The 55,661-nt window shown below is 72.6% G+C and carries 55 protein-coding genes (1 of these 55 running past the window's edge); 38 read left to right on the top strand and 17 right to left on the bottom strand.

Annotation, left to right across the window (positions count from 1 at the left end):
* Positions 1-249: 249 nt before the first annotated feature.
* The 3 genes from AB0K07_RS27200 (at position 250) to AB0K07_RS27210 (ending at position 3,063) form a co-directional block, all read left to right on the top strand.
* Complete coding sequence (locus AB0K07_RS27200; protein WP_363759185.1) at positions 250-1,317, top strand: hypothetical protein; 1,068 nt, start codon at positions 250-252, stop codon at positions 1,315-1,317.
* 40 nt (positions 1,318-1,357) lie between these two features.
* On the top strand, positions 1,358-2,329 hold the full coding sequence (locus AB0K07_RS27205; protein WP_363759188.1) for a pirin family protein: 972 nt from the start codon (positions 1,358-1,360) through the stop codon (positions 2,327-2,329).
* A gap of 68 nt (positions 2,330-2,397) precedes the next feature.
* The gene (locus AB0K07_RS27210) at positions 2,398-3,063 is read left to right on the top strand and encodes a hypothetical protein (protein WP_363759191.1); all 666 of its coding nucleotides are present in this window, start codon (positions 2,398-2,400) and stop codon (positions 3,061-3,063) included.
* 261 nt (positions 3,064-3,324) lie between these two features.
* On the opposite strand, the gene AB0K07_RS27215 is transcribed toward AB0K07_RS27210, so the two are convergent.
* On the bottom strand, positions 3,325-3,990 hold the full coding sequence (locus AB0K07_RS27215; RefSeq protein WP_363759193.1) for a DUF1345 domain-containing protein: 666 nt from the start codon (positions 3,988-3,990) through the stop codon (positions 3,325-3,327).
* Between the two features lie 42 nt (positions 3,991-4,032).
* A complete protein-coding gene (locus tag AB0K07_RS27220; RefSeq protein WP_363759196.1) occupies positions 4,033-4,302 on the bottom strand; it encodes a DUF2795 domain-containing protein in 270 nt (89 codons plus the stop codon).
* Between the two features lie 157 nt (positions 4,303-4,459).
* Here AB0K07_RS27220 and AB0K07_RS27225 point away from each other — a divergent pair, with 157 nt between their 5' ends.
* From AB0K07_RS27225 to AB0K07_RS27245, 5 genes are all read left to right on the top strand, one after another.
* Entirely contained in the window at positions 4,460-4,870 is a 411-nt protein-coding gene (locus tag AB0K07_RS27225) for a DUF2267 domain-containing protein (protein ID WP_363759199.1), read from the top strand.
* A gap of 218 nt (positions 4,871-5,088) precedes the next feature.
* Positions 5,089-6,111 carry a TerC/Alx family metal homeostasis membrane protein gene (locus AB0K07_RS27230; protein ID WP_363759202.1) on the top strand — a complete coding sequence of 341 codons (1,023 nt, stop codon included), beginning with the start codon at positions 5,089-5,091 and terminating at the stop codon, positions 6,109-6,111.
* Positions 6,112-6,185: 74 nt separating this feature from the next.
* On the top strand, positions 6,186-6,785 hold the full coding sequence (locus AB0K07_RS27235) for a sulfite oxidase-like oxidoreductase (RefSeq protein ID WP_363759205.1): 600 nt from the start codon (positions 6,186-6,188) through the stop codon (positions 6,783-6,785).
* On the top strand, positions 6,778-7,557 hold the full coding sequence (locus AB0K07_RS27240; protein WP_363759208.1) for a ferredoxin reductase: 780 nt from the start codon (positions 6,778-6,780) through the stop codon (positions 7,555-7,557). Before AB0K07_RS27235 ends, AB0K07_RS27240 begins: the two co-directional genes overlap by 8 nt.
* Before the next feature lie 34 nt (positions 7,558-7,591).
* Positions 7,592-7,885 carry a DUF6510 family protein gene (locus AB0K07_RS27245; protein WP_363759211.1) on the top strand — a complete coding sequence of 98 codons (294 nt, stop codon included), beginning with the start codon at positions 7,592-7,594 and terminating at the stop codon, positions 7,883-7,885.
* Between the two features lie 46 nt (positions 7,886-7,931).
* On the opposite strand, the gene AB0K07_RS27250 is transcribed toward AB0K07_RS27245, so the two are convergent.
* The gene (locus AB0K07_RS27250) at positions 7,932-8,507 is read right to left on the bottom strand and encodes a CGNR zinc finger domain-containing protein (protein WP_363759214.1); all 576 of its coding nucleotides are present in this window, start codon (positions 8,505-8,507) and stop codon (positions 7,932-7,934) included.
* A 123-nt stretch (positions 8,508-8,630) separates the two neighbouring features.
* Between AB0K07_RS27250 and AB0K07_RS27255 the strand changes: the two genes are divergently transcribed.
* Both AB0K07_RS27255 and AB0K07_RS27260 read left to right on the top strand, forming a co-directional pair.
* Entirely contained in the window at positions 8,631-9,683 is a 1,053-nt protein-coding gene (locus AB0K07_RS27255) for a LacI family DNA-binding transcriptional regulator (protein WP_363759217.1), read from the top strand.
* A 112-nt stretch (positions 9,684-9,795) separates the two neighbouring features.
* Positions 9,796-10,323 carry a GNAT family protein gene (locus tag AB0K07_RS27260; protein WP_363759220.1) on the top strand — a complete coding sequence of 176 codons (528 nt, stop codon included), beginning with the start codon at positions 9,796-9,798 and terminating at the stop codon, positions 10,321-10,323.
* 145 nt (positions 10,324-10,468) lie between these two features.
* Here the strand turns inward: AB0K07_RS27260 and AB0K07_RS27265 are convergent, their stop codons facing one another.
* Positions 10,469-11,920, bottom strand: coding sequence for a M20/M25/M40 family metallo-hydrolase (locus tag AB0K07_RS27265; protein WP_363759223.1), 1,452 nt, complete (start codon positions 11,918-11,920; stop codon positions 10,469-10,471).
* A gap of 118 nt (positions 11,921-12,038) precedes the next feature.
* On the opposite strand from AB0K07_RS27265, the gene AB0K07_RS27270 reads away from it, so the two are divergent.
* Both AB0K07_RS27270 and AB0K07_RS27275 read left to right on the top strand, forming a co-directional pair.
* Positions 12,039-14,195 carry a glycogen debranching N-terminal domain-containing protein gene (locus AB0K07_RS27270; protein WP_363759226.1) on the top strand — a complete coding sequence of 719 codons (2,157 nt, stop codon included), beginning with the start codon at positions 12,039-12,041 and terminating at the stop codon, positions 14,193-14,195.
* A gap of 91 nt (positions 14,196-14,286) precedes the next feature.
* Positions 14,287-15,588 carry an NAD(P)/FAD-dependent oxidoreductase gene (locus tag AB0K07_RS27275; RefSeq protein WP_363759229.1) on the top strand — a complete coding sequence of 434 codons (1,302 nt, stop codon included), beginning with the start codon at positions 14,287-14,289 and terminating at the stop codon, positions 15,586-15,588.
* Positions 15,589-15,608: 20 nt separating this feature from the next.
* Here the strand turns inward: AB0K07_RS27275 and AB0K07_RS27280 are convergent, their stop codons facing one another.
* The 3 genes from AB0K07_RS27280 to AB0K07_RS27290 all read right to left on the bottom strand — a co-directional run bounded on the left by AB0K07_RS27280 (position 15,609) and on the right by AB0K07_RS27290 (position 18,729).
* Positions 15,609-16,706, bottom strand: coding sequence for an AI-2E family transporter (locus AB0K07_RS27280; protein ID WP_363759232.1), 1,098 nt, complete (start codon positions 16,704-16,706; stop codon positions 15,609-15,611).
* A gap of 75 nt (positions 16,707-16,781) precedes the next feature.
* The gene (locus tag AB0K07_RS27285; protein ID WP_363759520.1) at positions 16,782-17,516 is read right to left on the bottom strand and encodes a fused MFS/spermidine synthase; all 735 of its coding nucleotides are present in this window, start codon (positions 17,514-17,516) and stop codon (positions 16,782-16,784) included.
* 235 nt (positions 17,517-17,751) lie between these two features.
* Positions 17,752-18,729, bottom strand: coding sequence for a DUF2267 domain-containing protein (locus tag AB0K07_RS27290; protein WP_363759235.1), 978 nt, complete (start codon positions 18,727-18,729; stop codon positions 17,752-17,754).
* 200 nt (positions 18,730-18,929) lie between these two features.
* Between AB0K07_RS27290 and AB0K07_RS27295 the strand changes: the two genes are divergently transcribed.
* Positions 18,930-19,244 (top strand): hypothetical protein, encoded by a 315-nt coding sequence (locus tag AB0K07_RS27295; protein WP_363759238.1) that lies wholly within the window; start codon positions 18,930-18,932, stop codon positions 19,242-19,244.
* Between the two features lie 78 nt (positions 19,245-19,322).
* On the opposite strand, the gene AB0K07_RS27300 is transcribed toward AB0K07_RS27295, so the two are convergent.
* Entirely contained in the window at positions 19,323-19,658 is a 336-nt protein-coding gene (locus AB0K07_RS27300; RefSeq protein ID WP_363759241.1) for an STAS domain-containing protein, read from the bottom strand.
* Positions 19,659-19,852: 194 nt separating this feature from the next.
* On the opposite strand from AB0K07_RS27300, the gene AB0K07_RS27305 reads away from it, so the two are divergent.
* The 5 genes from AB0K07_RS27305 to AB0K07_RS27325 all read left to right on the top strand — a co-directional run bounded on the left by AB0K07_RS27305 (position 19,853) and on the right by AB0K07_RS27325 (position 24,362).
* On the top strand, positions 19,853-21,613 hold the full coding sequence (locus tag AB0K07_RS27305; protein ID WP_363759244.1) for a SpoIIE family protein phosphatase: 1,761 nt from the start codon (positions 19,853-19,855) through the stop codon (positions 21,611-21,613).
* 2 nt (positions 21,614-21,615) lie between these two features.
* Positions 21,616-22,668, top strand: coding sequence for a cobalamin-dependent protein (locus tag AB0K07_RS27310; RefSeq protein WP_363759247.1), 1,053 nt, complete (start codon positions 21,616-21,618; stop codon positions 22,666-22,668).
* A 116-nt stretch (positions 22,669-22,784) separates the two neighbouring features.
* Positions 22,785-23,132 carry an STAS domain-containing protein gene (locus AB0K07_RS27315; protein WP_363759250.1) on the top strand — a complete coding sequence of 116 codons (348 nt, stop codon included), beginning with the start codon at positions 22,785-22,787 and terminating at the stop codon, positions 23,130-23,132.
* A 70-nt stretch (positions 23,133-23,202) separates the two neighbouring features.
* Positions 23,203-23,649, top strand: coding sequence for a response regulator (locus AB0K07_RS27320; RefSeq protein WP_363759253.1), 447 nt, complete (start codon positions 23,203-23,205; stop codon positions 23,647-23,649).
* A gap of 170 nt (positions 23,650-23,819) precedes the next feature.
* On the top strand, positions 23,820-24,362 hold the full coding sequence (locus AB0K07_RS27325) for an ATPase (protein WP_363759256.1): 543 nt from the start codon (positions 23,820-23,822) through the stop codon (positions 24,360-24,362).
* Between the two features lie 37 nt (positions 24,363-24,399).
* Here AB0K07_RS27325 and AB0K07_RS27330 read toward each other — a convergent pair whose 3' ends face one another.
* From AB0K07_RS27330 to AB0K07_RS27340, 3 genes are all read right to left on the bottom strand, one after another.
* Positions 24,400-25,248 (bottom strand): hypothetical protein, encoded by an 849-nt coding sequence (locus AB0K07_RS27330; protein WP_363759259.1) that lies wholly within the window; start codon positions 25,246-25,248, stop codon positions 24,400-24,402.
* Positions 25,249-25,547: 299 nt separating this feature from the next.
* Positions 25,548-25,973 carry an OsmC family protein gene (locus tag AB0K07_RS27335; RefSeq protein WP_363759262.1) on the bottom strand — a complete coding sequence of 142 codons (426 nt, stop codon included), beginning with the start codon at positions 25,971-25,973 and terminating at the stop codon, positions 25,548-25,550.
* A 70-nt stretch (positions 25,974-26,043) separates the two neighbouring features.
* Positions 26,044-26,994, bottom strand: coding sequence for a serine/threonine-protein kinase (locus AB0K07_RS27340; protein ID WP_363759264.1), 951 nt, complete (start codon positions 26,992-26,994; stop codon positions 26,044-26,046).
* A 199-nt stretch (positions 26,995-27,193) separates the two neighbouring features.
* On the opposite strand from AB0K07_RS27340, the gene AB0K07_RS27345 reads away from it, so the two are divergent.
* The 9 genes from AB0K07_RS27345 to AB0K07_RS27385 all read left to right on the top strand — a co-directional run bounded on the left by AB0K07_RS27345 (position 27,194) and on the right by AB0K07_RS27385 (position 38,553).
* Complete coding sequence (locus tag AB0K07_RS27345) at positions 27,194-27,424, top strand: hypothetical protein (protein ID WP_363759267.1); 231 nt, start codon at positions 27,194-27,196, stop codon at positions 27,422-27,424.
* A gap of 112 nt (positions 27,425-27,536) precedes the next feature.
* Positions 27,537-28,283 (top strand): response regulator transcription factor, encoded by a 747-nt coding sequence (locus AB0K07_RS27350; protein ID WP_363759270.1) that lies wholly within the window; start codon positions 27,537-27,539, stop codon positions 28,281-28,283.
* A gap of 49 nt (positions 28,284-28,332) precedes the next feature.
* On the top strand, positions 28,333-29,784 hold the full coding sequence (locus AB0K07_RS27355) for a HAMP domain-containing sensor histidine kinase (RefSeq protein WP_363759523.1): 1,452 nt from the start codon (positions 28,333-28,335) through the stop codon (positions 29,782-29,784).
* 44 nt (positions 29,785-29,828) lie between these two features.
* A complete protein-coding gene (locus AB0K07_RS27360; protein ID WP_363759273.1) occupies positions 29,829-32,048 on the top strand; it encodes a glycosyltransferase family 39 protein in 2,220 nt (739 codons plus the stop codon).
* Between the two features lie 5 nt (positions 32,049-32,053).
* Positions 32,054-33,298 carry a glycosyltransferase gene (locus tag AB0K07_RS27365; protein WP_363759526.1) on the top strand — a complete coding sequence of 415 codons (1,245 nt, stop codon included), beginning with the start codon at positions 32,054-32,056 and terminating at the stop codon, positions 33,296-33,298.
* Between the two features lie 165 nt (positions 33,299-33,463).
* Entirely contained in the window at positions 33,464-33,613 is a 150-nt protein-coding gene (locus tag AB0K07_RS27370) for a hypothetical protein (RefSeq protein ID WP_167517342.1), read from the top strand.
* A 17-nt stretch (positions 33,614-33,630) separates the two neighbouring features.
* Positions 33,631-35,061, top strand: coding sequence for a class I SAM-dependent methyltransferase (locus AB0K07_RS27375; RefSeq protein ID WP_363759276.1), 1,431 nt, complete (start codon positions 33,631-33,633; stop codon positions 35,059-35,061).
* Positions 35,062-35,104: 43 nt separating this feature from the next.
* Positions 35,105-37,105 (top strand): sulfatase-like hydrolase/transferase, encoded by a 2,001-nt coding sequence (locus AB0K07_RS27380; protein WP_363759279.1) that lies wholly within the window; start codon positions 35,105-35,107, stop codon positions 37,103-37,105.
* A 164-nt stretch (positions 37,106-37,269) separates the two neighbouring features.
* A complete protein-coding gene (locus AB0K07_RS27385) occupies positions 37,270-38,553 on the top strand; it encodes a citrate synthase (protein ID WP_363759282.1) in 1,284 nt (427 codons plus the stop codon).
* 186 nt (positions 38,554-38,739) lie between these two features.
* Here AB0K07_RS27385 and AB0K07_RS27390 read toward each other — a convergent pair whose 3' ends face one another.
* From AB0K07_RS27390 to AB0K07_RS27405, 4 genes are all read right to left on the bottom strand, one after another.
* Complete coding sequence (locus AB0K07_RS27390) at positions 38,740-39,096, bottom strand: nuclear transport factor 2 family protein (protein WP_363759285.1); 357 nt, start codon at positions 39,094-39,096, stop codon at positions 38,740-38,742.
* Positions 39,093-39,560, bottom strand: coding sequence for an SRPBCC domain-containing protein (locus AB0K07_RS27395; protein ID WP_363759288.1), 468 nt, complete (start codon positions 39,558-39,560; stop codon positions 39,093-39,095). The genes AB0K07_RS27390 and AB0K07_RS27395 overlap by 4 nt, the downstream gene beginning before the upstream one ends.
* Complete coding sequence (locus AB0K07_RS27400; protein WP_363759291.1) at positions 39,557-39,904, bottom strand: metalloregulator ArsR/SmtB family transcription factor; 348 nt, start codon at positions 39,902-39,904, stop codon at positions 39,557-39,559. Before AB0K07_RS27400 ends, AB0K07_RS27395 begins: the two co-directional genes overlap by 4 nt.
* Positions 39,905-40,064: 160 nt before the next feature.
* Positions 40,065-41,492: a glycosyltransferase family 4 protein gene (locus tag AB0K07_RS27405; RefSeq protein ID WP_363759294.1), complete on the bottom strand. Its 1,428-nt coding sequence runs from the start codon at positions 41,490-41,492 to the stop codon at positions 40,065-40,067.
* A 331-nt stretch (positions 41,493-41,823) separates the two neighbouring features.
* On the opposite strand from AB0K07_RS27405, the gene glgX reads away from it, so the two are divergent.
* From glgX to AB0K07_RS27445, 8 genes are all read left to right on the top strand, one after another.
* Complete coding sequence (gene glgX, locus AB0K07_RS27410; RefSeq protein ID WP_363759529.1) at positions 41,824-43,941, top strand: glycogen debranching protein GlgX; 2,118 nt, start codon at positions 41,824-41,826, stop codon at positions 43,939-43,941.
* Position 43,942: 1 nt separating this feature from the next.
* Positions 43,943-46,267, top strand: a complete 2,325-nt coding sequence (gene treY, locus AB0K07_RS27415) for a malto-oligosyltrehalose synthase (RefSeq protein ID WP_363759297.1) — start codon at positions 43,943-43,945, stop codon at positions 46,265-46,267.
* Positions 46,264-47,988 (top strand): malto-oligosyltrehalose trehalohydrolase, encoded by a 1,725-nt coding sequence (treZ, locus tag AB0K07_RS27420; protein ID WP_363759300.1) that lies wholly within the window; start codon positions 46,264-46,266, stop codon positions 47,986-47,988. The genes treY and treZ overlap by 4 nt, the downstream gene beginning before the upstream one ends.
* 152 nt (positions 47,989-48,140) lie before the next feature.
* Positions 48,141-49,031, top strand: coding sequence for a hypothetical protein (locus AB0K07_RS27425; RefSeq protein WP_363759303.1), 891 nt, complete (start codon positions 48,141-48,143; stop codon positions 49,029-49,031).
* Positions 49,032-49,281: 250 nt separating this feature from the next.
* Complete coding sequence (locus tag AB0K07_RS27430; RefSeq protein WP_363759306.1) at positions 49,282-50,472, top strand: helix-turn-helix domain-containing protein; 1,191 nt, start codon at positions 49,282-49,284, stop codon at positions 50,470-50,472.
* 129 nt (positions 50,473-50,601) lie between these two features.
* The gene (locus AB0K07_RS27435; RefSeq protein ID WP_363759309.1) at positions 50,602-50,772 is read left to right on the top strand and encodes a hypothetical protein; all 171 of its coding nucleotides are present in this window, start codon (positions 50,602-50,604) and stop codon (positions 50,770-50,772) included.
* On the top strand, positions 50,759-51,913 hold the full coding sequence (locus AB0K07_RS27440; RefSeq protein WP_363759312.1) for a helix-turn-helix transcriptional regulator: 1,155 nt from the start codon (positions 50,759-50,761) through the stop codon (positions 51,911-51,913). Before AB0K07_RS27435 ends, AB0K07_RS27440 begins: the two co-directional genes overlap by 14 nt.
* 374 nt (positions 51,914-52,287) lie before the next feature.
* On the top strand, positions 52,288-52,770 hold the full coding sequence (locus tag AB0K07_RS27445; protein WP_363759315.1) for a DUF2231 domain-containing protein: 483 nt from the start codon (positions 52,288-52,290) through the stop codon (positions 52,768-52,770).
* Positions 52,771-52,872: 102 nt separating this feature from the next.
* Here AB0K07_RS27445 and AB0K07_RS27450 read toward each other — a convergent pair whose 3' ends face one another.
* Positions 52,873-53,298: a hypothetical protein gene (locus AB0K07_RS27450; RefSeq protein WP_363759318.1), complete on the bottom strand. Its 426-nt coding sequence runs from the start codon at positions 53,296-53,298 to the stop codon at positions 52,873-52,875.
* A gap of 97 nt (positions 53,299-53,395) precedes the next feature.
* On the bottom strand, positions 53,396-54,025 hold the full coding sequence (locus AB0K07_RS27455) for a hypothetical protein (protein ID WP_363759321.1): 630 nt from the start codon (positions 54,023-54,025) through the stop codon (positions 53,396-53,398).
* A gap of 223 nt (positions 54,026-54,248) precedes the next feature.
* Between AB0K07_RS27455 and AB0K07_RS27460 the strand changes: the two genes are divergently transcribed.
* The 3 genes from AB0K07_RS27460 to AB0K07_RS27470 form a co-directional block, all read left to right on the top strand.
* On the top strand, positions 54,249-54,632 hold the full coding sequence (locus AB0K07_RS27460; RefSeq protein ID WP_363759324.1) for a VOC family protein: 384 nt from the start codon (positions 54,249-54,251) through the stop codon (positions 54,630-54,632).
* A gap of 158 nt (positions 54,633-54,790) precedes the next feature.
* Positions 54,791-55,522 (top strand): hypothetical protein, encoded by a 732-nt coding sequence (locus AB0K07_RS27465; protein WP_363759327.1) that lies wholly within the window; start codon positions 54,791-54,793, stop codon positions 55,520-55,522.
* A 63-nt stretch (positions 55,523-55,585) separates the two neighbouring features.
* Positions 55,586-55,661: the beginning of a VOC family protein gene (locus tag AB0K07_RS27470; protein WP_363759330.1), read on the top strand. Its footprint extends 320 nt past the window's final position; the window shows 76 of its 396 coding nt (coding positions 1-76); its start codon is at positions 55,586-55,588; its stop codon lies beyond the right edge, outside the window.

Genomic DNA, 55,661 nt, shown 5'->3' on the forward strand with positions numbered 1-55,661 from the left:
GCCTACGCCCAGTGGGAGCAGCAGGCCACCGACCTGGTCAGCAAGCACTGGAACAGCTGACCCGCAACACCACGCACGACCGCAGGACACCGACCACTGGCCGGCACCCCAACCCGGGGTGCCGGCCAGCGGCATGTCCACACACGAACCTTGGGCGGCGACGCAGGGGAGCGGTGCGATCACCGCTGAGTGATCCGAACGATGGGCGGGTACGTACTCATCGGCGGGGACCGGCGGAGGGACGAGGACATGGCCGCAGTGGGGCAGGGCACGGACCACCACCCGGAGCCCGAGTCGGAACCGGAGCCGACGGGTGACACCACCCCACGTCGGAGCTGGCCCATCGGGACACGGATGCTGCTGGCCGCCGCGGCCGTCGTGCTGATCCTCGGCGCCGCCGCGGTTGCCGTGATCATTGCCGATCCGCACCGCCTCGGCATGTCCTACTCCAGCGCACCCGACGACGGCCGCGCCGGCAACGCCCACCCCGACAATGCCCGCCGCGACGCCACCCGGCCCGACGGCGCCCGCTCGGACGGCACCCGTCCCGACGACGGCACCTTCCCGGACCATGTCCGCCCCGGCAACGTCAACCCCGATGCCGGCCGACCCGATGGTGCCGTCCCTCCGGCGGGCGCCGCCGACTCCGACCCCGACGCGGCTGGCGGCGGTGGACCGGGTGGCGCGGGCGCGACAGCTGCCGGGCAGACGATGACGGCGCCGCTGGCGGGTCGGGAGCGGGCAACCTTCGTGCTCGCGGACGGGGTGTCCTCGTTCGAGTTGCGGGTGGCCGAGTTGGGTGACGACCTCTACCAAATCAGCAGCCCGGCCGGCTCGGGCGTGACCGGTCGACCGGAGGTGCTGGGCGAGACCGTCCGGCTCGGCGTGGTGGCCACCGGTGCGTCCGGGGAGCGGGCCGTGCGGGTGCTGCTCAACGAGCGGGTGAGTTGGCGTCTCCAGTTGGCCGGCGGAGTGAGCAGCCAGGTGCTGGACCTGACCCGTGCCCGGCTGCTGGGGCTGGAGCTGGCCGGCGGGTCCGCCCGTACCGAGGTTCTCCTGCCGCCGGTCAGTGGCACCGTGACCGTCCGGTTGACCGGTGGGGCCAGTCAGCTCGACGTCCGGGTTCCCGGCGCGCCACCGGTACGGGTCCGCGCGGGAGCCGGCGCCGCCTCGGTGGTGCTGCGCGACGAGCGCTGGGCCGGGGTGGCGGCCGGCGCGCTGCTGGGCACGCCCGGGTGGGACCGGTCGGTGGACCGGCTCTACCTCGACCTGGTGGCGGGAGTCAGCAGTGTGACGGTGAGCGCCAGCACCCGGTGAACCCCGCGGCCGAGAGTGGGCGCGAGCGTACAGTTTGGCGGTGGAGCGTACTGAACCGATGCTGGCGGAGACCCGACCGCCCGGTGTGGCCGACGTCGATCCCGGCAGCGTGCTGCTGCCCGGCCACGACGTGCCGCTGGGCCGTTACACCACCGTTCGCCGGCTGTTGCCGCAGCGCCCCCGCCGGATGGTCGGCGCGTGGTGCTTCGTGGACCATTTCGGCCCGGACGACGTGGCGCAGCGGCCCGGCATGGAGGTGCCGCCGCACCCGCACACCGGCCTGCAGACGGTGACCTGGCTGCTGGAGGGCGAGATCCTGCACCGGGACAGCCTCGGCAACGTCCAGCCGATCCGGCCCGGCCAGCTGAACGTGATGACCTCCGGGCACGGCATCGCCCACTCCGAGCGGTCGCCGGCCGTCCACCCGCCGGTGATGCACGGTGTGCAGCTCTGGGTGGCGCTACCGGACCCGGCGCGGGCCGGAGCGGCGGACTTCGCGCACCACGCCGACCTGCCCCGCTGGCGCGACGGCGACCTGGACCTCACCCTGCTGGTCGGCGAGTTCGCCGGCGAGCGGTCCCCGGCGGTGGTGCACACCCCGCTGGTCGGCGTGCAGCTCGAGTTGAACGGTACGGCGCCGACCACGCTGGCACTGCGGCCCGACTTCGAGTACGCCGTGCTGGCGATGTCCGGTTCGGCCGAGGCGGCCGGTGTCGGGTTCGAACCGGGCGCGCTGCTTTACCTGGGCTCGAACCGCCGCGAGCTGACCGTGCGCGGCGGTGCCGGTGCCCGGTTGCTGCTGCTGGGCGGGACGCCGTTCGACGAGCCGCTGGTGATGTGGTGGAACTTCGTCGGCCGCTCCCACGAGGAGGTCGCCGCCGCCCGGGAGGACTGGATGGCCGGGCGACGCTTCGGCGTGGTCGCCGATGATCCGGCGCCGCCGCTGCCGGCGCCCGCCCTGCCCACCACCCGGCTGAAGGCCCGCGACCGCACCGGTGGCCTGCACGGGTGATGGCCGCACCCCGCGCGGCGTGCACCACGGTCGGCGTGTGACCGACGTCGGCGTGGGTAGTCGCCCGCATGGCGACCACTTTGATCACTCCGGTGGAGGACCGGAAGCGCCTGGCCCGCCGGCTCGCCGGCAGCGGACGGGGCTTCGCCGAGCAGTACGGCTTCCGGGTCACCAACAACCCGGCGAGTCTGTTCCAGGTGCTCTACCTCGCGGTGCTGCTCGCCCGACGGGGTGACTTCCGTCGGGCGGTGGACGGCGCGGGGGCGTTGCGCGACGAGGGGTGGGACAGCGCCGCCCGGCTGGCCCGCTCGCTGCACCAGGACCGGGTGCGGGTGTTGCGCGACAGTGGCCAGCGCGGCGACGTCGATGCGTTGGCCGACGTGCTGGGCGACCTGGCTCGTACGGTCGTCGAGCGGTACCGGGGTGACCTGCGCCGGCTGCGCGCGCTGGCGCACCACGACCCGGCCCGGGAGCGGAAGCTCCTCGCCGAACTGCCCGGGGTGGACGACCAGGTCGTCGACCTGTTCCTGCGTGAGGCGCAGGCGCTCTGGCGGGAGGTGGCCCCGGTGGCCGACCGGCGGGCGTTGGCCGCGGCCCGCCGGCTGGGGCTGGGCCGGTCCGCCGACGACCTCGCCGGGTTGGCCGGCAGCGGGGAGTCGGAGCGGCTGGCCTGGCTGGTGGGGGCGCTGGCCCGGGTCGACCTGGAGCACCGGTACGCGGAGCTGACCGGTTGACCATGACGTGCCCTGGCCCACAGTTCGGCAAAATCTGACCGTACGGAGGATGTTCTGTCGTATGGTTGTACCCGGCAGTGCTGGCCGCTCGGTTCGGGCGGGCATCCACCGCCTGGTGGTCGCTCCCGGTTCGGGGGCGATTTCACCGCCTGGGCAGGTTTGCGTGGCGCCCCCGGTCGCGGTTCGTGGCCCCGGGGCGCCCGCCTGTCCCGGCGCACCAGCCCGCCGCCCCGTGACCACTCCGGGGCTCAGGTCGGGCGCTCAGCGGGCCAGACCGGCCACCAGGTTCACCGTGACGGCGATGATGAACGCGCCGAACAGGTACGACATCATCGAGTGCCGCAGCACCGTGCGGCGCATCTCGTTGCTGGTCAGGTTCGTGTCGGAGACCTGGAACGTCGTTCCGATGGTGAACGCCAGGTAGGCGAAGTCGGAGTAGCGGGGCGGTCCGGGCTGATTGAAGTTCACGCCGCCGTTGGGGCCTGTGTAGTAGATCCGGGCGTACCGCGCGCTGAACACGGTGTGCACCACCAACCAGGAGAGCAGCACGCTGAGTACGCCCACCCCGCCGGCCAGTTCACGGCGCAGCCCCGGCGGCTCGGAGTGGGCGCTGGCCAGCACCAGCCCCACCGCCAGCAGGCTGGCCAGGCAGGCGATCAGCAGCACCACGTCACGGATGGCCCGGTTGGGGTCCTCGTACGAGGCGACCCGCGAGGTCTGGGTGGCGTCCAGCGGCCAGAGCTTGTGCCAGACCAGCCCCAGCCAGCTCAGCGCGGCCGCGTCCCAGGCGACCAGCGGGGCGAGCATCGGCGACCACAGCATGGCGGCGACGCCGGCGATGGCACCCACCACCCCCACCAGGACGAGCTGCACGGCGGCCGGGGTGTGCCCGTCCGGGGACCGGGACAGCGGACCCCTGCCGGTCATCCGCGCCGGCCGCGCGTCGGGACTCGGGCCGCCACCGTCGGGTCAGATGCCGCGCAGGTGCTGCGACACCCGGTTGTGCCTGTCCCGGGCCTGCGCGGCCCGCTGCGCGGGACCGACCTCGGGGGCTGCCTCGATGCCGGCCGACCGGGCCACTTCGGTGCCGTTGGCGTAGTCCAGCGGCGGCAGGGCGCGCAACGCCTTCAGCACGTCCGGCGGGGCACCCTCCCGCTCGGCCTCGCGGACCACGTCGTCCTTCTCGGCCGGGTAGTCCAGGCTCGACAGGTACTGCAGGACGTCGGCGTAGCTCGCCATGGCAGGGGCTCCCTCGGGACATCGATGTGGTCACGACGGGCGGCGGTTACCCGCCCGACGCCCGCTCACGCCCCGGCCGGCGGTCGAATCGGGCGCCGTTTCCACCCCGTTGTCGTGGGTACCCGCAGGCGCCGACGCCAGCCCGAGGGGGTACGCGATGAACTACGACACCTTCATCGACCAGGTTTCCCAGCGCACCCGAGCGCCGTCCGAGCGAGCGGTCGAGTTGACCCGGGCCGTGCTGGAGACGTTCGCCGAGCGGCTGACCGGGGGCGAGGTGCTGGATCTGGCCGCCCAGCTGCCCAAACCGCTGCAGGTGGTGCTCAAGCCGAGCCCGGGCACGGAGCAGGCGGACCGGTTCGGGGCGGCCGAGTTCGTCGCCCGGGTCGCGGTGCGCGCCGACGTGGAGGAGCCGGTCGCCCGCGACGCCGTCCGGGCGGTCTTCACCACCCTGCGCGAGGCGATCACCGGTGGGGAGTTCGACGACGTGGTCACCCAGCTGCCGCGCGACTACCGGCAACTGGTCGAGCCGGCGATGGCTCCGGGGGCGACGTTGCGTCGTGGCTGACCACACCTGACCAAGGCCGCACCCAGCGGTTGGTCAGGGCAACCATCCAGGTCCCGCTTGGCGGCGGCATTGAGCCTGGCCTAACCTTGTCGTGGCGAGGGGAGTACTTCCCACGAACCATTCCGGTCAGTACGGCGCGCCCGGCGCGCCTCGGGTGGTTGCCCAGCTTTGCTGGGTGAAGGAGACCTCGAACATGACACGGTGTTCGAGGAGGCCCCATGACCGAGGTGTCGTACCTGTCTGCCGGCGGTGAGCTGTCGACGGTGGGCACGCCCACCCTCTGGGCGGTGACCATCGCCGGCGTACTGCTGCTGCTGGTGCTGGACTTCCTGGTCACCCGCCGCCCGCACGAGGTGTCGATGCGGGAGGCGATCGGCTGGTCGGCGTTCTACATCGCCCTGCCGCTGGCGTTCGGCGGCTGGATCTGGGCCCGCTACGGCTCCGAGCTGGGCGTGCAGTACCTCACCGGCTACCTGGTGGAGAAGTCGCTCTCGGTCGACAACCTGTTCGTCTTCATGCTGCTGCTGGCCGCGTTCGCGGTGCCGGCGGTGCTCGCCCAGCGGGTGCTGCTCTACGGCATCGCCGGCGCCCTGGTGCTGCGGGCGGTCTTCATCGCCCTCGGCGCGGCGGCGTTGCAGACCCTCGACTTCGCCTTCCTGCTCTTCGCGATCATCCTCATCGCCACCGCGGTGAAGCTGCTCCGTGACGCCCTCTCCGGGCACCAGCAGGAAGTCGACATCAGCAAGATGCGCTCGGTGAAGGTGCTGCGCAGGTTCATGCCGGTGGTCGACGAGTACCACGGCACCCGGATGACCGTCCGGCAGGGCGCGAAGCGGGCGCTGACCCCGTTCGCCCTGGTGGTGGTCGCGGTGCTGGCCACCGACGTGGTCTTCGCGGTCGACTCGGTGCCGGCGGTCTACGGCATCACCGAGGATCCGTACCTGGTCTTCGCCACCAACGCGTTCGCCCTGCTGGGTCTGCGGGCGCTCTACTTCGTCCTGCACGCGGCGCTGAGCCGGCTGGTGCACCTCAGCTACGGCCTGGCCATCATCCTGGCGTTCATCGGCCTCAAGCTGGGGCTGCACTGGGCGCACGGCATCTGGCACAGCGTGCCGCAGATCCCCACCCTCGCCTCGCTCGGCGTGATCATCGGGGTGCTGGTCGTGGTCACGCTGACCAGTCTCCGCGCCACCCGCGGCGATCAGGCGGACGACCGCGAGGTGGTCGCGGAGCGGCGCTGACCGCGCGGCGCCGGGGCGACGAGGGGTACGCGGGAAAGCTCCCGCCCCGGCCGGCACGGTGGTACGACTGTGCAATGGGAATCGTGTCACCGGGCTTCCAGGGGCGGCCCCGAACACAGGAGCCGGCCCTGCCGCCCGGGCAGTACCTGACCGAGGACTTCCCGGTGCTCTCGGCCGGCCCGACGCCCCGGGTGTCCCTGGACACCTGGGAGTTCGTCATCGCCGCCGAGAACGGCACCGAGTACCGGTGGTCGTGGCAGGAGCTGATGGGGCTGCCGCAGGAGACGCCGATGGTGGACATCCACTGCGTCACCCACTGGTCCAAGCTCGGCACCAACTGGAAGGGCGTCTCGCTGGACACGCTGCTCGACGGCGTGGACACCGGCGCCCACTTCGCGCTCGCGCACTCGTACGGCGGGTACACCACCAACCTTCCCCTGGACGACCTGCGCGGCGGCCGGGCCTGGGTGGCGCACACCTTCGACGGCGCGCCGCTGGCCCCCGAGCACGGCGGGCCGGCGCGGCTGCTGGTGCCACACCTGTACTTCTGGAAGTCCGCCAAGTGGGTGCGCGGCATCCGGCTCAAGACGATGGACGAACCGGGGTTCTGGGAGACCGCCGGGTACCACGACTACGGCGACCCGTGGCGTGAGCAGCGGTACCAGGGTGACTGAGCGCGCGGTCGCGACCGGCACCCCGGCGCGGGCTCCCATCCGCTGGCAGGTCGGCCGGCTGGTGGAGCGCCGGGTGGAGACGCCGAGCGCGCAGACCCTGGTGCTGGAGGTGCCGGACTGGCCGGGGCACCTGCCCGGGCAGCACGTCGACCTGCGGCTGACCGCGCCGGACGGCTACCAGGCGGCCCGGTCGTACTCGGTGGCCGGGCCCGTGGTCGAGGGTCCGGGCGGCCCGCGCATCGAGGTGACGGTGCAGCGGGTGCACGACGGTGAGGTGTCGCCGTACCTGATCGACGTCTACGGCGCGGGCGACCCGGTGGAGGTCCGCGGCCCGCTCGGCGGCTGGTTCATCTGGCGGCCGGAGGAGACCGCGCCGGTGCAGTTGCTCGCTGGTGGCTCCGGCATCGTGCCGCTGATGGCGATGATCCGGGCCCGCCGGGAGGTCGGCAGCAGGGTCCCGTTCCGGTTGCTCTACTCGGTGCGTACGCCCGGCGACCTGATCTACGCCGACGAGCTGCGCCGCCGGGCCCGCGACGATTTCGGGCTGGACGTGGCGTACGTGTACACCCGCGAGGCGCCCGAGGGGTGGCGTGGTGAGCCGCACCGGATCGGGCTGGCCGACGTCAACACCCACGGCTGGCCGCCGGACCTGGAACGGCTCACCTACGTCTGCGGCCCGACCGGGTTCGTGGAGGCGGTGGCCGACCTGCTGGTGGGGCTGGGCCACCCGTCACGGCGGGTGAAGACCGAACGCTTCGGCCCCACCGGCTGACCGCCCGCTCGCCCGCAAACGTCGAGGAGACCCGATGACCGAGATGTCGTACCTGGACGGCAACATGCTCGACGGCCCGCTGCGCGAGCTGTTCGCCGTCGACCTGAGCACCGCGATGGGCCGCTGCGAGAACTGCGGGATGACCGGCTCGATGGCCAGCCTGCACGTGTTCTCGCACGCCCCGGGCCTGGTCGCGCGCTGCCCGTCGTGTGAAGAGGTGATGCTGCGGCTGGTCCGCGCACCGGACCGGGCCTGGCTGGACCTGCGCGGCACGACCTTCCTCCAGGTCCCGTTGCCGCTGGAGCAGACCCGGCCCGGCCCGCTCTGACGCGGCGGGCGGCCATGATTCCCCAGGCGTCCGGGGGTGCCCCGGGTCACGGGGTCGGCGGAGCGGCCCGGGTGCGGCCGGTGCGGGCGGCGTAGGCCCGCTTCATCTTGATGTAGTTGCCGCAGCCGGCCATCGAGCACCAGCGGCGGGCCTGGTTGCGGGAGGCGTCGTAGTAGGCCCAGCGGCAGGTGTCGCGGGCGCAGACCTTCAGCCGCAGCCAGGTGCCCTGCTCGCCGCACTGCCGGATCGCGTCGACCAGCGCGGCCAGCGCCCGGTCCAGGGGTGTGCCCCCGGTGGCGACCAGGCCGGGGCCGTCGTCGGCGAAGCGCAGCGCGACGGGAGCGCCGGCCAGGGCGCGGTTGAGCTGGTCGATCGCCGCCGGGTCGCCGTGGTGGCCGGCGTGGCCGAGCAGGACGGCCCGCAGCCCCTCCCGGATGGTCACGGCCAGGGTGAGATCCGCCGGCCCGAGGTGCGCGTCCGCCGTCATCAGGTCCCGGTCGACGAACCAGTCGCGGAGCCGGTCGGGGCTGGTCAGCGTCTCGTCGTCGATCTGCGGCTCGAAGGTGTTCACGAAGTCCCGGACCAGCCGCACGGCGGCCGGCACCGCGGCGTCGTCGTCCACCGCCCACCCCCCTTCCGTTCACACCACCGTAGCGCCTTGACAGGTGTGAAATCGCCTGGGAGGGTCGGAAGTACACCGGTGAAATGGTTTTGCTGGTGTGACTTCGTCGGGGGAGGGCAGGTCGTGGCTTCCACGCTCAAGGACGTGGCGCGGCTCGCTGGCGTGTCGGTGAAGACCGTCTCCAACGTGGTCAACGGTTATCCCCACGTGAGCCCCGAGGTGCGCGGTCGGGTCGAGGCCGCCGTCGCCCAGCTCGGCTACCGGCCGAACGTGTTCGCCCGGACCCTGCGCACCGGGCGCACCGGCGTGCTCGCCCTGGTCCTGCCCGACAGCGACGTGCCGTACGCGAACGATCTCGCGCGTGAGGTCGTCCGCGCGGCCGGCAGCCGGGGCTACCGGGTCGTCATCGAGCAGGCCGGGCCCGACGACGGACGGGCAGCGCCGGCACTGGCCGATGCCCGCGCGATGCCGGTCGACGGCGTGCTGGTCACCGCGCCCGTCGCGCCGGCCGGGCTGGTCGAGGCGCTGGCCGCCGCGGGGCGTCCCGTCGTGCTGGTCGGCGGCGAGGCCCGGGACGGGCACTGCGACCGGGTGACCGTCGACGTGGCCCGGGCCGCCGAGGACGCGGTCGGGCACCTGCTGCGCGCCGGCCGCCGACGGATCGCCGCGATCGGGGCGTACCCGATGGAGTCGGATGCCACGGCGCCGCGCACCGCCGGCCATCACCGCGCGCTGCGGCGGGCCGGGCTGGCACCGGTACCCGGTCACCCGCTGCCGGCGTCGCGGCACCGCCGGGCCGACGGCTACCGTGCCGCCCACGCCCTGCTCGCCCAGCCGGACCGCCCGGACGCCATCTTCTGTTACTCCGACCCCCTCGCCATCGGCGCCATGCGCGCCGCCTTCGACGCCGGCCTGCGCGTCCCCGCCGACGTCGCCGTGATGGGCATCGGCGACATCGAGGAGGGGCGCTACTCCCGGCCCACGCTGAGCACGGTCTGCATCGACACCGGGTTTCTCGCCCGGGAGGCCGTGGCCCGGGTCACCGCCCGGATCGACCGGCCGGACGCGGCGGTCGCCGTGGTCACCGCGCCGCACACGGTGCTGCCCCGGGAGAGCACCGGAGCGCTGAGCGACGCCCGCGACCGCCGGCTTGATCGTGCTCGATCCGGGAAGTAGTGCCCTCGTCCGTCGTGGATGCCACTGAATCGTTGTTCGAGCACGATCTTCCAGCTGGCGCAGGCCGACGCGGTTGGACAGCGCCCGGGTGGTTCGGTCAGAGTGGTCCGCCGTGAGATACCTGCGCACCGGCGGTCCCGCCGCGATCCGCCGGCCCCGGCCCGCCGACGCCGATGAGTTCGTCGCCGCCGCCCGGCGCAGCCGGGAGCTGCACCACCCGTGGCTGGTCGCGCCGGACAGCCCGGAGGAGTACGACCGCTATCTGCGCCGGATCCGTCGCCGGGACAGCTCCGGCTACCTGATCTGCGACCGGGCCAGCGGCGAGATCGCCGGCTACGTGAACATCAGCGGGATCGTGCTGGGCGCGCTGCGCGGCGGCTTCCTCGGGTACGCGGCGTTCCAGCCGTACAGCGGCACCGGGCACGCCTCGGCGGGCGTCGCCCTGGTCATCGACCACGCGTTCACAGCGGTCGGGCTGCACCGGCTGGAGGCGAACATCCAGCCCGGCAACGAGCCGTCCAAGCGGGTGGCCCGCAAGCTCGGCTTCCGGCTGGAGGGCTTCTCCCCGGACTACCTGTTCATCGACGGCGCCTGGCGCGACCACGAGCGGTGGGCGATCACCGCCCCAGCGACGACCTGACCGACCGCGCGCGGCGCGACACGGCGCGGTGCGGCCCGCGCCAAAATCCGCGCACTTTCCCGGAAACTGCTGCCTCCGCCAGCGTGGAGGCAGCAGTTTCCCCGTAGTTGCGCGGATCTTGGCGTTACCCCGGGGCGTGGCGCCGTCAGCTGCCCGGGCGGGGGAACGCGACCGGGCTGCGCAGGCCGTCGCGGCCCACCGCGCGGATGCCGAAGAAGACGTTGTCCTTGGACAGGTCGATGCTGACCTCGGTGACGTCACCGACCGGGATGACCCGCTGCCACTCGGCGGCCGTGGTCTCGCGCCACACCACCTCGTAGCCGGCCAGGTCCGGTTCGGTCCCGCGCTGCCAGCGCAGGGTGGTGTTGTTGGTTAGGTCGGTGGTCACGATGACGGCGCCCTTCGGGGTGCCGGGCGCCTGGGCCAGCGACCACAGCGCCGCGCCGTTGACCCTGGCCACCCGGGCGATGTACCCGAAGTCGCAGAACTCCGGCAGATCACCGAACTGCTGCCCGTCCTGCACCCGGACGTCCTGGTGCTGGTGGGCGAAGTCCTCGTTCGGCTCGGTGAACCGCGCCGCCGGCCAGCCCTCGCGCAGGAACGAGATGTGGTCGCTGCCGCGCAGGTAGCGGTCCCGCCGGTAGATGACCCGCACCCGCATCCCGGTGGCGTCGTTCTCCGCCACGTCCCGCACGAACCGGGCGAGTTGCCGCGACGGCGAGTCGTTCTCACCACCGACGGACTGCCGGGTGCTCGCCTCGGCCGGGGTCTCCGCCGTCGGCACGCCCTCGGCGAACAGCCGGACCGCGTACGGGTCGCGGGTGCCGTCGTCGGCCGTGCTGCTGCCCACGATGTCGTCGCTGAACATGCCCTGGACGTCCGCGCCGGCCGCCTTGAGCTGCTGGGCCAGGTACGCCGAGCCGTACAGCCCCTGCTCCTCGGCGGCGACCGCGGCGAAGACGACGGTCGCGGCGGTGGGCCGGCTGGCCATCAACCGGGCCAGCTCCATGACCACGGCCACCCCGGAGGCGTCGTCGTCGGCGCCGGGCGAGTCGCTGACCGCGTCCATCACGTCGGTGACCCGGGAGTCGTAGTGGCCGGTCACCACGTAGGTGCGGTTCGGCGAGGTCGTCCCGCGCAGGGTGGCCACCACGTTGGTGATCCGGGTCGCAGTGGGGATCCGCGACGCCGGCTGCTGGATGTACGACTGGAGTTCCACCGTCATCCGGCCGCCCGAGGTCGCCGCGTACTCCTGGAGCCGGGCGTGGATCCAGTCCCGGGCGGCGCCGATACCGCGCTGCGGGTCGTCCTGGCTGGAGAGGGTGTGCCGGGTGCCGAACGCGGCCAGCCGGCGGACGATCGCCTCGACGCGGCGCGGATCGACCTGGCGCAGAAGTTCGCGCAGCTCGCGGTCGGGTCGTTGCGGGCGGAGCGTGCGGCCCGGGCCGGGTGGCGGGGCGTCGGTGGCGGTGGCCGGCGCGGCGAGCGCGGGCACCGCGACGGTGGCGGCGGTCGCCGCGGTGGCGGCGGCCGAGGCGGACAGGAAGGTGCGGCGGGTGGACCTCGTGGGTCGGTCGCCGGTGTCGTCAGATCCCATTCCGGCATCCTCCCCATCGATGGCGGTGGCTGTCCATATCGCCGGGCGTGTATGTTCCCCGGCTTTCACCCGGACCGGGTGATGACACCCGGTCTCCGCCGTTCCTACGGTGGATGGCATGGCTGCCCTGCGCGCGACCCCCGCGGAACCCACGCCCGGAGTGCTGCCCGAGGCGCCCGGGGAGGGCGTTGATCAGCGGGCGATGCCGCCGGAGCTGGGCCCCAACGCGTTGGCCGTGCTGCGCGGACCCACGTTCATGTACTCCAACCCGTCCGGAGACGTGCCGCCCGGCAGTATCGGTGGTCTGGTTCACCTGGACACCCGGCTGATCAGCGGCTGGACACTGACCGTCAACGGCGCCCAGCTGCTGATGTTGCGGGCCGAGACCATCGACCACTACTCGGCCCAGTACGTGCTCGGCAACCCCGAGCTGCCCGACCTGCCCCCGAACAGCCTCGGCCTGCGGCGGCTGCGCTACGTCGGCGACGGCTTCCACGAGCGGGTGGAACTGACGTCGTACCGGCCGGGGCCGGTCCGGCTGGAGCTGCGGCTGGCCGTCGCTGTCGATTTCGCCGATCTGTTCGAGGTGAAGTCCGTGGTGCGGGATCGTTCCGCAGCGATCAGCCGCAGCCACGCCGCCGACCGGTCCGAGCTGTGCTTCTCCTACCAGAACGGGGACTTCTCCGCCCAGACCCGGGTCTGCTGCTCCATCCCGGCCGACCGGATCGAGGGCGACGAGCTGGTCTGGGACCTGGACCTGCGTCCGCGCCAGGAGTGGAAGGTCGACCTGCACGTGCCGCTGCCGCCGGGCATGGGAGTGGTCGAGCCCGTCCGTGGCGACATCGCCGACGTGGTGCACCGCCGGGCCGACGACCCGCTGCGACGGTGGACCGCCGAGCGCGCGGTGCTGCGCTGCGACAGCCAGGCGCTGGAGCGCACCATGCGCCAGTCTCGCGACGACCTGTCCGCGCTGCGGCTGGACCTGGAGGTCAAGGGCCAGCGGATCATGGTGCCCGGGGCGGGGCTGCCCTGGTTCCTCACCGTCTTCGGCCGGGACACACTGATCAGCGCGTACCAGACGCTGGTCGCCGGGCCGAGCCTGGCCAAGGGGGCGCTGCTGGCGCTGGCCCGGCTTCAGGGCGACAGGTGCGACGACTTCACCGACGAGGAGCCCGGCAAGATCCTGCACGAGGTTCGCAGCGGCGAGCTGACCCGCACCGGGGTCAAGCCGTACGCGCCCTACTACGGCACAGCGGACGCCACCCAGCTCTGGCTGATCCTGCTCTCCGAGTTCTGGCGCTGGACCGGCGACGACGAGACCGTCCGGCACCTGCGGGACAACGCGATCGCCGCGCTGCGGTGGATCGACGAGTACGGCGACCGGGACGGCGACGGCTACGTCGAGTACGCCACTCGCTCGCCGGAGGGGCTGGGCAACCAGTGCTGGCGGGACTCGCCGGACGGTGTCTGCTTCGCCGACGGCCGCATCCCGGTGCTCCCGCTGGCCACCTCTGACCTGCAGGGTTACACCTACGACGCGAAGCTGCGGATGGCCGAGCTGCTCGACGGGCCGTTGGACAACCCCACGCTGGCGCGGCGGCTGCGCGACGAGGCCGGCACGCTGTACGAGCGGTTCAACCGGGACTTCTGGATCGAGGATCGGGGCGGGTACTACGCGGTCGCCCTGGACGGCGACAAGAACCGGGTCGACTCCAAGACCTCGAACATGGGTCACCTGCTGTGGAGCGGGATCGTGCCGCCGGACCGGGCCGACGCCGTGGTGCGGCAACTCATGTCGCGGCACATGTTCTCCGGTTGGGGAATCCGCACGCTGTCCCGGGAGGAACATCTCTACAACGCCCTCGGCTACCACCTCGGCACGGTCTGGCCGCACGACAACTCGATCGCCGTGCTCGGCATGGCCCGCTACGGCTACCGGGCGGAGGCGAACCGGATCAGCCTGGCGATGTTGGACGCGGCCGAGCAGTTCGGTTACCGGCTACCGGAGGCGCTCAGCGGCTTCGAGCGGGAACGGCTGCTGTTCGCCGTGCCGTACCCGACCGCGTGCAGCCCGCAGGCCTGGGCGGCGGGCGCGCCGCTGGCTCTGGTCCGCGCCATGCTCGGCATCAACCCCGTCGAGGGGAGGCTGGTGCTCGATCCGGACATCCCGGAGGAGTTGGGTCGGGTCGCCGCCGAGCGGGTGCGTGCCTTCGGCCGGGAATGGGAGTTGGAGGCGGTGCGGACCACCGGGCATCTCCGGCTCCAGCCGACCTGAGCCTCGCTCGCCGTCCGCGCCGCTCACCCGCAGCGCCCGAGATGCCGGTTGCCTGACGTTTGTCCCGGGCTTCGGCGGGAAACGGCCCGAAATGACGAAACCTCGTGTGGTGATCGTGGGGGCCGGGTTCGCCGGTTACCACGCGGCGAAGACGTTGAGCCGCCTCGCCCGGGACCGGGCCGAGATCGTGCTCCTGAACTCCACCGACTATTTCCTCTACCTGCCGCTGCTGCCCGAGGTGGCCGCCGGGGTGGTCGAGCCGAGGCGGATCGCCGTGCCGCTGACCGGGACGCTCAAGGGCGTGCGGGTGGTGATCGGTGAGGCGGACCAGGTCGACCTGCAGAACCGCTGGGTCGGCTTCACCCAGCCGGAGGGGGACAAGAACCGGCTGGCGTACGACCGGCTGGTGCTCGCCGTCGGCAGCGTCAACAAGCTGCTGCCCATCCCCGGGGTGACCGAGTACGCGCACGGCTTCCGCGGCCTGCCCGAGGCGGTCTACCTGCACGACCACGTGATCCGCCAGATCGAGCTGGCCGAGCAGGCCGAGGACCCGGCCGAGCAGCGGGCCCGGTCCACCTTCGTGGTGGTCGGCGCCGGCTACACCGGCACCGAGGTCGCCGCGCACGGGCAGTTGTTCACCGACGCGTTGCAGGCCCAGCGGCCCCGGCTCACCCTGCGTCCGCGCTGGATGCTGCTCGACATCGCCCCCCGGGTGCTGCCGGAGCTGGACAAGCGCATGTCGCAGACCGCGCAGAAGGTGCTGGACCGGCGCGGGGTGGACGTGCGGATGGGCACGTCGGTGGCCGAGGCGACCGCCGACGGGGTGAAGCTCACCGACGGCGATTACGTGCCCACCTGCACGCTGGTGTGGTGCGTGGGGGTGCGCCCCGACCCGTTCGTCAACGAGCTGGGCCTGCGGACCGAGAAGGGCCGCCTGGTGGTCGACGAGTTCCTGACCGTCCCGGGCTACCCCGAGGTGTACGCCTGCGGCGACGCCGCCGCGGTGCCCGACCTGACCCGCCCCGGCCAGGTCTGCACGATGACCGCCCAGCACGCCCAGCGGCAGGGCAAGCGCGTGGCGCACAACATCGCCGCCTCGTACGGGTACGGCCAGCGCAAGCCGTACAAGCACCACGACCTGGGCTGGGTGGTCGACCTGGGCGGCAAGGCCGCGGCGGCGAACCCGTTGCACGTGCCGCTGGCCGGGTTGCCCGCGAAGGCGGTCACCCGCGCGTACCACCTGCTGGCGATGCCGGGCAACCGGACGAGGGTCAGCGCGGACTGGGCACTGGACGCCACCCTGCCCCGGCCGGCGGCCCAGCTCGGCCTGGTCCCGGCGAACGCGGTCCCGCTGGAGAGCACCTCACCCGAGGTCGCGGCCCGGGGCCGTTGAGCACCACCCGATCCGGCCGGTCAGCCCTGCGGGGCGGGACCGGCCGGTCGGCGTCGCTGGTCGGTGGGAGCCGGCGGGTTGGGGCGCAGCCGGGCCGGGCCGTACTCGCGCAGCAGGGTCTGGACGATGCCGGCGGCGGGGATGGCCAGCAGGGCGCCGAGCAGCCCGGCCAGCTCCGCCGCGAGGAGCACGCTGATCAGCACGGTCAGCGCGTTCAGGCGGACCGCGCGGGACAGGATGAGCGGCTGGAGCAGGTGGTTCTCCACCTGCTGGTAGACCACGAAGAAGACCAGCACCACCACGCCGGCGGTGGGGGAGTGCAGGAAACCGGCGCCGGCCGCGATCACCGCTCCCAGCGTCGCGCCGACCAGCGGTATCAGGTCGGCCACCGCCACCAGCAGGGCGATCACGGCGGCGAACGGCACTCCGGTGACCGTCAGCACCACGAAGGTCAACGCCCCGCAGATCACGCTGATCACGAGGTTGCCGGTCAGGTAGCCGGTGACGGTGCGCGACACCTCCCGTCCCACCCGCCGCAGCCGCTCGCTCTGGCCGTCCCCGGCCGCCGCGAGCACGGCACCGGTGATCCGCGGTGCCTCCAGCACCATGAGGTACGCCAGCACGATGACCGTGACCAGCCCGGCGACCGTCTCCACGACGCCGCGCAGCACGCCGACCGCCGGCTCGCGCAGCCGGGTGCCGAAGCTCCCTAGCTGCTCGGAGTGCTCGGACACGTACCGCCGGGCGCCGGTGCGCTCCACCAGGTGCCCCAGCGGGCCCCGGCCGGCGCGCGCGTCGCGCAGCAGCTCCGGCGCCCGTTCGGCGAACCGGCCCAGCTCGTTGATCAGCGGCGCCAGGATGACCGCGGCCAGGATCGCCAGCACCACGAACGCGGCGAGGAACACCAGCAGCGTGGCCAACGCCCGTCGCCGCACGAACCGGCGTTGCAGCCGGTCCACGAGCGGCTTGAGCGCGACGGCGAAGAAGGCGGCCACCACGGCCCAGGCCAGCACTCGACGGGTCGCGTACACGAAGGCCAGCGCCAACGCGGTCGCCAGCACCAGACCGATCACGACCAGGGTCCGGCGGGCGGTCACCCGAGCGTCGGCGTTGCTCATCCGGCGCGGCTTCCCCGCGCTCACCTTCGGAAACCCGGCACCGCGCCGATCACCCGCGGGTGTAGGACCAGGTGGTCATGTCCGCGCGGGGTTGTCGGCGTCCGTGACCGGTTTGGCGCCCGCGACGAAGCCGTCCAGCGCGGCGGCGTGCAGCAGGCCGCCGGGCACCGGGTCGCGCAGGGCGGCCACGGCCAGCCGGCCGACCGGCAGCCCGCCGGGCCGGGTTGTCGCGGCGAGCACCAGGTTGCCGTAGCGCCGGCCGCGCAGCATCCGCCGGTCGCCGAGCACGCACACGTCGCCGAAGACCGCCCGCAGCGTGGCCACCTGCACCCGGGTGCCGACCAGTGGCGGCAGGTCCGTGACGTTGACCAGGTACAGCCCGTCCGGGCGCAGCGTGCGGGCCACCTCGGCGACGAACTCCACGGTGCGCACGTGGCGGGGCATCCGGGCCGCCCGGTAGATGTCGGCCACCACCAGGTCGTACCGGCCGGCGGGGCTGGCGTTGACCGCCTCCCGGGCGTCGGCGACCTCCACCCGCACCTCGGGCGGCAGCGGCGGCAGCTCCCGGGCGACCAGCTCGACCACCGCCGGGTCCCGCTCGACGACGCGCTGCCGGGAGCCGGGCCGGGTCGCGGCCAGCCAGCGGGGCAGCGTCAACGCGCCGCCGCCCAGGTGCAGCGCGCTGAGCGGCTCTCCCGCCGGGGCCGCGAGGTCCACCGCGGAGGCGATCCGCCGGACGTACTCGAAGTGCAGGTGCCGGGGGTCCTCGACGTCCACGTACGACTGCTCGACGCCGGCGGAGAGCAGCATCCGCCCGGTCCGGCGGACCGGATCGGCGACCAGTTCCAGCCGGTCGGCGGCGCGGTTCATGTCCGGCACGCTAGCCGAGCCGCCGGGGCGCACCGCCCGTGGCCCGGCGGTCGCCGGGCCGGGCCCAGCCGCACCGCCGGACCGGGCGGCCGGGTCGACGCGGCCCGGCACGGCGGCGGGCCGGCGGAGCGGGGTGTCCCCCGCGTCCGCCGGCCCGCGTGCGCCGATGTGCCGGTCAGCCGGCGGCCATCCCGGCGCCCACCTCGTCGATCGCGTCGTCGATTCGGTGGGCGAGGTCCACGTCGAGCGCGGTCACCCCGTCGGCCTGGTTGGTCCGTACGGTCAGCACGGCGGCCGTGCCGCCGGGGCGCCCGATGCTCGGCGCGCGCCCGGTCTCCTCGCGCAGCCGGTCGAGCCGGGCGAGCACCCGGTCCAGGTTGTCCGGCGGCAGCGCGACCACCCGGTACAGGGCGTCACTGTCGCCGGCCCAGTACGGCAGGTCGTCCAGGGCCTCCCGCAGCTCGGCCGCATCCAGGGTGGGCGTGGTGGTGGAGGCGCCGACGAGGCCGCCGCCGGCCTCCGGCGGGTTCAACAGGTCCCGCAGGCCGTCGGGTACGTGCAGCGACTCGACCAGGTCACCGTCCTGCTCGGCGAGCGCGGCGAGGGTCGCCTCCGCCTGGTAGCGGGCCTGCTCCGGCGTACGGCCGCTGATCCGGCCCACCTCGGCCAGGAAGCCGGGCAGGTCACGGTGCCGCTCGACGCCGTCGACGGGCAGCACGTCGTGCAGCGAGGTCGGCACTGCCGTGAGCAGCCGCTGCCGCTCTGCCGCCTCCAGCGCGAAGGCGAGGACCAGCACGGTCGCCTCGGTGCCGACCTTGGCCGTCCTGAAGTCGACCCCGGCCCGGCGCCGGACGTCCTCGACCAGCTCCTGGTAGCCGACGCTGCTCGTGCCCGCCGCACCGGCGCCCGGGGACGGCTGCGGCCGGGGATTGTCCGGCGTGCCGAGCGCCGGCGGGGCCGGCCCACCGCGCGTGCTGTCCGGTTTGTGGCGTCCGGCCGGTGCCGGCCCGGCCCGCTTGCCCTGATCCAGGCTGGTGATCTGCTTGGAGGCGCTCAGGCTGGCGCCGAACTCGCTGGGCTGACGGCCCTGCTCGCGTGCCTGCCGGGCCAGCGCCCGGCGCCGCTGGTTGTCGCCCTCCATCTGCTTGCGCATGGTGGCACCCCTTCCGCTGGGGATCGTGCCTGCGTCCGTCGCCTTCCCGCCGCACCGGGCGCTGAAACGGACGCCACCGGGGCGGGCGGGCCGGGCATCGGTGGGCTTCATCCGGGGCGGGTGATGGGCGCTCACCCGTCCTGCCAGCAGGATCGGCTCAGGACCGGAGTTCTTCCGAGGTACGCGGAAGGAAGGTCGTCATGAAACAGATCGTCGAGATCGTCCCCGCCCGACCCGGCTGGTACGCCCGCTGGCAGCTCACGCCCGACGCCACCCGTTGCTACGCGGTGAGCCTGTGGGCCCTGCTGGAGGAGGCCGACGGCACCGGCCGCGAGGTGGTCGGTATGGACTGCATCGGGCAGTGGCCGGGCGCGGAGGACAACGAGTCCGGTGGGGATTTCGTCCGCTATCTGTACCAGACGCCCGATTCGGGGGCTCCTGAGGACGCCGACCGTCCGCCAACCGGAGAGCTTCGTGAGAGCGGACCCCGGCTCCAGCCGATGACCGCACCCTAGACATTCCTCCGGCCCCCGACCCCAGGTCCCAGGGTCGGGGGCCACCCCCTTTTCGGGGGCGGCCCGCCGGGCGCCGCTTCAGCCGGTGGCGCGCACGTCGTCGTCGGCGTGCTCCACGGCCAGCAGCTCAGCCAGCCCGGTGCGGTCCAGCATCCGCTGGAGGATCCGGCTGACCCCGGTCAGCCGGATCGCCCCGGCGGCGCGGTGCACCACGAGCAGGGCGCTGAGCCCGGACGAGTCGCAGAAACTCACGCCGGTCAGGTCGATCAGCAACTGCTGATGGTCGCCGCGCAGCTCATCGGCCGCCGCGATCAGCTCGGGCGCGGAGTCGTAGTCGAGGTCGCCGCTCAGCCGCAGCCGGACGCGCCCGGCATCGAGCCGGGTCACCTCGATGGACAGCAGCTGCGCGGACATTCCTCCATGTTCCCAGCACACGGGCCGAACGCAAATCTGGGGGCCGGAACACACCGGCGGGTGGGCATGCCACCGCGCCTCCCGGCCGCCGTGAGGTGCCGCTTTCGGCCTTCCGGCGTAGGGTGGCGGGAAGGTCTTGACCACCGATGCCGGTTCCGACGGGTCGGGTGGACGACAAGGAGTGAGCTCAGCTGGTGACTGCTTCCGACGTCAGGGACTGGGACCCGGGCGACGGACGGATCTCCACGCCGAGTACCACACGGGCCCCGGCGTGCTCCGCCGACGCACTGGCCCGGCCCATGGCCGCCCTGCCACCGCTGGCCCCCGACCGAGGTCGGGCCGAGCCGGACTGGTCCGAGGTCGTCGAGCACTTCCGTGAGGGCCTGGTCGTCTGCGACGCCGACGGCGTCGTGCGGCACGTCAGCCCGGTGGCCGAGCGGTTGCTGCCCGAGGTGGTGCCCGGCGAGCTGCTCGCCGCGGCGGGCGTACCCGGGCTGAGCGACGGGACTCCGGGCGGCTTCACCCATCACCGGCGCCGGTTGACCGCCCGCTGCGTGCCCCTCTCCGGCGCCCGCTGCTGCTGGTACGTCGAGGACGTCACCGAGAGTGTCAGCCGGGCCGACGCGCTGCTCGCCGAGCGGGCCCGCTCGGCCTTCCTGGCCGTGGTGGGCGACAAGCTGGGCAACCCGCTGCACCCCGACCGGGCCGCCGCGGCGGTCGTCCGGCTCGCCGTGCCGTCCCTGGCCGAGGTGGCCGTCCTGGTGCTCGCCCCGCGCTCGGGGCGGGTCCGCTGGTGGCGGGCCTCGCGGGGGGACGACGAGACGCCGACGGTGGACAGCGGCGTGCTGGCCGGCGGCGACCTACCGACGGCCATCGCCGACGGGCTGACCGGGGTCGAGCCGCACGCGGTGGACTGGCTGGTGGAACAGGCCGTCGACGCCGGCTGGCTGCCCGGCCTGGCCGGCACCGAGAGCGCCGCCCGGGTCGTGCCGCTGCCGGGCGGGGACGCTCCGGTCGGGGTGCTGCTGGTCGCCCGCCGTGCCACCCGCGCGTACGACGAGGACGACGTGGAGCTGATCCGCGCCTTCGCGGCCCGGTCCGGGGCGGCGTTGACCACCGCGCTGCTCTACCGCGACCAGGCGGAGGTGGCCGACACCCTCCAGGCCAGCCTGCTGCCGGTGGAGCCGGCCGAGACCGCCGGTGTGCAGTGGGGCACCGCGTACCGGCCGGCGCAGGCGGGGTTGCGGATCGGCGGCGACTTCTACGGCTCGCACCGGCTCCCCGACGGCGGCGCGCTGTTCTTCCTCGGTGACGTCTCGGGCAAGGGCGTCGAGGCGGCGGTCTTCACCGGCCAGCTGCGCCAGTGCCTGCAGGCGCTGCACCGGGTGGAGGCGCACCCCGGGCGGCTGCTGCGGCTGCTCAACGACGCGCTGCTGGAGACGACCCTGGCGCACGGCCAGGGCCGGTTCGCCACCATCGTGCTCGGCGTCGCCCGCCCGGAGCGCGAGGGTGGTCTGACCCTCACCATGGCCGGCGGTGGCCACCTGCCCCCGCTGGTGCTGCGCGCCTCCGGCGAGGTGGAGACGGTGCCGCTGCGCGGCATGCTCATCGGCGTGGTGCCCGACCCGCGCGTCGGCGAGGTGACCGTCCGGCTGGCGCCGGGTGAGACCTGCCTGCTCTACAGCGACGGGCTGACCGAGGCCCGTGGTGGCCGCCGCGGCGACGAGCAGTTCGGCCCGGAGCGGCTCGTCACCGCGGTCACCGGCTGCCACCGGATGCCGGCGCCCGCCCTGGCCGAGCGGGTCGAGCAGGTCACCTGCGACTGGCTGGCGCACGGCGACCACGACGACATCGCGGTGCTGGCGCTGCGCGCGGTCGGCTCGAACGGGCGACCGTCGCGGCACCTGCACGCCGTGCCCGCACCGGCCGTGGCCGACCAGCAGAGGGAGACCTGAGAGTGACCGCCGCCCCGACCACCGCAGCCGATCCGACCGACGCCTACCTCGGCTACCTGGACCGCCTCGCCGACGCCGACGAGTACGGCGCGATCGACGTGGCGCTCGGCGTGCTCGACGCGGGCGTGTCGGCCGAGCGGGTGCTGCTCGACCTGGTCGCGCCGGCCCAGTCCGAGGTGGGCGAGCGGTGGGCGCGCAACGAGTGGAGCGTCGCCCAGGAGCACGCGGCCACCCACATCAGCGAGCGGGTGGTGGCGGCGGTCGCCGCGTATGCCAACCCGCGGCCGACCGGCGGGCGGGTCGTGGTGGCCTGCATGGACGGTGAGTGGCACGCCTTGCCGCCCCGCCTGGTGGCCGAGGTGCTGCGGCTGCGCGGCTGGCAGGTGACGTTCCTGGGCGCCAGCGTGCCGGCGGCGCACCTGGTGTCGTACCTGCACCGGCACGACGCGCACGCGGTGGCGCTGGCCTGCGCGCTGCCGGTACGGCTCCCGCACGCGCACCGCATGATCGAGGCGTGCCGCCGCTCGGACGTTCCGGTGGTGGTCGGCGGGCGCGGGTTCGGCGCGGACGGCCGGTGGGCCCGTCGGCTCGGCGCGGCCTGGGCCTCGGACGCACCGGGGGCGGCCGAGCTGATCGCCGACGAGCGGACGCTGCGTCGGGTGTCGCCGGCGCAGCTCAGCCACCTTGCCGACGACGAGTACGCCAGCCTGGTCCGGCGCCGGGGCGAGCTGATCGACAGCGCGCTCGCCGACCTGCGCGAGCGGGTGCCGGCGACGCGGGCCTACACGCCCGCCCAGCTCGACTCCACCGTGAGCGATCTTGGCCACATCGTGGACTTCCTGGCCGCCGCGCTCTACGTCGACGACGCCTCGCTGTTCACCGAGTTCGTGCAGTGGCTGGTGGGGATCCTGACCAGCCGGGGCGTGCCGGCCGCCGCGGTGGACCTGCCCCTGGAGCACTACGTCGCCATGCTGCGTGACTTCCCCCGGGCGGGGCACGCGCTGACCCTGGGTCGGGCCGCGCTGCTCGCCGCCGGGGGCGGGACAGGCAGCTGACCGCCGGCCTGCGGCGTCCCCAGTCGATCACCGCGCCATGCGCCCGGTGTGGTGCCCCTGCGTATACTTGCCGCACTGCAAACGTCCCACCCAGCGGTGGAGCGAGGGGGAGCACGGTGACGTTCAGCGTCAGCCACGCCGGGCGTGACGGCGACGGCTACTGCCTGCGGCTCGCCGGCGAGCTGGACCTGAGCACCGCGCCCGAGTTGGCCGCCGCGATCGACCGGTTGGCCGAGGAGGGCGAGAGCAGGGTCCTGCTCGACCTCACCGACCTCACCTTCTGCGACTCCACCGGGATGGCCGTGTTCGTTCGGGGTGACAACCGGGCCGCCGCCGAGGGCGGCTGGTTGCGGCTGACCGGCGCCAGCGGCCGGGTGGAGCGGGTGCTGCGGGTCACCGGCCTGGCCGACGTGTTGCGCTACCAACCCGACACGGTCGACCCGGCGTCCCACAGTGCCTCGTGATGGGCTAGATTTCCCCGCCAATGCCGGTGACCGTCAGGTCCCGTTTCCGTCCGATCCGAGGCAGGTAGTGATGGGCGCAGACAGCCCGCAACCGGTACGCATCCTGGTCGTGGACGACGATCCGGGCGACGTGCTGATGATCGAGGAGGCGTTGGCGGACTCCGACGTGGACAAGGTCATCGACGTGGTGAGCGACGGCGAGGAGGCGATGGAGTTCCTCCGCGCCGAGGGTCGGCACGTGGAGGCCCGCCGGCCGGACGTCATCCTGCTGGACCTGAACATGCCCCGGATGGACGGGCGGCAGGTGCTCGGCGCGGTGAAGCAGGACGAGGACCTGCGCACCATCCCCATCGTGGTGCTGACCACCTCGAACGCGGACACCGACATCGTGGGCAGCTACACCCTTCAGGCCAACGCGTACGTCACCAAGCCGATCGACCTCGATGACTTCAACGACGTCGTCCGCCGCATCGACGAGTTCTTCGGCCGGGTGGTCGTGCTGCCGAAGCGCGGCTGACCTCCCGGCGCCGCGGCATTGTCCACCCCGCCGGCCCGGCATCGCCCGCCGCCGCTCCGGGGCGCCCCGCGCGCTCGAATACTGAACATTTTTCCCGAACACCCTCGGCCGCCCTCGTCGCGGCCGAGGATCCAGGTGGGAAGAAAAGCAGCTGCCTGGGGGGCGACAGTATGAGGTTCTCCGTCGTTGAGACCGGTTACGACCAGCGGCAGGTGGATTCCTGCCTGGACGAACTGGGGATCCGGTTGTCCCGGCTCGCGGCTCGGGCGGAGGGCGCCGCCGGGACCGCACGGGTGTGGGACGAGATCCGCGAGGAGGCCACCTGGCTCAGCGGGCTGCTCCAGCGGCTCGACGTGGGCGAGGCGGCGGTCAGCCGGCACTCCGGCGACGCGGTGCGGCGGGAGGCGGCCGAGATTCTGGCCCAGGCCCGGGTCGAGCTGGACGAGGCCCGCGAGGAGGCTCGGCAGGTGCGCGAGCGGGCGTACGCGGAGGCCATGCAGGCCCGGCGCGACTTCGAGGCGGCCCTGGATGCCCGCCGGCGGCGCGAGGCGCGGGTCGACGAGATCCTCGGCGGGCTGGCCGTCGAGCCGGTCCCCGCCGACACTCCGACCGCGGCGGCGGGCACGGGCGTACCGGCCACGAGGGTCGCCGCCGGCGGCCGGGACGTGGACGTCGAGCCGCCGGCCGGGCGGGACGGCGCGCACAGCCGCTGACGCTCGCCCGGTCACGCCGCGACCGCCGTCTGGCGACTCAGGTGGTGAGCGCCGCCGCCACGGTGGTCGCCCGGTCCTCGTGCTGGGCGTACGCGTCGGGGAAGGCGGAGATCTGCACGGCCTGGGCGGCGGCGGTGACGCTCATGTCCTGCCAGCCGGGGATCTCGTTGAGCGCCTGGTAGAAGGCCCGCGCGGCGTACGACGGGCGCATCAGCTCGGCCACCGTGCCCCAGCCGCTGCTGGGTCGCTGCTGGAACAGCCCGACCGAGTCGTGGTCGGAGCCGCTGCCCTGGTTCGGGTACTGCGCCGACTCCGGCAGCACGGTGCTGGCCAGGTTGTACAGGTTGCTCTCCTGCATGGTGGTGGCCAGGGCCACCACCAGGGCGCGGCGCGGCATCTTCATCTCCAGGCCGACGTCCACGATGATCTTGGCGTTGTCCATCTGCGCCTGGTCGAGCCCGGCGACCGGTCGGGGACGGCGTGGCTTGACCGGCTTCTTCGCCGCCTTGCGTACGACGGTGGGGGAGGGGGTCGGCTTCGCGGTCGGGGTGGGGATGACCCGCGCGGGCGCGACGTCGCGGTCCAGTGACCGGGAGGCGCGCTCGTCGGCGATCGCGGCGCGGTCGGCCACCGCCTGGGCCAGCGGCTCGACCGGGCGAGGGGTGTCCTCGCCGCCCCGGGCGGTGGTGACCGCGACCAGGCTGAGGCAGCAGGTGACACCGGTGGCCAGGGCCACCCGCAGCGGGGTCGAGCCCAGCAGGGGCCGGCGGGGCGGGTCGGGGGCCCGGTGACGGCCGATCGTCCGTTCGGTTGATGCGGCGTCGCTCGAAAGGGTGGTCGGGCGCGCGTCGGTCAGCTTCTGCTCGGAGGGATCGTCGGGATGCACTCGCCGAGGCTAAAGACCTCGCTGCCCGATGCCACCGGCCCGTACGGTGGCATGCGCCACAATTTGCCCCGATCTTGGCGGCAATAAGGGGCAACAGCTGCGCAACGCTGATCAACCTCGCTGATCAGGCCAGCCGGGTATTCCCGATTCGCCCGGCGAATGCGGTCTCTGCCGAGGTCGTCGACTGCCCTTCCGGCCGCCCGCCCGGACTCACCCCTACAGCCGATGGCCGCTCCACCGAACGGCGGAGTCATCGGCAGGACCGTTCGGTGGACGGACGACCCGCGCGTCGCGCCGGATCAGTGCCGGCCGTTCTCCGCAGGCGTGACGGTCAGCCGGTGCCGGCTGCTGTCGCCGCTGGAGAACGGCCAGAGCCGGTCGGCGTACTCGACCAGGTCGGCCAGCTGCTGCCGGCTCAGCCCGGCGGAGGAGATCGAGGCGTGCACGTCGGCCCGGTAGAGACCGTCGTCGTCGCGCCCCAGCTTCGCCTCGGCCCGCACCTGGACGGTGTGCGCCTCGTCGGTGATCTCCCCGGCCGCCTCCACCGCCGCGTGGTGCAGGCAGGACGCGAAGGCGGCGGCCAGCAACTGCTCCGGCCTCAGCCCGGTGCAGTGCGCCGCCAGCGGCGAGGCCAGCGCGGAGGAGAGTCCGCCATCGTCGGTGCGTACGTGGCCGCCCTCGGCGGTCGCGGTGGCCTCATGCAGCCAGGAACTCGGATCCGGCATCGCGTTCCTCCCGTCGCTCACCCGCCCGGCTACCCGGCCGCCGTCCGGCGAAACGCCGTGAGCCGCGCGGTCAGCGCCCGCCGGACCGGTCCGGCCCGTCGGCCACCCGCATCGCCTCGGTGGCCTCCATCGCGGCCTGCTCGGTCCACGGCGACGTCGGAGCCGGCTGGCGCGCCGAGGGCACCAGCATCGGCACGTACACCCGGGCGTCCACGGCCTCGGCCAGCAGCAACGCGGCGACCAGGCTGGTCGGCCGCAGAGCCGGGTCGTCGGCGAGGCACGAGCGGCACAGGTCGGCCACCTCCGACGGCAGCCCGTCGATCTCCGGCAGCGGCTCCGGTGGCCGGCGGCGGCGTACGCCCAGCAGTTCGGTGGCGCTGTCCGCCACGTACGGCAGCCGGCCGGTGAGGCAGTAGTAGAGCAGGACGCCGAGGGCGTACATGTCGGCCGCCGGGGTGGCCGGCGCGCCGTCGAACTGCTCGGGCGCCAGGTACGCCGGCGTGCCCACGATCATGCCTTCCGGCATCGGGTCCGACGCCCCGGCCGGGGTGGCGATGCCGAAGTCGAGCACCTTCACCCCGGAGGGGGTGAGCATGACGTTGGCCGGCTTGACGTCGCGGTGCACGATGTCGTTCGCGTGCGCGGCGGCCAGCGCCGCGCCGACCTCCGCGCAGACCCGCACCGAGATCCGCCAGTCCAGCGGCCCGGCGCGCAGGTGCGCGGCGAGTGTCTCCCCCTCGACCAGCTCCATGACGATGTACGGCACCCGATGGCCGGGCAGCGTGGAGGAGGAGGTGCCGAAGTCGTGCACGCTCGCCACGTTCGGGTGCACCAGACGTGCCGCGGAGCGGGCCTCGGCCTGGATGCGCTCCACCGGACCGTGCTGGCCGTCCAGGCCGGGCGAGATCAACTTCACCGCGACCGGCCGGTCCAGCACCCGGTCGTGGGCCCGCCACACCTCGGACATGCCGCCAATGCCGATGCGCCGTTCGAGCCGGTATCGCCCGTCCAGCGTGCGCATCGACAGCTCCTCGCCTTCGTCCCGCCTGCGGCGGTGCCTGCGGTTCCGGTACCCGGGCCCGGAGCTGGGCAAACCGGCGCGGAAATCGGCGGACGACCGGTGCGCGCACCCGCTGCGGCACGGCGGTCGGTGCGGTAGCTTGCGAGCCAGGGCCGGCATCACCCAACGTGCCGGCACGGTCACCCGAGGGGACGCCGCGATGGGCGAGGTCACCGTACGCTTCGTCGGCGGGCCCGCTGACGGCCTGGTCCGGGAGGTGCCGGCCGGGCCGGACGGCGCCCCGCCGCAGCGCTGGATCATGCGGCACCCGGGCGGCACCGGGCCGGTGCAGGCGGGCCCCGACCACCTCTACGAACGCGACCGGCCGGACGGCGTGGGCGGCTGGAGCATGCGCTTCGTGCGCACCGACCCGTTCGGGATGTCCGAGTGACTCCGAGGCGGGCTGACCGGCGGTGACACCGACCCGTCGCCGACCCGCCCGCACAGCTGGCACACAGGTGCCGCAGAGCGGTGCCACAGGCGCCGCGCCCACGATGGGGGACATGGTCATGGACGGGCAGGCGGCGCCCAGCCGCGTCGAGTTGCGCCGCCCCGACGGCGCGCCGGTCCGGGTGCTGGTGGTCGACGACGAGCCGACGCTGACCGACCTGCTGTCGATGGCGCTGCGCTACGAGGGCTGGCAGGTCCGCAGCGCCGGCAACGGCACGGCGGCGCTGAACACCGCGCGGCAGTTCCAGCCGGACGCCGTGGTGCTCGACGTGATGCTGCCCGACCTGGACGGCTTCCAGGTGCTGCGCCGGCTGCGCGAGCAGGCCCCCACCGTGCCGGTGCTCTTCCTGACCGCCAGGGACGCCGTCGAGGAGCGCATCGCCGGGCTGACCGTCGGCGGCGACGACTACGTCACCAAACCGTTCAGCCTGGAGGAGGTGATCGCCCGGCTGCGTGCCCTGCTGCGCCGCTCCGGCTTCGCGGTCGCCGCCCGCGCGGACGCGGTGCTGACCGTCGGCGACCTCAGCCTCGACGAGGACAGCCACGAGGTCCGGCGCGACGGCCAGCTGATCACCCTGACCGCGACCGAGTTCGAGTTGCTGCGCTACCTGATGCGCAACCCGCGCCGGGTGCTCAGCAAGGCGCAGATCCTCGACCGGGTGTGGAACTACGACTTCGGCGGCCAGGCCAACGTGGTCGAGCTGTACATCTCGTACCTGCGCAAGAAGATCGACGCCGGTCGGGCGCCGATGATCCACACGTTGCGCGGCGCGGGCTATGTCCTCAAGCCGGCCGAGTGATCCTGGCGACCGGTCGGGCCGCCGTCCGGTGCGCGCCGCCCGCCGGTGGCTGGCCGGCCGGTCCCTGCGTACCCGGCTGGTGCTCGCCCTGGTCGCGCTGCTCGCGTTGGTCAGCGTCGCCATCGGCGGGCTCACCACGGTGGCGCTGCGGCACTTCCTGATCGACCGGCTCGACGCCCAACTCGCTCCCGCGGCGGTCATGCGGGGAGATCGCCCGGGTCGGCCGGCCCTCCCGGGTACCCGACCCGGCATTCCGCCCGGCTCGCCGTCCGGCACCGTGGTCGCCGACATCACCGGTGGTCGGGTGACGGCCGCGTCCACCCTGACCCGCAGCCCGTCCAGCGAGGACCGCTTTCCCGACGAGGAGCCCGTCCCGGTCGACGAGGTCGCCGCGCTGGCCGACCTGCCGGTCGGCGCCCGGCCACGCACCGTCGACCTCGGCGCACGCGGCGACTACCGGGCCGTGGCCCAGCAGTTCCGCGACGGCAGGGTACGCGTCGTGGCGCTGCCCCTGTCCAGTGTGCGGGAGACCGTCTGGTGGATGATCGCCGCGCAGGTCGGAGTGGCCGCCGTCGGGTTGGTCATCGCCGGCGCTGCCGGCGCGCTGATCGTCCGGGCCACGCTGCGGCCGTTGAACCGGGTGGCCGCCACGGCGACCCGGGTCACCGAGCTGCCGCTGGACCGGGGCGAGGTGGCGCTCGCGGTCCGGGTGCCGGCCGCGGACACCGATCCGCGTACCGAGGTCGGCCAGGTCGGCGCGGCGCTGAACCGGATGCTCGGCCACGTCGCCGACGCGCTCGCCGCCCGGCAGGCCAGCGAGACCCGGGTACGCCAGTTCGTCGCCGACGCCAGCCACGAGCTGCGCACCCCGCTGGCCGCGATCCGCGGGTACGCCGAGGTGGCCCGGCGTGGCCGCGACGAGGTCCCCGCCGACGTGGCGCACGCGCTGCGTCGGGTGGAGTCGGAGAGCACCCGGATGACCAGTCTCGTCGACGACCTGCTGCTGCTGGCCCGGCTGGACACCGGCCGCCCGCTCGCGGTCGACGAGGTCGACCTGTCCGCCCTGGTGGTGGACGCGGTCAGCGACGCGCACGTGGCCGGGCCCGAGCACCGCTGGCAGCTCGACCTGCCCGAGGTGGTGATCCGGGTCCCCGGCGACGCCGCCCGGCTGCATCAGGTGATGGCGAACCTGCTGACCAACGCCCGGGTGCACACCCCGCCCGGCACGGTGGTGACGACCACGCTGGCCGTCGAGGGGGACGCCGCCGTGCTCACCGTCGCCGACGACGGGCCGGGGGTGCCGGCCGAGCTGCAACCGGAGATGTTCGAGCGGTTCGCCCGCGGCGACAGCTCCCGGTCCCGGGTGCACGGCAGCACCGGCCTCGGCCTCGCGATCGTGGCGGCCGTGGTGGAGGCCCACCACGGCACGGTCACCGTGCACAGCAGGCCCGGCCGGACCGTGTTCACCGTCCGGCTGCCGAATCCCACAGCTGACGCATAGTCGGCTCACGGCAGCGGGCCAGGCCAGCCGCCAAGGCTGGCCGCATGGACAGATCAGACACCCTGCTGACGACGCCCCCTGAGCCCGGCGCGGCGGCGCCGCCACCGCCGGCCACGCGCCCCGAGGACGAGCACCCGCCGCCGGCGACGGCGCCTCGCTCCCCGGCCTGGGCCCGGCCGGCGCTGGTGGTCCTGCTGCTGGCCACCGGCCTGCTCTACGTCTGGGGCCTGGGCGCCTCCGGCTGGGCCAACTCGTTCTACGCGGCGGCCGTGCAGGCCGGCTCGGTAAGCTGGAAGGCGTTCCTCTACGGCTCGTCGGACGCCGCCAACTCCATCACCGTGGACAAGACGCCGGCGTCGCTGTGGCTGATGGCCCTGTCGGTACGCGTCTTCGGGCTCAACAGCTGGGCCCTGCTCGTCCCGCAGGCGCTCTGCGGGGTCGCCTCGGTCGGCGTGCTGTACGCGACGGTGAAGCGCTGGTACGGCCCGGCCGCCGGCCTGATCGCCGGCGCGGTGCTCGCGGTCACCCCGGTGGCGACGCTGATGTTCCGGTTCAACAACCCCGACGCGCTGCTGATCCTGCTGCTGGTCGCCGGGGCGTACGCCACCGTCCGGGCGGTGGAGACGGCCGGCACCCGGTGGATCGTGCTCGCCGGCGTGCTGGTCGGCTTCGGCTTCCTGACCAAGATGCTCCAGGCGTTCCTGGTGGTGCCGGTCTTCGCCGGGGTCTACCTGCTCGCCGCGCCGACCGGGCTGTGGCGGCGGGTCCGGCAGCTGCTGCTGGCCGGCCTGGCGCTGGTGGTCTCCGCCGGATGGTGGGTGGCGATCGTCGAGCTGGTCCCGGCCAGCGCCCGGCCCTACGTCGGCGGGTCGCAGGGCAACAGCATCCTGGAGCTCACCCTCGGCTACAACGGCCTCGGTCGGATCACCGGCGACGAGGTGGGCAGCGTCGGCGGGGGCGGCCGGCCGGGCGGAGGCGGCGGACCGTTCGAGGGGCAGACCGGCCTGCTGCGGATGTTCGGCGGCGAGGTCGGCGGTCAGATCTCCTGGCTGCTGCCGGCCGCGCTGATCCTGCTGGTCGCCGGGCTGCTGCTGGCCGGCCGGGCGGCCCGCACCGACCGCACCCGGGCCGGGCTGCTGCTCTGGGGCGGTTGGCTGCTGGTCACCGGCCTGATCTTCAGCTTCATGTCCGGGATCTTCCACGCCTACTACACCGTGGCGCTCGCCCCGGCGGTCGGCGCGCTGGTCGGCATCGGCGGGACGCTGCTCTGGCGCCAGCGCCGCCCACTGCCCGAGCCAGGCGATGCTCCGGCCGGGCCGCGTTGGCAGCGGTGGCGTCCGCTGGCCGCCACGGTGACGCTCGCCGGCACGCTGGTGGTCACCGTCTGGTGGGCGTGGGTGCTGCTCGGGCGCAGCCCCGACTGGTACCCGTGGCTGCGCACCGCCGTGCTGGTCGCCGGCCTCGTCGGCGCGGCGCTGCTCCTGCTGGGCACCCGGCTGTCCCGCCGGTTGGCGCCGGTGGCGCTGGGCCTGGCCGCGGCGGCGGCGCTGGCCGGGCCCGCGGCGTACGCGGCACAGACAGCCGCGACCCCGCACACCGGCTCGATCCCGAGCGCCGGCCCGGCCGTGGCGGGTGGTTTCGGCGGGCGTGGAGGCTTCCCGGGCGGTCGGCCGCCCGGCGGCCAGGCGCAGGGCTTCCCGGATGGCGGCCGAAACGGCGGTCAGTTCCCGGGGTTCCCCGGCGGCGGACAGGACGGCTCTCAGACGCCCGGCTCGACCGGCGGTGGGCAGAACGGCGCGCAGGTGCCCGGCTTCCCCGGCGGTGGCCGGAACGGCGGTCAGCAGTTCGGCTTCCCGGGCGGCGGGCAGGGCCGCGAGGGTGGCGGCGGGATGGGTGGGCTGCTCGACGCCCGCGAGCCCAGCGCCGCGCTGCGCGAGCTGCTGGAGCGCGACAGCGACACCTACACGTGGGTGGCGGCGACCGTCGGCTCCAACAACGCCTCCGGCTACCAGCTGGCCACCGGCGAGCCGGTGATGCCGATCGGCGGGTTCAACGGCAGTGACCCGTCGCCGACCCTCGCGCAGTTCCAGCGGCACGTCGCCGACGGACAGATCCACTACTTCATCGGTGGTGGAGGCTTCCGGGCCAACGGCGGCAGTTCCGCCGCGCAGGAGATCGCCGCCTGGGTCGCCGAGACCTTCACGGCGCAGACCGTGGACGGCGTCACCGTCTACGACCTGAGCACCGGCAGGGAGGCGGCGTGAGCGCGCTGGGCGTGCCCCGGGCCGCCGTGCAGGCCGGGCCCACCACCGCCGGCGCGGTGCTGGACGTGGTGATCCCGGTCCACAACGAGGAGACCGACCTCGGGCCGTGCGTACGGCGGCTGCACGCGCACCTGAGCGAGCACTTCCCGTACCCGTTCCAGATCACCATCGCCGACAACGCCAGCGTGGACGGCACCCTGGCGGTGGCCGAGGCGCTCGCCGCCGAGCTGCCCGGCGTCGGCGTACGGCACCTGGACGCCAAGGGCCGGGGGAGGGCGCTCAGCGCGGCCTGGTCCGCCTCGTCCGCGCCGGTGCTGGCGTACATGGACGTGGACCTCTCCACCGACCTGGCGGCGCTGCTGCCACTGGTCGCGCCGCTCATCTCCGGCCACTCCGACCTGGCGATCGGCACCCGGCTGGCGCGTACCTCCCGGGTGGTGCGCGGGGCCAAGCGGGAGGTGATCTCGCGGGCCTACAACCTGCTGCTGCGCGGGGCGCTGGCGGCCCGGTTCTCCGACGCGCAGTGCGGCTTCAAGGCGATCCGCGCGGACGTGGCCGGCGGGCTGCTCCCGCTGGTCCGGGACACCGGGTGGTTCTTCGACACCGAGTTGCTGGTGCTCGCGCAGCGGGCCGGGCTGCGCATCCACGAGGTGCCGGTCGACTGGGTCGACGACCCGGACAGCCGCGTCGACATCGTCGCCACCGCGCTGGCCGACCTGCGCGGGATGGGCCGGCTGGGTCGGGCGCTGCTGACCGGCGCGCTGCCGCTGACCGAGCTGCGCGCGCAGGTGGGCCGGGCGCCGCTCGCCGTGCAGGTGGGCCGAGCGCCGCTGGCCGTGCCGCCCGCGCAGGTGCCGGTGGGGCTGCCCCGGCAGCTGGTCCGGTTCGCCGCGGTCGGGGTGGCCAGCACGCTGGCGTACCTGCTGCTGTTCGTGGCCACCCGGGGTGCGCTCGGCGCGCAGCCGGCGAACCTGCTGGCGTTGCTGGTGACGGCGGTGGCGAACACGGCCGCGAACCGGCGGCTGACGTTCGGCATCACCGGGCGTCGGCACGCCGGCCGGCACCACGCGCAGGGACTGCTGGCCTTCGCGCTCGGCCTGGCGCTGACCAGCGGTTCGCTGGCCGTGCTGCACACGGTCGCCGTACCGACCCGGCCGGTGGAGCTGGCCGTGCTGGTGGCCGCGAACCTGGCCGCCACCGTGTTGCGTTTCGTGCTGCTGCGCCTCGGCATGCACCACCGACGGAGCTGACGTCCAGGTCGCTTTCTGTGGCGAGGCTGGGAGTCCACCGATGTGTCCGGTACGGCGACGACGATCAGCGTACGGTGGCAGACAAGTCCGGCTTTCTGGGTCAAAAGCCTCACCGCTGCACGCCCGGACGCCGGTGTCGAGACGGGCGAGGGGAAGGAGCGATCGGTGATCCATCTGGCCTACCTGGACGCGGGATCCGGCAGCCTGATCGTGCAGGCGGTCGTCGGCGGGGTGGCCGGGGTCGCCGTCGCCGCCAAGCTCTACTGGCGGCGCCTGGTCGACCGGTTCCGCCGGCAGCCCACCGACCAGCGGTGACCCGGTCCGTTCCGGCGATGGCGATCTCACCCGCGGCGGCCCGGCCCGAGCCGGCCTCCTTCCGTGACCCGGCCAACCGGGTCTTCCACGTCGGGGACGAGGTGCTGCGCGGGCTGGACACCCGGGCCGCCGAGCACTGGCGGGCGCTGCGAGACACGGCGTTCTTCCCGGCGCTGGTTGCCGCGGGCAAGGTCTGCGCCACCGAGGACGCGCCGCCGGCGCTGGTGCCCGCGAACGCCCGGGATCCGTGGGCGGCGGTGCTGCGCCACGAACGCATCCCGTTCGTCTCCCACCCGTACGAGTGGTCCTTCACCATGCTGCGCGACGCCGCGCTGCTGCACCTGGAGATCCTGCGCGCGGCGCTCGCCGACGGCTTCACCACGAAGGACGGCTCGGCCTACAACCTCCAGTGGCGCGGCGCCGAGGCCGTCTTCATCGACATCGGCTCCTTCGAGCCGGTACGCGACGGCGAGCCGTGGGCCGGCTACCGGCAGTTCTGCCAGACGGTGCTCTACCCGCTGCTGCTGACGGCCCACCTGGGGGTGGACTTCCAGCCCTGGCTGCGCGCCCGGGTCGACGGCATCGAGGCCGAGCAGCTGCGTCCGTTCTTCGGCGGAGCCCGCCGGCTGCGCCCCGGCGTACTGACCCACCTGCACCTGCACGGCGCCATGCAGCAACGGAACGCCGAGGCCAGCACCAGCGACGTGCGGGCCCAGCTACGGGCCGCCGGCTACTCCCGGGAGCTGCTGCTGGCGACCGTACGCGGCATCGAGAAGCTGGTCCGTCGGCTGGACCGTCGTCCGGCGGGCAGCCACTGGTCGGACTACCAGCGCACCTGCGGCTACTCCGCGCAGGACCGGGCGGCCAAGGAGCAGTTCGTGTCCGCCGCGCTGACCGCCGGCGCCCGGCCCCGCCTGGTGCTCGACCTGGGCGCCAACGACGGCCGGTACGCCCGGCTGGCGGCCGGGCACGCCGAATACGTGGTCGCCGTCGAGCAGGACCCGGCCGTGGTGGACGAGCTGTACCGGACGCTGCGGGCGGAGGGCCACCGCCGGATCCTGCCCCTGGTGCTGGACCTGGCCGACCCGTCGCCCGGCGGCGGCTGGCGGGGCGTCGAGCGCGCCGGCTTCGCCGAGCGGGCGTCGGCGGACGCGGTGCTCGCCCTGGCCGTGGTGCACCACCTGGCGATCGGGCGCAACGTGCCGCTGCCGGAGGTGATCGACTGGCTGGCGGGGCTGACCGCGCCGGGCGGCGCGGTCGTGGTGGAGTTCGTCCACCCGGAGGACCCGATGGCCCGTCGACTGCTGGCCAACAAGCCCGACGGCCTCTTCCCGGACTACCGGCGGGACACCTTCGAGCGGCTGCTCGCGGCCCGGGGCCGGATCGCCGAGCGGCTGGAACTGCCGTCGGGCACGCGCACGCTGTACCGGGCGGTGATGGGTGGCTGAACCAGCGCCGGCAGCCTCACCGAGCCCCCCGCCCGGGGAGCCGGTGACCGGGCGGTGGGACCGGGGCTGGCGCGGTGAGCTCGGCCGCCTGCTGGAGGTGGCGGCGCTGGTCGGGCTGGTGGTCACCCAGCCACTGCTGGACGTGCTCGGGCGCAGCCCCGACTTCTTCCTCTTCCATCGGGCCGACCGGGGGCAGATCCTCCTGCTGGTCGCCCTGGTGGCGGTGGTGCCCACCGTGCCGGTGGCCCTGCTCGGCGCGCTGAGCCGGCTGGCCGGCCGGACCGCCCGCGCGCTCACCCACACCGGGCTGGTGGGGCTGCTGCTGGCCGCCCTGGCCGTGCAGGTGGGCCGGCACGCGACGCCGCTTCGGGGCGTACCCCTGCTGCTGGTCGCCGTGCTGGCCGGCGCGGCCGGCGCGGCCGCACACCGGCGGTGGCGGGCGCCGGGCCGGGTGCTGCGACTGGCCGCCGCCGGGCCGGTGGCCTTCGTCGCGCTCTTCCTGCTCGTCTCACCCGCCTCGGCGGTGGTGCTGCCACGCGGCGACGGCGGCGCGGCCGGCACCGCGCAGGGCGCGGGGGTGCACCCGCCGGTGGTCATGCTGATCCTCGACGAGCTGCCGCTGGTCAGCCTGCTCGGCGCCGACGGCCGGATCGACGCGGCCCGGTTCCCGCACTTCGCCGAGCTGGCCGGCGGGTCGACCTGGTACCGCAACGCCACCGGCGTCAGCGGCTGGACGCCCAACGCGCTGCCGGCGATGCTCACCGGCCGGTACCCGGCGCGGCCGGTCGCGCCGCACTATTCGCAGTACCCGGACAACATCTTCACCGCCTTCGGCGGCCTGTACGACATCCGCGCCGAGGAGAGCATCACCCGGCTCTGCCCGCCCAGCCGCTGCGAGCAGCCGGTCGCCCCCGAGCAGGGCCTCGGTGTGCTGGTCCGGGAGACCGGCAAGCTGCTCGGTCAGGTCGCCGGGCCGACCGAGACCCGGGTCGACCCGGAGGACTCCTACCGGGAGCAGACCCGCGCCGAGGCCGGCCTGGACGCCGCCGAGCCGGTGCCGGCCGACCCGAAGTTCCGCTGGGACAGCCTGGACGACAACCAGCCGGCCCGGTTCACCAGCTTCCTGGCCGGGCTGAAGCCGCAACCCCGCCCCGCGCTGCACTTCCTGCACCTGCTGATGCCGCACTCGCCGTGGGCGTTCCTGCCGTCCGGGGCGCGCTACGACGCCCCCGAGGACCTGCCCAACGACGGCGCCGGCTGGGCCGAACTGGCCCGACAGCGTCACCTCGCCCAGCTCGGCTACACCGACCGGCTGATCGGTGAGACGCTGCGGACGCTGCGCGCCAGCGACCTCTACGACCAGGCCCTCGTGGTGGTGACCGCCGATCACGGGGTGAGCTTCCGTCAGGGCGCCCAGGGCCGGGGCATGGACGCGATCAAGGCCGCCGCCGGCGAGGTGGCGTGGGTGCCGATGTTCGTCAAGGAGCCCGGGCAGCAGACCGGCCGGGTGGACGACCGCAACTGGGAGCACGTCGACCTGCTGCCGACCGTGGCCGACGAGGCCGGCATCCGGCTGCCCTGGCGGGTCGACGGCCGATCCGCCCGGCAGGCCCCGCGCACCGACGGCACGAAGCACTTCTACGACCGCCCCGGTGAACCGGTCACGTTCCCCGGTGGGGTGCCCGCCCCGCCGCCGCTGCCGCCGCCGCATCCCCTGGTGGGCACCGAGGTCCGCGCCGGCCCGGCCGGGGGCAGCGCCAGGGTGGCCGACCTGGCCGCGTTCGGGGCCACGGACCCGGACACCGGCACCCTCCCGGCGCTGGTCTGGGGTGACGTGCCGGACCGGATACCGGACGGCACGCTGCTGGCGGTGGCGGTCAACGGTCGCGTCGGGGCGGTGGTCCCGGTGGTGCCGGCCGACCCCGGGGGACGCCGGTTCGCGGCGCTGCTCACCGACGACCGACTGTTCCGGGCCGGCACCAACCAGCTCGACGTCTACCAGGTCGTGGGGGACGGTACGCTGCGACGCCTCTCGCTGTCCTGAGCTGGGGCGCGGCCTGCTGCCACCGGGGTTTCCCGGCTGCCCGGCCGGGAATCGGGTGACGCATACCTCACCGCAGAACCACGGCGGGCGGTGTCCACCGAGCCGCAATTACGGTAGAAGCGAAGGCAATTCAACGTAGATCTGCCGGCGAAGCGAGGAACCACATGACGGAAGTCAAGCTCGATCACCCCGGTGGGCAGCTGTCGATGCCGGTACATCCCGCGGTCGAGGGCCCCGCCGGTATCGGGGTGAGCAAGCTGCTGAAAGAAACCGGAATGACCACGTACGACCCCGGTTTCGTGAACACCGCGGCTGCCTCATCCGCGATCACCTACATCGACGGCGACGCGGGGATCCTGCGTTACCGGGGATACCCGATCGAGCAGCTGGCCGAGAAGTCCTCCTTCCTGGAGGTCTCGTACCTGCTCATCTACGGTGAGCTGCCGACCGAGCAGCAGCTGACCGAGTTCACCGAGTGGATCCGGCGGCACTCGCTGCTGCACGAGGAGATGCGCCGCTTCTTCGACGGCTTCCCCCGGGACGCCCACCCGATGGCCGTGCTCTCGTCGGCGGTCAGCGCCCTCTCGACCTTCTACCAGGACAGCCTGGACCCGTTCGACTCCGAGCACGTGGAGATCTCGACGGTCCGGCTGATGGCGAAGGTGCCGACCATCGCCTCGTACGCCTACAAGAAGTCGATCGGGCAGCCGCTGCTGTACCCGGACAACTCGCTGGGGTACGTGGACAACCTGCTGCGGATGACGTTCGGCGTGCCGGCGGAGCCGTACGAGGTCGACCCGGTGATGTCGAAGGTGCTGGACATGCTCTTCGTCCTGCACGCCGACCACGAGCAGAACTGCTCCACCTCGACCGTCCGGCTGGTCGGCTCCAGCAACGCCAACCTGTTCGCCTCGGTCTCCGCCGGCGTGAACGCGCTGTTCGGCCCGCTGCACGGCGGCGCCAACCAGGCCGTCCTGGAGATGCTCCAGCAGATCCACGCCGGCGACGGCGACGTCCGCTCCTTCGTCCGCAAGGTCAAGGACAAGCAGGACGGCGTCAAGCTGATGGGCTTCGGCCACCGGGTCTACAAGAACTACGACCCGCGGGCGGCGATCGTCAAGAAGGCCGCGCAGGACGTGCTGGGCCGGATGGCCAAGCCGGACCCGCTGCTGGACATCGCCATGGAGCTGGAGGAGATCGCCCTCGCCGACGACTTCTTCGTCTCCCGCCGGCTCTACCCGAACGTGGACTTCTACACCGGCCTGATCTACAAGGCCATGGGCTTCCCGACGAAGATGTTCACGGTGCTCTTCGCGCTCGGCCGGCTCCCCGGCTGGATCGCCCAGTGGCGCGAGATGATCAGCGACCCGGAGACCAAGATCGGCCGTCCGCGGCAGGTCTACGTCGGTGCGGCCGAGCGGGACTACGTCCCCTCCGCCGACCGCTGATCTCCACGACGCACCACCGGCAGGCCGTCGACCCCACCCGGGTCGGCGGCCTGCCGCCTTTCGACCCGCTTGATCGACTCCGTTCCACCGATGTCCCGGCGCCAGGGATGCCCCCAGGTCACCGATGTCGAGTCGATCTCCAGCCGGCCCCCACGCCGGAGCGGTGGTGCTGGTGTTCGTTGCGACTCAGGACAGCGGGACGAGGTAGGAGTCGACGCGGGCGATGAGCCCGTCGCGGAACGTGAACAGGTCGTTGAAGGCGAACCGGAACGGCCCATGCTCGACGCTGGCGCCGCGGCCCTCGCCCGTGGTGACGACGACCGGGCCGTCCTCGTGGACGCGGTGGACGTCGAGCTCGGGGTGGCCGGTGAACGCCGGGTTCTCGATCTCACCGTCGAACTCCACCTTGCCGCGAGTGGTCCGGTGGCCGTGGATGACCCACTCGACGTCGTCGGTGAGGGTCGCGAGGATTCGCCGGTGGTCGCTGGTCCGGAAGCCGTCGAAGTACTCCGCGACGAGGTCGCGCTGGGTCGTCCCGGTCATGGCGTTCTCCACTCTGGTGCGGTCTCGTGGCGTCGCAGGTGTGCGGCGAGGGCGTCGAGGATCGAGGCGAGCCCGTCGGCTGCCTGGGCGATCCGCAGCTCGGGGGGAAGTCGACGCTGGTGGACGGTGAGGTCCGTGCCGTCGTCGGCGGGGCGGACGGTCACGGTCGTACGCAGGCCGGTGACGGGCTCGTCGAACACGAGTTGGTGCGGGGCGGCGACGCGCACGTAGACGAACCGGAGCCGGCGGGTCGCGCCGTCCGGCGCGCGGGTGTCGAGGGCGAACTCTCCGCCGGGACGCAGGTCGACGGTCACCGACTCGGGGGGCACGGTGGCGTGCGAACCGCCCCAGAACGCCGCGATGCTCACCGGCGAGGTGAAGGCGGCCCAGACGCGCTCCGGGTCGGCCGCGAGGTGGCGCCGGGCGATCAGTTCGTCGCCGCGCAGCTCCGCGCTGGCGGTCAACGGACCGCTCCCTCGCCGGCGAGGTGCCGCTCCAGGGCGTCGAGCCGGTCGTCCCAGGCGCGGCGCTGGTCGTCGATCCACGTGCTGAGCAACGACAGCTGATCGGCCCTCAGCCGGCAGGGGCGTCTGGTGCCCTCACGTCGCTGCTCGACCAGGCCGCACCGCCGCAGGACACCGACGTGATGGGAGATCGCCTGTGGGGTCAGGTCGAACGGCTCGCCCAGCTCTCCCACCGTGGCGTCACCCCGCGCGAGACGCGTCACCAGGGCGCGACGGACGGGGTCACCGAGAGCGGCGAAGGCCGAATCGAGGTCGAGGCCAGGTGTCGCGGGCGAGGAAGCCATGACCTCACCCTAATGCAAGCACCCGTTTGCGCAAACCTCCGTTTTAGCAAGTCGCCGATCTTGCCCAGGTCGCCGACGTCGGGGCGCCCCTGCGCAGGGACACCCCGAGGTCGGCGCAACGGAGTCGATCAGCGAGCGGCACCTGGCCCGCGAGGTGCGGTCAGCGCAGGCCGGCGGCGGCGAGCAGGTTGCCGTCCGGGAGTGCCGGCAGGGCACGGCCCCGGGACATCCGCTGCTCGGCACGCTCGGCGGTGAACGCGGCGTCGGTCGTGATGGCGGCGGCGTAGCTGGCGGCGGTGCGCTGGGCGATGGCCGCCCAGCCGTACTGGTCGTGCACCATCCGGCGGGCGCGGCGGGCCAGGGCGCGGGCGCGGTCCCGGTCCGACAGCAGCGCGTGCACGGCCTCGGTGAGCCCGTCCGGGTCGTGCGGCGCGAAGGTCATCCCGGTCACCCCGGGCTCGACGATCTCCGCGAGGCCGCCGGTGGCGGCGACCGCCAGCGGGGCTCCGGCGGCGGCGCCCTCCAGGGCCACCATCCCGAACGGCTCGTAGATGCTCGGCACCGCGAAGCAGTCGGAGGCGCCCATCAGCGCGGGCAGGTCGGTGCCGCCCAGGAAGCCCGGCATGGTGACCATGCCGCCCAGGCCGCGGCGGTGCACCTCGGCCTCCAGTTCCGCGCGGTACGGGCCGTCGCCGGCGATCACCACGCGCAGCCCCGGGTGCCGCTCGCGCAGGCGGGGCAGCCCGGCGATCAGGTGCTGCACGCCCTTCTCGTAGACGAGCCGGCCGGCGAAGGTGACCAGCGGGCCGTCCCCGGCGAACCGGGCGCGGGCGGCGCTCACCGCGGCGGCCGGCACCCGCCAGCGGTGCGGCTCCACGCCGTTGGCCACCACGTCGACCCGGCCGGCCGGTACGCCGAACAGCGCCGTCACCTCGTCGCGCATGTACCCGGAGCAGACGATCACCCGGCCGGACTCGGTGCTGAGCCACTGCTCGACACCGTGGATGGTGCGGTTCATCTCCTCGGGCAGCCAGCCCTGGTGCCGACCCGCCTCGGTGGCGTGGATGGTGCTGACCAGCGGGATGTCCAGGTGGTCGCGCACCGTCATCGCGGTGTGGGCGACGAGCCAGTCGTGGGCGTGGATCACGTCGTACGAGCCGGCCTGGGTGGCGCGCAGGGCGGTGCGGGTGAGGGTGTGGTTGAAGGCCATGGTCCAGGCCAGCAGGGAGCCGGTGGCGAGGGGGAAGGTGACGGGGTCCTCGGGGGCGCGCAGGATGCGCACGCCGTCGGCGTACTCCTCCAGGGGTGCGCCGTCGGCGTGGCGGGTGACGACGGTGACCTCGTGGCCGGCGGCGGCGAGGGCGACGGAGAGGGCGTGGACGTGTCGGCCGAGGCCGCCGACGAGCACCGGCGGGTACTCCCACGACAGCATCAGGATGCGGCGGGTCTGCGGCGGCACCCCCGGGCCGGGCTGCGGCGGCACCGCCGGGCCGGACTGCGCCGGGACCTGGGGCCGGGAGGTCAGGGTGGGCCGGTGGATTCGGTCCGGGGTGGTAGCGAGCTGCTCGTCGACCCGCAGGGTCGTCACATCAATCTCCGTCCATGCATGGTGGTACACGCCGGCGTCAGTGGCGGCGAAGCGGGAGGTGGCGGGGTGGCCGAGGGCCGAGTGAGGCACGCGCGGGCGCGTCCCCGAACAAGCAAAGGGCATCGAGCGCCGCCGCGCATCCTGAAAAGAGCCAAGGTGACGGAAGACACCTGAGGGTTTGGCGCGCATCAGACAGGTGGATTCCGGGCATCCCCTGAAAGGATGGATTGGCGGGGCGGAGCGTGGGGCATTAGCGGCGTGCGCGCTGGCGGCCCACGCCGGTGCGCTCGTGGCGCGGGGTGCGCACATGACCATGGTCCAAAGGAGCGACATGCAGGTCTGGCCGGGCGAGCGATACCCCCTGGGCGCCACCTACGACGGGATGGGCACCAACTTCGCCATCTTCTCGGAGCTGGCCGAGCGGGTGGAGCTGTGCCTCTTCGACGAGTGGGACACCGGCGCCGAGCTGCGGGTCGAGCTGCGTGAGGTGGACGCGTACGTCTGGCACGCGTACCTGCCGGGGATCGAGCCGGGGCAGCGCTACGGCTACCGGGTGCACGGGCCGTACGACCCGGCGAACGGGCTGCGCTGCAACCCGCACAAGCTGCTGCTCGACCCGTACGCCAAGGCGATCGACGGCGACGTGGAGTGGGACCCGGCGGTCTACGACTACGACCTGGAGCACCCGGAGCGGATGTCGGAGACCGACTCGGCGGCCTTCATGCCGAAGTCGGTGGTGGTCAACCCGTACTTCGACTGGGGCAACGACAAGCCGCCCCGCACCCCGTACCACCACTCGGTGATCTACGAGGCGCACGTGCGCGGGCTGACCATGCGCCACCCGGACATCCCCGAGGAGCTGCGCGGCACGTACGCCGGGATCGCCTCCCCGCCGATGATCGAGCACCTGACCCGGCTCGGGGTGACCGCGATCGAGCTGATGCCGGTGCACCAGTTCATCCACGACAACCGGCTGGTCGACCTGGGGCTGCGCAACTACTGGGGCTACAACACGATCGGCTTCTTCGCCCCGCACCACGGCTACTCGGCGCTGGGCCGGCTGGGTCAGCAGGTGCAGGAGTTCCGCGGCATGGTCAAGGCGCTGCACGCGGCGGGCATCGAGGTCATCCTCGACGTGGTCTACAACCACACCGCCGAGGGCAACCACCTCGGGCCCACGTTGAGCTTCAAGGGCGTGGACGCCCCCAGCTACTACCGGCTCAGCGAGGAGGACCGCCGCTACTTCGTCGACTACACGGGCACCGGCAACAGCCTCAACGTGCGCAGCCCGCACTCCCTTCAGCTGATCATGGATTCGCTGCGCTACTGGGTGCAGGAGATGCACGTCGACGGCTTCCGCTTCGACCTGGCGGCCACCCTGGCCCGCGAGTTCTACGAGGTCGACCGGCTCTCCACCTTCTTCGAGGTGGTCCAGCAGGACCCGGTGGTCAGCCAGGTGAAGCTGATCGCCGAGCCGTGGGACGTCGGCCCCGGCGGCTACCAGGTGGGCAACTTCCCGCCGCTGTGGACCGAGTGGAACGGCAAGTACCGCGACACGGTGCGGGACTTCTGGCGCGGCGAGCCGGCCACCCTCGCCGAGTTCGCGTCCCGGATCTCCGGGTCCGCCGACCTCTACCAGGACGACGGGCGTCGGCCGTTCCACAGCATCAACTTCGTCACCGTCCACGACGGGTTCACGCTCAACGACCTGGTGTCGTACAACGACAAGCACAACGAGGCCAACGGCGAGGACAACCGGGACGGCGAGAGCCACAACCGCTCCTGGAACTGCGGCGTCGAGGGCGACACCGACGACGAGGCGGTGCTCGCCCTGCGGGCGAAGCAGCGGCGCAACTTCCTGGCCACCCTGATGCTGTCGCAGGGCGTGCCGATGATCGGCCACGGCGACGAGCTGGGCCGCACCCAGCACGGCAACAACAACGTCTACTGCCAGGACAGCGAGCTGGCCTGGGTCGACTGGGACAATGCCGACTCCCAGCTGCTGGAGTTCGTCCGGAAGCTGACCGCGTTCCGGGCCCGGCACCAGGTGTTCCGCCGCCGCCGGTTCTTCACCGGCCTGCCGGTGGGCGGGCGCGAGATCGACGCGCCGCTGCCCGACCTGGCCTGGTACACGCCGGACGGGCGGGAGATGACCGGCGACGACTGGGGCAACGACTTCGGCCGCTCGGTGGCGCTGTTCGTCAACGGCGAGGGCATCCGCGAGCGCGGTCAGTACGGCCAGAAGCACCACGACGCCTCGTTCCTGCTGTGCTTCAACGCCCACGACGCGCCACTGGACTTCACGCTGCCGGGCAGCGAGTACGGCCAGAAGTGGGAACGGGTGATCAGCACCGCCGAACCCGAGCCGGACGACGTGTTGGTGATCGGCGCGGGCGGCACCGTCCGGGTGCCGGACCGCTCCCTGCTGGTGCTGGAGAGGACGATCTGAGATGGCTGCCACCCCTCAGCCCGCCCAGAAGACGCCGACAGCCACCTACCGGGTGCAGGTCCGCCCGGGCTTCGACCTGACCGCCACCGCCGAGATCACCGACTACCTGGCCGACCTCGGCGTCAGCCACCTCTACAGCGCCCCACTGCTGACCGCCACCCCCGGCTCCGCGCACGGCTACGACGTGGTCGACCACCGGGCCGTCAACCCGGAGCTGGGCGGCGAGGCGGGCCGGCAGCGGCTGCTGCGCGCGCTGACCGCCGCCGGGCTCGGCCTGGTCGTCGACATCGTGCCCAACCACGCCGGGGTGGCCGTTCCGCCGGCCAACCCCGCCTGGTGGGATGTGCTGCGCCGGGGGCGCGCCTCGTCGTACGCCGACTGGTTCGACATCGACTGGGACCGGGGCCGGCTGCTGCTGCCGGTGCTGGCCGACGCGCCGGACGCCCTGGACGACCTGAAGCTGGTCGACGGGGAGCTGCGCTACCACGAGCACCGGTTCCCGGTCGCCGACGGCACCGGCGACGGCAGCGCCCGCGAGGTGCACGACCGGCAGCACTACGAGCTGGTCTCCTGGCGGCGCGGCGACGCCGAGCTGACGTACCGCCGGTTCTTCGCCGTGTCGGATCTTGCCGGGCTGCGCGTGGAGGACCCGGCGGTGTTCGCCGCCACCCACGAGCTGATCCTGCGCTGGGCCGCCGCCGGGGAGGTCGACGGCATCCGCGTCGACCACCCGGACGGGCTGCGCGACCCGGGCGGCTACCTGACCCGGCTGCGGGCTGCCGCGCCGGAGGCCTGGCTCGTGGTGGAGAAGATCCTGGAGTACGGCGAGGAGCTGCCGGACTGGCCGGTGGACGGCACCACCGGCTACGACGCCCTCGCCGCGGTCAACGGCCTCTTCGTCGACCCCGACGCCGAGGGCGACTTCACGGTGCTGGACGCCCGGCTCGTCGGGCGCCACACCTCGTGGGAGGACCTGACGCACGACACCAAGCTGGCCGCCGCCACCCGGCTGCTCGCCGCCGAGCTGACCCGGCTGGCCGCGCTCGCCCCCGAGGTGCCGCGCGAGGCGGCGCGGGCGGCCCTCGCCGAGCTGGCGGCCGCGTTCGCCGTCTACCGGGGCTACCCGCCGCACGGCGCACGGCACCTCGCCGCCGCCCGCTCCGAGGCCGGCCGCCGCCGCCCCGACCTGGTCACCGCCCTGGACGCGGTCACCCGCCGGCTGCGCGACCCCGATGACGAGCTGGCGCAGCGCTTCCCCCAGTTCACCGGCGCGGTGATGGCCAAGGGCGTCGAGGACACCGCGTTCTACCGCTGGACCCGGTTCGTGGCGCTCAACGAGGTCGGCGGCAGCCCCGCCCACTTCGGGGTGCCGCCGGCGGAGTTCCACCGCTTCGCCACCGCCCGGCAGGTCCGCTGGCCGGCCAGCATGACCACCGTCTCCACCCATGACACCAAGCGCGGCGAGGACGTCCGCGCCCGGCTCGCCGTGCTCAGCGAGCTGCCGCGCCGCTGGGGCGAGCAGGTCACCGCCTGGATGGCGTACGCGCCGCTGCCCGACCCGGCGTTCGCCCACCTGCTCTGGCAGACCGCCGTCGGCGCGTGGCCGATCGAACGGGAGCGGCTGCACGCGTACGTCGAGAAGGCCGCTCGCGAGGCCGCCACCGCGACCAGCTGGGGCGACCCCGACCCGGTCTTCGAGGCGGCGATGCACGGCGTGGTCGACGCGATGTACGACGACCCGCAGCTGCACGACGAGCTGACCGAGTTCGCGGCGGCGATCACCCCGGCCGGCTGGTGCAACTCGCTGGGCCAGAAGCTGGTGCAGCTCGCCATGCCCGGGGTGCCGGACACGTACCAGGGCACCGAGCTGTGGGACAACTCGCTCGTCGACCCCGACAACCGCCGCCCGGTCGACTTCTTCGTACGCCGAGAGGTGCTGGCGCGTCTGGACGGCGGCTGGCGTCCCCCGGTGGACGACAGCGGCGCGGCGAAGCTGCTGGTGGTCTCGCGGACCCTGCGGCTGCGCCAGGCGCACCCGGAGCTGTTCACCGGCTACCGGCCGGTGCCGGCGCACGGGCCGGCGGGGCGGCACGTGGTGGCCTTCGACCGGGGCGGCGCGATCGCGGTGGCCACCCGGCTGCCGCTGGGCCTGGCCCGCGCCGGTGGATGGCGTGACACAGTCCTGTCGCTTCCCGTTAACGAGGTGAAGGACCTGTTCACCGGCCGGGTCTACAGTGGCGGGGAGACCTCCCTGGCCGATCTGCTGGCCGACTATCCCGTCGCACTGCTGGCTCCTCCCACCGATTCCGCGGAGGCTGCTTCATGACCGAATTCACGGTGTGGGCGCCGGACGCCACCCGGGTCCGGCTGCGCCTGCCCGGTGCCGCCGACCACGAGATGCGCGCCGCCCCGAACGGCTGGTGGCGGGTCGAGGTGCCCGACGCCGGCCCCGACTACTCCTTTCTGCTGAATGACGACGAGACTCCGCTGCCTGACCCCCGGTCGCCGTGGCAGCCTGCTGGTGTGCACGGGCCGAGCCGACGCTACGACCACGCCGCCTTCGACTGGACCGACAGCTCCTGGACCGGCCGGCAACTGCCCGGCAGCATCCTCTACGAGCTGCACATCGGCACCTTCACCCCGGAAGGCACCTTCGACGCGGCCATCGACCGCCTCGACCACCTCGTCTCGCTCGGCGTCGACCTGATCGAGCTGCTGCCGGTCAACGCCTTCAACGGCGAACACAACTGGGGGTACGACGGCGTCTGCTGGTACGCCCCACACCAGCCCTACGGCGGCCCCGACGGCCTGAAACGCCTCGTCGACGCCGCCCACGCCAAGGGGCTGGGGGTGATCCTCGACGTCGTCTACAACCATTTCGGGCCCTCCGGGGCCTACGCGCCGCGGTTCGGCCCCTACCTCGCCGAGCAGAGCAACAGCTGGGGCCGCTCGGTCAACCTCGACGGCCCGCACTCCGACGAGGTACGCCGCTACATCATCGACAGCGTGCTGATGTGGCTGCGCGACTACCACGTCGACGGCCTGCGCCTGGACGCCGTGCACGCGCTGCCCGACACCCGCGCGGTGCCGCTGCTCGAAGAGCTGGCCATCGAGGTCGAAGCGCTCTCCACCCACCTGGGCCGGCCGCTGTCGCTGATCGCCGAATCCGACCTCAACGACCCCCGGCTGATCACGCCTCGAGAGGCGGGCGGTTTCGGGCTGCACGCCCAGTGGAACGACGACGCGCACCACGCGCTGCACACGTTGCTGACGGGGGAGCGGCAGGGCTACTACGGCGACTTCGGGTCTCTGGAGACTCTGGCGGACGTGCTCACCGGCGGGTTCTTCCACGCCGGCACCTGGTCCAGCTTCCGCAACCGGCACCATGGGCGGCCTCTGGATCCGCGGGTGCCGGGGCACCGGCTGGTGGCGTACCTGCAAAACCACGACCAGATCGGCAACCGGGCTAGCGGGGATCGGATCTCGGCGTCGCTGTCGCCCGCCATGCTCCGCGTGGGTGCTGTCTTGCTGCTGACCGCGCCCTTCACGCCGATGCTGTTCATGGGGGAGGAGTGGGCGGCGTCGACGCCGTGGCAGTTCTTCACGTCGCATCCTGAGCCGGAGTTGGCTTCGGCCGTGGTTACCGGGCGGCGGCGGGAGTTCGCGGCGCACGGGTGGCCGGAGGGGGACGTGCCGGATCCGCAGGACCCGCAGACGTTCGTACGGTCGCGGTTGGACTGGGCGGAGCTGGACAAGCCCGAGCATCGGGAGATGTTGTCGTTCTATCAGCGGTTGATCGGGCTGCGGCGGTCTCTTCCGGACCTGTCCGATCCTCGGCTGCACGCGGTTTCTGTGCAGCATGGGGATCAGTTCCTGCTGATGCGGCGGGGGGATACGCTGGTTGTGGCGAACCTGGCTGGGCGCGGGCAGGGGGTAAGTCTGCCGGGGGTGGCGCGGCGGGTGCTGCTGGCGACGGGGGAGGGGGTCACCGTGATGCGTGACCGGATTCAGCTGCCCGCCGAGACGGCGGCGATTGTGGCGCTGTGAGGTTGAGGCCAAATCGCTCGAAGGAGGATGCAGGCCGATCTCGGCAGAACAGTATGACGGCTGACGACCTGCTGTGTGTAGCACTGTAGACATCCGGACATTTGACCGGTAGGTGTTGAAGCTGACGAGCTGTCATGGCAGGCTGACGCCGCGTGAAGTACGGTGCATCTCTGCGGATTGAATTCTTGATTCCCGGTGCGGCGACTGTCGCTGCTGCTTTTTGGCTCCTAGTGGTGCTCGGCGATGCTTGGGGGTGGAGTCAACACCTGCGCTTGGCTCGTGCCGTCGCCGCATCCAATTCAAGTTCCGTTCACGCGATCTTGGTTCTGCTGGTCCTGCTGGGACTTGCGTACACCATCGGAATTGTCGTAGTAATGGCAACCTTCTACTGGCCAACGAATCGCCTCGTTCAAAACCTGCGAGCACAGCGGTTAGAAATGCTCGGTGCGGTCCAGGTCGAGTCCCAGGCCGATGGGGATCAGCCGCTCATTGGGCACCTCCACCGGCTTTTTCAGGACGAACCCTGGGAACGCAGGCCTGAATCCTTGGCCTTGCGATCGTGGTGGAGATCCCGCAGGCGCTGGTGGCACCAGCTTTTCGCAAAGCCGGTAAGTACGCGATACGACCTCCATCTCGCGGTCAGCCTCGCCCGCAGCAAAATGTCCGCTGCCTCTCAGGCTGAATATGAATACCGACGATCAGTCCGCCAGATGTGCATCGGTATCGTTCCGGCCACCGTCATATGTGTTATAGCGGCGGAGGTGTCCATCTGTCGCAGCGACACCTTTACGATCAGCCTAAAAGCTATGGCTGCAGCGCTGGTGCTTGCGCTTGGCACGGCAGTTGCCAGTGGTCTGCTAGCCGCCGTGCAGTATCAAGAGGGAGTTGCCCAGTGGCTTCTTATCGACATTGCCTTCCTGGAGTACTGGGCTGCGTGCAGTACGGCGGAGAGAAAATGCCCTCGGTGCAAATTTGATAAGGACGCCAGCGAACGCGAAGGCCGATTCCGGCTGATGTGCCGACGGCGCCGAAACCCAGGATAGAACTCTCCTCCCGGCGGTGTCTTGACATAGAGGGGAGCCAGATTCGGAAGCCGTGCCGGCGTCGCTTCCAGGTCCTTTGTCCGGCTTGTTCAGGTCACCTGGCGACCGTAGCCAGCTCCGACGCTGGGGGCGACGCCTTCCGGGTACTCAGCGTCATCGCTTGGATGCTTTGTCGGTGTACCGTCCAAACGTGCGGGGATAGCAGGGTGTGGTCGCTATCCCGGTCCTCTACTCGGGAGCGGACGAAGGCATGGTGAAGAAGCCGGACACCATCGGTGCCAGGATCCGGTACTGGCGAATGCGCCGTGGCGGCATGACTCAGGCCGTCCTGGCTGGGCTCGCTGGCGTCACCCAGTCCTACGTCTCGCAGGTCGAGTCGGGCCGGAAGACGATTGACCGCCGCTCCACTTTGGTCGCTCTCGCTGCGGCACTCCAGGTCACGGTGGCCGATCTCCTCGGCCAGGGCACAGAGTCCGGCGATCCGGCCCGCGAGACCGCCGCCGAGTGCGTTCCGGCGATCTGGTCGGCCCTGATCGAGATCGAGGACGGCGAACGCCGCCCGTCGACCTACACCAAGGACCGCCTGGCCGCCGAGATCGCCCGCAGCGATCAGCTCCGCAACTCGTGCAACTACCCGGCGATGGCTCGCCTGCTCCCCAGCCTGCTGCTCGAAGCTGCCGCCGTGGGTGGGGCCGCGCTCGCCCAGGTCGCATACCAAGCCTCCACTTGCCTGCGGCACCTCGGATACCGACACCTGGCGCTCAATGCCGCTCGGGTGTCCGTGTCAGCTGCTGAGGACGTCGAAGATCGCTCGTGGATTGGAGCCTCTCGGTTCGCGTACGCGCAGAGCCTGCCAATCGAGTCCGCACGGTTGGCTGCCAGCGCCGCTGACCGGTCGCTGGTGGAGCTTCAGGGAGGGGCCTCGGACGTTCGGGTCCGACAAATGCTTGGACAACTGCACCTCACGGCTGCGCTGGCCTCGACCGTGGATGGTCGTCCGGATGTTGCCCGCGACCACCTCGCGGAGGCCACGCGTGAGGCGGCGAGTTTGGGAGATCCGGCCGACGGTGGCGGCTTCAACGGTTGTTGCTTTGGGCCGACCAACGTAGGGCTCTGGAAAATGTCCATCGCGGCAGAGCAGGGCGAGTCTGCCAGGGTGATTGAGCTGTCCCGGACGGTACGGCCACAGGTGCTGGTGGCATCAAATCGCCAACTGTCCTACTGGCTTGACATCGGCCGAGCGCTGGCAGACGGCGGTCGCCGGGATGATGAGGCGTTGGCCGCGTTCGTGCAGGCCGAGCGGGCCGCGCCGATCCCGTTCGCCATCAACCCCCTCGCCCGCGACGCCGTGGTGGCGCTGGCGCAGCACGCCCAGCGCCGAGCCATCCCGGACGAGCTGCGTCTACTCGCCGGCCGCATCGGCATCAACCTGGCTGCATAACTGGCAGTAATTCCGCCATCACTGATCCGCCCTAGTGTCCGGTTTGGGGCGTAGTCGCGTCCCGTTGGCCTGGTGCGGCGGTGGTCGATCCCGAGCATCACCGCTGGGCCTCCACGGGAGGAGGCGGGGATGAGCAGTCAGGACGACGGCGCTCCGGAGAACAAAGGCAAGCATTCGGAGGCGGCCGAGCGGGAGGCTGCCAAGCAGCGCCTTCTGGCGCAGGCCGAGGCGGATCGCGTACCGGTGGAGGACACCACCCGTGCGGTCCCGGACCGGCGGTGGCGGCGTGACCAGCGATGACGTGCCGATCGGCCGCCGGGTCGCCCGCTGGCGGGTGCGGCGGTCGATGACGCAGCAGATGCTCGCCGACCGGCTCCGCAGGTCGAAGAGCTGGGTGGACAAGGTCGAGCGGGGCGTCCGCACCTTGGACCGGTACTCGGTGATCCAGGAGCTGGCCCACGTGCTGCGCGTCGACCCGGAGGTGCTGCTCGGCCGGCCGCGGAGCACCCCGGCCAGCAGGCCGGACGGGGTGGACGACATCCGGGCCGCCCTCGCCCGCTACGACACCCCACAAGCGCCAGCCCAAACAACGGAGGTGCTGCGAAGGCAGGTCGGGCACGCCTGGCTGACCTATCAGCACGCGCACTACGCGCAGTTGGTACGCGTGCTGCCGGGCCTGCTCGACGCCGCCCAGGGCGCGCAGTCAGCAGAGCTGCTGGTGCAGGCGTACCGGATCACCTCGTCGGTGCTGGTGAAGCTCGGCGAGCCCGACCTCGGCTGGCTGGCCGCCGACCGGGCGATGGCTGTGGCGGGCGACGATCCGGTCCTCGCGGCGACGGCGGCCGTGTCGGTCGGGCAGGCGCTGCGCGCGTCGGGCCGGGACCGGCTGGCCCTCGCCGCGACGCTCGCCGCCGCGAACCGCGTCGCGCCGACGCCGCAGCGGCCGGCGGGGGAGTGGGCCGTCTGCGGGACGTTGCTGCTTCAGGCCGCCCTGGCCGCCGCCGGCTGCGGCGACCCCCGCCGCGCCGAGGAGCTGAGCGACCGGGCCGCGGGGATCGCCGCCCAGCTCAGCGGGTACGACGACCCGCACCGCACCAGCTTTGGGCCGATCGCCGTCGACCTGGCGCGGGTGGTGGTGGCGGTCTTGCGGGGTGACGCCGCCGAGGCGGTGCAGCGGCATGCGACGGTGATCCGGCGGGAGGCGTGGCGGCGGCTGCCGGCCGAGTACCGGGGCGCGTACCTGGTGGATGCCGCGCGGGCGTACCTCCAGGTTGGTGACCTGCGCGGCGCTGCCCGCGCGCTTGTCGACGCGGACAGCGTCGCGCCGGCCGAGGTCCGGTGCCGGCCGTTGGCGCGTACCGTGATCGCCGAGGTTGCCCGGGGTCACCCGGCGCCGGCCGGCGTGGCGCGACTGGCGACGCTGGTCGGCCTGACCCGATGACCGGCCAGTCTCCACCCGCCGGCCTCCACCTCGCCGGAACTGGCGATATCGGACTGGCCTACCGCATGGCGTCAGGGTGGCGGTATTGCCATCGGGCCAACCGGTGCGTCTTCACCGGGTGGGGGCGTGGTCACGGTGGTGCGGGATCGGATCGAGCTAGCGGCGCCGTGGCGGCGGCTCGGGTGGGCTTGGCTCGCTACGGATGCCAACCGCCACTTGGCGAGGCTGGTCAGCAAATGTTCCGGAGTACGTGCTCCACCAGCCCTAGGCTGGGACTCAACGGGGATCCCCGCTGCCCCATCGATGAGAACCGGTCGTTGTCACGCATCTTTACTTCTCGTTGCGATCGTTGCCGGGCCACCGAGGAGAGGGCTGTGTTCGAGGAATTCCGAGGAATCCCGCTACACCCTCTGGTGGTGCACGCGGCGGTCGTCTTCGTCCCACTCCTTGTGCTCGCCGCCGCCGTCTACGCGTTCGTGCCCCGGCTACGCCGTTGGATCGGCTGGGCGGCGTTGCTGCTCGCCATCGCCGCGCCGCTGGCGACCCAGCTGGCCACTCAGTCCGGAGAGGCGTTGAAGGAGACGCTGACCGCCAAGGGCTATCCGCCGGAGATTCTTGCGCAGGTGGCCGAGCATCAGCGGTACGGCGAGCTGACGCGATCGTTCACCTTTGGGCTGGGAGTGTCGACTTTGCTGCTTCTGCTGGTGACCAGTGGGCATCCGCGGGTCGCCCGGCTGCCTTCTTGGGTGCGTCTGCTCCTCATCGCGGCGATCGTTGTCTTCGGGGTGCTCAGCGCGGTGTACGTCGTGCTGGCCGGAGACACCGGCAGCAGGGCGGTGTGGACCGGCGTGACATGACTGGTGAGCGGAGGGGCACTCGCTGCCCTCCGTCTGGCCGCCGTAGAGCCTCGTGTGAGAAGTCGCCGCCCAGTGCATCGCGGTTCGCGAGGTGATGTCGCACTACCGTCGGCGTTTGGGTCTCTGTCTGCGGCCAGCGCGACGCTGAGATCGGGTAGGGCTGGTTAGGTGATGCGCTGACGGGTCGAGGTCGGCCTGGGTCAGCACCGGGCGCCCGAGGCGCGTCGACAGCCATCGGCGCTGGTAGCCGCTCAGGCCGTTGATGAAGACAACGGCGTCGACGTTTCTGCTCGAACAGGTCGTAGCGATCTCTTCCAGCTTTCCCGGGCCGATGAGGAAACGACGCGACAACGGCGCGGTCATCAGTCGTACCCCACCATCGGAGACACCCCTGCGCTGGACGAACCGGTCCAGCACCTGTCCTCCCAGTGCCGTAACCTGCGCCTCCAGCGCGTCGAGGCGGTCCTGGTAATCGCGGTCCTTCGCCGAGAACAGGCCTACCAAGACGACCGAGCCGATGACGGTCACCCGGACAGCATCCCAGGTCAGCTGTCCAACACCACGACATATTCGGTCGGCGCGGCAGCTGGCGCAGCTCAGGACGTGAGCCCAGGGGGCACGGGTCCTAGGTATGCATGAGGTTGAGGAAGTCGGCGGCGTCCGGGAACGGGCTGTCCTTGGCAAACTCACCTATGTAGACGACAGCCTCCTCGTCCTGGGCGTAGGAGAAGCCGTCCAGGGCCGGGCCGATCACGAGGATGTTGCCGCCACGTCGCCAGGCGGCGTACCGCCACGAGTACCGACCGATGGCAAGGTGCCTGCCTTCGGTCCGGACGTCACACTCCGGTGGGCCGAGCCGTTCGGCGAACCGGTCGATGGACGCGTCGACGTGCGCCTCGAACTCCTCGCGGCCGGCCCCCCGCTGGCTCGACCAGCCGGGCAGCGAGCCCCAGAAGTCGTCCGGCCACAGCTCCCCGCCCACGTCGTAGGAATGGGCGAACGGCAGGTAGAGGCAGTAGTCGCCGTAGACGACGTGACCGGCCGCGGTGACAAAGCGAGCTTCGTCGGTCGGTACCTCGTCGTCAGACCAGCCGAGACCGCGCATCGCGCTGTCGGTGACGTCCCGATCGTTCCATGGGAGGTCTGCCAACCTGACGATTTGACCGGCCAACTCCGGGTCGATGGGGCACCCGGCGACGTAGCTCTCGATGACCGTCTCGTCCTCGCCGGTCTCCGGCTGGTGATCTTCCGACACGGCCCAGGATTCTCCCGACGCCGGCACGGGCCGCGCAAGCGCGGGCCGGGAGTCTTCGGCTGGAGCCGACCAACCAACCTGGGCCAGAGCAATGCTCAAGACCTGTGGATCAGCCCGCTGGAGAGCTATCACCGGAGCCCACCTCGTCGCCCTGGTTCGCTCCGGCGCTGATCTCGTGTGCTCTTGGCACGACAAGGTCGTGATTATGGGGCAGGCTACTGGCATGAGGTCACGAACGAGTGGCATGTGGTGGGGAACGACGATCGAGGCACCGGACCCCAGCGGCCTGGCCAGGTTCTACGCCGAGCTTCTCGGGTGGCATATCGGACACGAGGAGCCTGGAACGGCCATCGTCGCCGCTTCCCCGCAAGGACCCTTCTTCGTGTTCCAGCAGGCGGATGGCTACCGGACGCCGGTCTGGCCTCCGATCGAGGGGGAACAGCGGCCGATGATGCACTTCGACTTCCAAGTCGGCGACCTGGACTCGGCCGTCGCCGAGGCGGTCGCGTTGGGAGCCACCGTGGCGGAGTTCCAGCCGCAGCAGAACGTCCGGGTGATGGTCGACCCCGCGGGGCACCCCTTCTGCCTGTGCTTTGACCAGGCATGAACGGCTAGGACGCGTCGGGGACCGCCCACTCCGCGGGCGTCTCCGTCAACAGACTCGCCGACCAGTACGGCGTCCACCGTTCAGATCTGGTGCAAGGTCCACTCCGCTGGTCGAATGGGAGGCTCAGCTAAGACGTGACGACCTAGGGAGCTCAAGGCATGGCAACAGATGCCCTCGACGGACCGGTTCCGGAAGCAGCCGTACGTGGGCAGCGGGTCCTGGACCTCTTGGACAAGGCAATCGACGTCCAGAGTGCACTGGTGCGCAAGAACATCGCCCGGGCCCGCCAGCGGAACCCAGAGGCGACACCAGCACAGGTGATCCGCACTCTGGAGCGGATGTACGTCAGCGCCTTGACCGGGACGGGTGCTGCGGTTGGAGGAACTGCGGCAGCGCCGGGCGTCGGCACGGGAGTCGCGCTGGCACTGTCGGCCGGCGAGGCTCTCTCATCTCTTGAGCTGAGCGCCCTCTTCGCGCTCTCGATCGCCGAGGTCCACGGAGTCCCCATCGACGAGATCGAGCGCCGTCGAACCATCGTGATGGGAATCATGCTCGGCGGGTCCGGCTCCGCCACCATCACCAAGGTCGCCGAGCGTACGGGGCAACACTGGGGACGCCAGGTCGTCGCCAAGGTTCCCGGCGAGACGTTGCGTCAGATCAACAAGATCTTGGGCAGACACTTCATCACGAAGTACGGGACCAAGCAGGGAATCATCGTTCTCGGTCGAGTGGCACCGTTCGGCATCGGCGCTGTGATTGGCGGTGGCGCCAACGCTGCCCTCGCCGCTCTGGCTGTGCGGGCCGGTCGTCGCGCATTTGGCCCGCCCCCGGCATCGTGGCCACCGCTGACGCCCAGCACGCCGCCACCGTCCGAGGCCTTGGATGGCTGATCGTCGCTGCACTGAAGGGCGTCGAGCACCACGCCTTCGCCGTTCGCGCTGTCAGGGAGAGTCATGACAAGCAGGTTCACCGAGTTGGTCGTTGACACCCACGATCCGGAGGGGCTCGCGGCCTTCTGGTGCGAGGTCC

Source organism: Micromonospora sp. NPDC049301 (assembly GCF_040678715.1).
Classification (GTDB): domain Bacteria; phylum Actinomycetota; class Actinomycetes; order Mycobacteriales; family Micromonosporaceae; genus Micromonospora.

What these genes read in the sequence shown, in the direction of transcription:
- AB0K07_RS27200 (WP_363759185.1), top strand. Translation starts at nt 250, where the DNA reads ATGGCCGCAGTGGGGCAGGGCACGGACCACCACCCGGAGCCCGAGTCG.
- AB0K07_RS27210 (WP_363759191.1), top strand. Translation starts at nt 2,398, where the DNA reads ATGGCGACCACTTTGATCACTCCGGTGGAGGACCGGAAGCGCCTGGCC.
- AB0K07_RS27215 (WP_363759193.1), bottom strand. Translation starts at nt 3,990, where the DNA reads ATGACCGGCAGGGGTCCGCTGTCCCGGTCCCCGGACGGGCACACCCCG.
- AB0K07_RS27220 (WP_363759196.1), bottom strand. Translation starts at nt 4,302, where the DNA reads ATGGCGAGCTACGCCGACGTCCTGCAGTACCTGTCGAGCCTGGACTAC.
- AB0K07_RS27225 (WP_363759199.1), top strand. Translation starts at nt 4,460, where the DNA reads ATGAACTACGACACCTTCATCGACCAGGTTTCCCAGCGCACCCGAGCG.
- AB0K07_RS27230 (WP_363759202.1), top strand. Translation starts at nt 5,089, where the DNA reads ATGACCGAGGTGTCGTACCTGTCTGCCGGCGGTGAGCTGTCGACGGTG.
- AB0K07_RS27235 (WP_363759205.1), top strand. Translation starts at nt 6,186, where the DNA reads ATGGGAATCGTGTCACCGGGCTTCCAGGGGCGGCCCCGAACACAGGAG.
- AB0K07_RS27245 (WP_363759211.1), top strand. Translation starts at nt 7,592, where the DNA reads ATGACCGAGATGTCGTACCTGGACGGCAACATGCTCGACGGCCCGCTG.
- AB0K07_RS27265 (WP_363759223.1), bottom strand. Translation starts at nt 11,920, where the DNA reads ATGGGATCTGACGACACCGGCGACCGACCCACGAGGTCCACCCGCCGC.
- AB0K07_RS27270 (WP_363759226.1), top strand. Translation starts at nt 12,039, where the DNA reads ATGGCTGCCCTGCGCGCGACCCCCGCGGAACCCACGCCCGGAGTGCTG.
- AB0K07_RS27275 (WP_363759229.1), top strand. Translation starts at nt 14,287, where the DNA reads ATGACGAAACCTCGTGTGGTGATCGTGGGGGCCGGGTTCGCCGGTTAC.
- AB0K07_RS27280 (WP_363759232.1), bottom strand. Translation starts at nt 16,706, where the DNA reads ATGAGCAACGCCGACGCTCGGGTGACCGCCCGCCGGACCCTGGTCGTG.
- AB0K07_RS27285 (WP_363759520.1), bottom strand. Translation starts at nt 17,516, where the DNA reads ATGCTGCTCTCCGCCGGCGTCGAGCAGTCGTACGTGGACGTCGAGGAC.
- AB0K07_RS27290 (WP_363759235.1), bottom strand. Translation starts at nt 18,729, where the DNA reads ATGCGCAAGCAGATGGAGGGCGACAACCAGCGGCGCCGGGCGCTGGCC.
- AB0K07_RS27295 (WP_363759238.1), top strand. Translation starts at nt 18,930, where the DNA reads ATGAAACAGATCGTCGAGATCGTCCCCGCCCGACCCGGCTGGTACGCC.
- AB0K07_RS27300 (WP_363759241.1), bottom strand. Translation starts at nt 19,658, where the DNA reads ATGTCCGCGCAGCTGCTGTCCATCGAGGTGACCCGGCTCGATGCCGGG.
- AB0K07_RS27320 (WP_363759253.1), top strand. Translation starts at nt 23,203, where the DNA reads ATGGGCGCAGACAGCCCGCAACCGGTACGCATCCTGGTCGTGGACGAC.
- AB0K07_RS27325 (WP_363759256.1), top strand. Translation starts at nt 23,820, where the DNA reads ATGAGGTTCTCCGTCGTTGAGACCGGTTACGACCAGCGGCAGGTGGAT.
- AB0K07_RS27335 (WP_363759262.1), bottom strand. Translation starts at nt 25,973, where the DNA reads ATGCCGGATCCGAGTTCCTGGCTGCATGAGGCCACCGCGACCGCCGAG.
- AB0K07_RS27340 (WP_363759264.1), bottom strand. Translation starts at nt 26,994, where the DNA reads ATGCGCACGCTGGACGGGCGATACCGGCTCGAACGGCGCATCGGCATT.
- AB0K07_RS27345 (WP_363759267.1), top strand. Translation starts at nt 27,194, where the DNA reads ATGGGCGAGGTCACCGTACGCTTCGTCGGCGGGCCCGCTGACGGCCTG.
- AB0K07_RS27350 (WP_363759270.1), top strand. Translation starts at nt 27,537, where the DNA reads ATGGTCATGGACGGGCAGGCGGCGCCCAGCCGCGTCGAGTTGCGCCGC.
- AB0K07_RS27360 (WP_363759273.1), top strand. Translation starts at nt 29,829, where the DNA reads ATGGACAGATCAGACACCCTGCTGACGACGCCCCCTGAGCCCGGCGCG.
- AB0K07_RS27375 (WP_363759276.1), top strand. Translation starts at nt 33,631, where the DNA reads ATGGCGATCTCACCCGCGGCGGCCCGGCCCGAGCCGGCCTCCTTCCGT.
- AB0K07_RS27385 (WP_363759282.1), top strand. Translation starts at nt 37,270, where the DNA reads ATGACGGAAGTCAAGCTCGATCACCCCGGTGGGCAGCTGTCGATGCCG.
- AB0K07_RS27390 (WP_363759285.1), bottom strand. Translation starts at nt 39,096, where the DNA reads ATGACCGGGACGACCCAGCGCGACCTCGTCGCGGAGTACTTCGACGGC.
- AB0K07_RS27400 (WP_363759291.1), bottom strand. Translation starts at nt 39,904, where the DNA reads ATGGCTTCCTCGCCCGCGACACCTGGCCTCGACCTCGATTCGGCCTTC.
- glgX (WP_363759529.1), top strand. Translation starts at nt 41,824, where the DNA reads ATGCAGGTCTGGCCGGGCGAGCGATACCCCCTGGGCGCCACCTACGAC.
- treY (WP_363759297.1), top strand. Translation starts at nt 43,943, where the DNA reads ATGGCTGCCACCCCTCAGCCCGCCCAGAAGACGCCGACAGCCACCTAC.
- treZ (WP_363759300.1), top strand. Translation starts at nt 46,264, where the DNA reads ATGACCGAATTCACGGTGTGGGCGCCGGACGCCACCCGGGTCCGGCTG.
- AB0K07_RS27430 (WP_363759306.1), top strand. Translation starts at nt 49,282, where the DNA reads ATGGTGAAGAAGCCGGACACCATCGGTGCCAGGATCCGGTACTGGCGA.
- AB0K07_RS27435 (WP_363759309.1), top strand. Translation starts at nt 50,602, where the DNA reads ATGAGCAGTCAGGACGACGGCGCTCCGGAGAACAAAGGCAAGCATTCG.
- AB0K07_RS27460 (WP_363759324.1), top strand. Translation starts at nt 54,249, where the DNA reads ATGAGGTCACGAACGAGTGGCATGTGGTGGGGAACGACGATCGAGGCA.
- AB0K07_RS27465 (WP_363759327.1), top strand. Translation starts at nt 54,791, where the DNA reads ATGGCAACAGATGCCCTCGACGGACCGGTTCCGGAAGCAGCCGTACGT.